Below are 56,826 nucleotides of genomic sequence, written 5' to 3'. Positions count from 1 at the left end.
GGCGCTGGCGACGCTGGACACCTATGCCGAAGAGCAACTGTTCGACAAGGCGATCGAACTGGGCCCGGTGTGGGAGGAAGCGATCCACGCGCTGCGCGATCTGCCGCACGTCATCGACATCCGCAACTTCGGCCTGATCGGCGCGATCGAACTGGCGCCGCGCAAGGGCGCGCCCGGGGCGCGCGCCTACGAGATCTTCGAGCGCTGCTTCCACGAGGGCGACCTGCTGATCCGCGTCACCGGCGACACCATCGCACTGTCGCCGCCGCTGATCGTCGAGCCTACCCACATCGAGCGCATGTTCGCGGTGCTGGCGGACATGATCCGCAGCACGCCCTGACCCCACCCTCATCCACCAACCCACCGCCTGCGCTCCCCACGCGCCGCGTCTGCCTGGAGAACCGCTCATGCTGGTCGGCGTTCCGAAAGAGATCAAGAACCACGAGTACCGGATCGGGCTGACCCCGTCCGGGGTCCGCGAGCTGGTGCTGCACGGCCATCAGGTGCTGGTGCAGCGCGGCGGCGGCCAGGCCATCGGCCTGACCGATGCCGACTACGAACGCGCCGGCGCGCGCATCGCCGAGGATGCGGCCAGCGTGTTCGCGCAGGCCGAGATGATCGTCAAGGTCAAGGAACCGCAGCCCGAGGAATGCGCGCTGCTGCGCCCCGGGCAATTGCTGTTCACCTATCTGCACCTGGCGCCGGATCCGCAGCAGGCCGCGGCACTGCAGCGCTCCGGCTGCACCGCCATCGCCTACGAGACCGTCACCGACGGCCACGGCGGCCTGCCGTTGCTGGCGCCGATGAGCGAGGTGGCCGGGCGCATGGCGATCCAGGCCGGCGCGCATGCACTGGAGAAGGCGCAGGGCGGCTCCGGCGTGCTGCTCGGCGGCGTGCCCGGGGTCGCGCCGGCGCAGGTGCTGGTGATCGGCGGCGGCGTGGTCGGCATCAACGCCGCACGCATGGCGATGGGCCTGCACGCGCGCGTGACCGTGCTGGATCGCTCGCTGGAGCGGCTCAAGTACCTGGACGAACTCTACGGCCAGCAGCTGACCACGCTGTACTCCACCCGCGATGCGATCGAGCAGCGTCTGCCGCACACCGACCTGGTGATCGGCGCGGTGCTGATCCCCGGCGCGGCCGCGCCCAAGCTGGTGTCGCGCGCGCAACTGGCGCTGCTGCGGCCCGGCTCGGTGCTGGTGGACGTGGCCATCGACCAGGGCGGCTGCTTCGAGACCAGCCACGCGACCACGCACCAGCAGCCGACCTACGAGGTCGACGGCATCGTCCATTACTGCGTGGCCAACATGCCCGGCGGCGTGGCCCGCACCTCCACCTTCGCCCTGACCAACGCCACCCTGCCGTTCGTGCTGCTGCTGGCCGAACACGGCCTGCAGGCGCTGCGCGACGATCAGGACCTGCGCAACGGCCTCAACGTGCACGCCGGCAAGCTCACCCACCGTGCGGTGGCGCAGGCGCTGGGCCAGGACTTCGTGCGGCCGCTGGACGCGCTGGGCTGACGGTTGCCTGTGAGGCCGGGAATGGAGAATCGGAAATAGGGAATCGAAAAAGCACCGCAGCGCGCGCTGCACCGCAGCGCGCGCATTTGGCAATCAGTCAGCCGCATCGCTTGCTGTTGCTGTTGCTGTGCTGTTGCCAATCCCGATTCCCCACTCCCCATTCCCTACCCAAGGCCCGCCGCATCGCAACACATGCAGCCGGAGCCGGGTGTAGCCTTGCGCCACCCCGGCACCCGCCGGGGGCCACCGCCGCCACAGGAGACGCTCCATGATCAAGGTCAGTGTGATGTACCCGTACACACCAGGCGCCCGCTTCGACCATGCCTACTACCGCGACACGCACATGCCGCTGGTGCAGGCGCGCATGGGCGCGGCCTGCCGCGGCTACACGGTCGACAAGGGCCTGTCCGGCGGCACCCCCGGCAGCGATCCGACCTATGTCGGCATGTGCCATATCTTCAGCGACTCGGTGGAGGCGTTCCAGGCCGGCTTCGGCCCGCACGCGGAGGAGATCCTCGCCGACATCGCCAACTACACCGACCTGACGCCGGTGATGCAGATCAGCGAGGTGGTGGTGGGGTGAGGCTCGCGGCGCGAGCCGAGATTGGGCATTCGGGATTGGGGGATTGGCAACAGCACGCAGATTTGCGCATTTGCAAATCCCGAATCCGCCAATCCCCAATCCCGGCCCTCTACAATGCCGCCCCCACTGCCACACCGTGCCGCCCGTTGATGAACATCGTCGTCAAAGAAGACCTCAAGGCCTACATCGATCCGCTGACCGCCGACGAGTACGCCGCCCTGGAACGCAGCCTGCTGGCCGAGGGCTGCCGCGATGCGCTGGTGCTGTGGGGCGACATCCTGGTCGACGGACACAACCGCTACGGCATCTGCCAGAAGCACGGCCTGCCGTTCCAGACCGTGCAGAACACCCGCTTCCAGTCGCTGCAGGACGTGCACCTGTGGATGATCGACCAGCACCTGGGCCGGCGCAGCGTCTCCGATTTCCAGCGCGGCGTGCTGGCGCTGCGCAAGCGCGAGATCCTCGCCGAGCGACGCGCCGCTGCGGCCGCCGCGGACACACCGGCTGCCGACGCCGCCGACCAGGATGTCACCACTGACGCCGCGAACGATGCCGACACGCCGCCTTGGGCCGACGCGCCGGCGCCGCTGAGCCGCGCCGAGCTGGCGCGCGTGGCGCGGCTCAGCAACAGCCAGGTGGTGCAGATCGAGAAGATCCAGAAGCAGGCCGCCGCCGAGGTGGTGGAAGCGGTCAAGTCCGGCGCGATCTCGATCAATGCCGCCGCGGCGGTGGCCAGCCTGCCCGAGGAGGAGCAGCGCGCCGCGGCCATGGCCGGCAAGGACGAACTGAAGCAGGCCGCCAAGCGCGCCCGCGAGTCCAAGCGCAAGCCGAAGCAGGCGCCGCCGGCCACGTCCGATGACACGGCCCCGGTCCCGGCAGCGGATGCCGATGGCGACGCGACGCTGGCGCTGCGCCAGCGCGTGGCCGATCTCGAAGCCGAGAACCAGGCGCTGCGCGAGGAAGTGGCGGCGCTGCGCGCGCAGTTGCCGGACTGATCCACACGCAGGCCGTCGGCGCCCCGGTCTACCGCCGGGGTTGTCGCGGCCATGCAGCCGCGCTCACCGCGCACTGCGTAGACTCGCCCGCATGAGCGCGTCTCCCAACCTCACCCTGCCCCCCGATCCGCGCCGCGCGCAGCTGCGGCGGATGAAACTGCTGGCCGCGCTGTTGCTGCTGGCGATGCTCGGCGGCTTCCTGCTCAGCCATGCCATGGGCCTGCACGGCGTGTGGGCCTGGGTCGGCGCGTTCTGCGAAGCGGCCACGGTCGGCGCGCTGGCCGACTGGTTCGCGGTGGTGGCGCTGTTCCGGCATCCGCTGGGCCTGCCGATTCCGCACACCGCGATCATCCCGCACAGCAAGGCGCGCATCGCCGACAGCCTGGCGGTGTTCGTGCGCGACCAGTTCCTGGAACCGGGCGCGCTGCTGGCCAAGCTCAACGCCTTCGATCCCGCGGCGCGGCTGGGCCAGTGGCTGGCCGAACCGGCGCAGTCGGCACGGCTGGCCGATCTCGCCCGCGGCTGGGCGCTGCAGGCGTTGGACCTGCTGGACGAGGCCGCGGTGCGGCGCCGCATCCATGGCTTCGTGGTGGCGCGACTGCGCGACTGGGATGCGGCCGCCACCGCCGGCGAGCTGCTCGGCCTGCTGACCGCCGATGGCCGCCACCAGGCGCTGCTGGACGAAGCGCTGACCCGGCTCGGCCGGCACCTGGACGATGCCGCGGTCAAGCAGCGGGTGTCGGCGATGATCGTCAAGTACGCGCGTCGCGAGTGGCCCAAGCTGGTGGGCACCGTGGAATGGGTGAAGCCGGTCGAGGGCATCGCCGACACCCTCGCCGAGCGCCTGGCGCACGCGCTGCTGGAGGAACTGCAGGACGTGCTGTCGCAGCCGCAGCATCCGCTGCGCCAGGACTACGAGCGCTGGCTGGGCGGCTATGTGCAGCAACTGCGTGGCGACCCGGCCACCGCCGCCAAGGTGCAGGCGATGAAGCAGCGCCTGATCGAACACCCCGGCGTGCAGGAGTACGTGCAGGGTCTGTGGGACCAGATCCACAGCGCGCTGCGCGAGGACCTGTCGCGTCAGGATGGCGCGCTGGTGCAGCACCTGCAGCGCGCCCTCGGTGCGCTCGGCCAGTCGCTGGCGCAGGATCCGGCCCTGCGCGAAGCGCTCAACCAGCATCTGCTCGGCGGCGCCGAGCGGCTGACCCAGCGCCTGCGCAGCGGCGTCACCGAGCACATCGCACAGACCGTGAAGGGTTGGGACGAACGCCACCTGGTCGAGCAACTGGAACTGAGCGTGGGCCGCGACCTGCAGTACATCCGCTTCAACGGCACCCTGGTCGGCGGGCTGATCGGCCTGGCGCTGCACGCTGCCGTCACATTGCTTGGCTGAGCGTGGATGGCGAGGATGCAATGCCACGCTTGCGCGGTCGACCACGCGCCGACACGCGATGCGAGGCAGACACAGCGTGCCGCGGACCGCTCGCCCGCGACACACCGTGCCATCCACGCAGCAAGGTGTAGACACGCCGAGGCTCTTTCGTCGCCAGGGCTGGCGTGACCGCAGCACCCGCGCTAGCGTTGGGGCACGGCCCGCGGAACGTTCGCCATCACTGTGAACGCCATTCCGCAATCGGTCGGGGGAAAGCCGATGCGCGTGCCGAATGCGCGTTCGCCAAAGGAAGGGGAGCATGTCGAAAAAACGCCGGACACCCGTCGCCGGTCCTGCGCGACTGGCGCGGCTCGCCGCCCTGGCCGTGCTGGCCATCGGGTTGCTTGCCGCGCTGCTGATCGCGCACGGCGTGCAACAACGCAACCGCGCTCAGGCGCAGGCGCGGTTCCAGCAACTGGTCACGCATGTGACCAGCGATCTGCGGCAACGCCTGGACGTGTACGAGCATGGCCTGCGCGGCGCGCGCGGCGCGGTGATCGCGGCCGGCGGCGAGCGCATCTCGCGCGAGCGCTTCGCCCGCTACAGCGCTTCGCGCGACTACCTGCGGGAGTTTCCCGGCGTGCGCGGCTTCGGCTACGTGCAACGGGTGGCGCGTGTTGACGAGGCCGCGTTCCTGCAGCAGGTGCATGCCGACGGGGCGCCGTCGCTGCGGATCGGCGAACTGGCTCCGCACACCGGCGACCGCTTCGTCATCGTCTACATCCAGCCGACGCGGTCCAACAACGCCGCGGAGGGCTTCGACATCGCGTCGGAGCCGAGGCGGCGCGCGGCAGCGATCGCCGCCGCGCGCTCGGGCGTTCCCACGATCACCGCGCCGGTGCAACTGGTGCAGACGCCGGGCAAGGGCAAGGGCGGCTTCCTGCTGCTGTTGCCGCTGTACCGCGAAGGCCTGCCGCTGCAGACCCCGGAACAACGCTGGCAGGCCACCACCGGCTGGGCCTACGCGCCATTGAGCATCGCCGAGGTGCTGGCCTCCTCCGACGACCACAGCAACGCCGTGCGCCTGAGCCTGGCCGACAGCCAGACGCCGACACAGCCGTTCTACCGTGATGCCGCCCCTGCGCCCGCGGCCGACGCCCCCGCCGCCGAACGCAGCGTGCAGGTCTATGGGCGGCAGTGGCGACTCGGCGCACAGGCCACGCCCGGCTTCGTGCGCTCGCTCGACCAGCCCTCGCCGCTGCTGGCAGGCGTGCTGACCGCGGGCATCGCGCTCCTGCTCGCCTCCCTGCTCTATGTCTTCTTGACCAGCCGGCGCCGCCGCGACCTGATCTTGAGCGAGCAGAGCCAACTGGCAGCCCTGGTCGCCGGCACCAGCGAGGCGATCGTTGCCGAAGACCTGCAGGGCCAGATAACCCACTGGAACCCTGCGGCGACGCGCATCTTCGGCTACACCCCGGAGCAGGCCATCGGCCAGCCGCTGCAGCAGTTGCTCGGCGCGCGGATCCGCGATCCGGCCGACAGCGGGGACGGAGTGCGCGAACTGCGTCATCGCGACGGTCACACGGTCAGCGTGCTGGCCAGCGTTTCGCCGATCGTCGGGACCGGTGGCGACATCATCGGGCATTCGCACCTGCTGCACGACGTCACCGAGCAAGTGCGCGCGCAGGCAAGGGTGCTGGAGCTGAACGCCACGCTGGAGCAACAGGTGGCCGAACGCACCAGCGAACTGGTCACCTATTCGGCGCTGCAGCGCGCGATCCTGACCAACGCCGGCTACGCGATCGTCGCCACCGACCCGGACGGCGTCATCACCTTGTTCAACCCTGCCGCCGAAACCCTGCTCGGCTACGCCGCGCACGAAATGATCGGGCGCAAGGCCACCGGCCTGTTCCTGGACGCGGAACAACTGAGCGCGCGCGCCGAGCGCATGGCGGCGCAATCGGGCATGCCGGTGCAGCCCTCGTTCGAATCGGTGGCGGCGCTGTCCACGCTGGGACGCAGCGATACCCGCGAGTGGACCTACCTGAGCAAGGACGGCCATGCTTTCCCGGTGCTGCTCACCCTGAGCACGCTGCGCGACGACGACGACCGGGTGATCGGCTACCTCGGCATCGCGGTCGATCTCACCGAGCAGAAACGCCGCGAGCGCGAGCTGCGGCTGGCCATCGACGCGGCCGAGAGCGCCAACCAGTCCAAGAGCGACTTCCTGGCCAACATGAGCCACGAAATCCGCACGCCGATGAACGCGATCCTGGGCATGCTGTACCTATTGCGGCACAGCGCCCTGTCGCAGGCGGCGCAGGACATGATCCAGAAGATCGAGCTGTCCGCGCGCAACCTGCTGGAGATCATCAACGACATCCTCGACTTCTCCAAGATCGAGTCCGGACGCATCGACCTGGAATCGGCGCCGTTCGATCTCAACGAGTTGCTGGAGAACATCGCCGCGCTGATGACCTCGGCGACCAGCGCCAAGCCGGTGGAGATGATCGTCGAGCCGCTGCCGCCGGGCTGCCGCTGGCTGCGCGGCGATGCGCTGCGCCTGAACCAGGTGCTGATCAACCTGGTGGGCAACGCCATCAAGTTCACCGAACAGGGCGAGGTGGCGTTGTCGGTCCGCGCCTTCCCCGGTGCCGAACCCGGCAAGCTCAAGCTACTGTTCTCGGTGCGCGACACCGGTATCGGCATCCCGCGCGAGAAGCAGAGCCTGATCTTCTCGCCGTTCCTGCAGGCCGACACCTCCACCAGCCGCCGCTACGGCGGCAGCGGCCTGGGCCTGACCATCAGCCGGCGCCTGGTGGAGCTGATGGGCGGGCAACTGGAAGTCCAGAGCGCACCCGGCCAGGGCAGCGATTTCTACTTCGTCATTCCGTTCGCGGTGGCGCCGGCGCCGGCCGCCGATGCCGAACCGGCGCAGGCGCGGCGGGTGCTGATCGCCGACGACCACGATCTGGTACGACGCAGCCTGACCGACATCGCCAACGGCTTCGGCTGGCAGGTGGAAGCGGTGTCCAGCGGCACCGCCGCACTGGCCGCCGCCGCGCCGGAACGCGCCGAGTTCGACGTGATCCTGCTGGACTGGCGCATGCCGGACCTGGACGGGCTGAGCGTGGCCCAGCGCATCCGCGCGCAATCGGCGCCGGACCGGCAGCCGATCATCGTCATGGTCACCGCCTACGAGCGGCGCATGATCCAGGAGCAGCAACCTGGCGTCGCCGACGTGGATGCGGTGATGACCAAGCCGGTCACCGCCTCGGCCCTGCAGCGCACCATCGCCATGCTGCTGGCGCGCCGCAACGGCGAGATGCCCGCGCCGCAGACCGGCGACGGCATCGTGCGCCTGGCCGGGGCGCGCTTGCTGGTGGTCGACGACAGCGACATCAACCGCGAGGTCGCGCAGCGCATCCTCGAAGGCGAAGGCGCACTGGTCGATCTGGCGCAGGACGGCGCACAGGCGTTGCAGCGGCTACGCCGCGATCCCGGCCGCTTCCACGTGGTGCTGATGGACGTGCAGATGCCGACCATGGACGGCTACGAAGCCACCCGGCAACTGCGCGCCGATCCGGACCTGGCCGCCGTGCCGGTGATCGCCCTCACCGCCGGCGCCTACCGCCAGCAACAAGAGATGGCGCTGTCCAGCGGCATGAACGGCTTCATCGCCAAACCGTTCCAGGTCGACGAACTGATCGCGATCATCCGCCGGTTCCTGCCGCCGAACCTGACCCCGCTGCCGCTACTGCCGCTTGCGCCGCCACCGTCCGCGCTGCCGGCGGACGAATGGCCGGCCAGCGAGCCGGCATTGCTCGATACCGTCCAGGCGCAGCGGCTGTGGGGCGAGCGCGATCCGTATCGGCGCTATCTGCTGAAGCTGTTGCAGGAGTATCCCGATCCGGCGGCGAGCGTGCGCTCCCTGCTGGAGGCGCAGCGGCCGGCCGACGCCCTCTCGCTGGTACACAAGTTGCGCGGTTCGGCCGGATCGCTGGCGTTGCCTGCGTTGAGCGTCGCCAGCGCCGCACTCGAAGAGCGGTTGGGCACGGCGCCGACGCAGGCCGAGGCGGAGATCGCCGCGTTGGCCGCAGCGATGGCCGACACCGCTGCAGAAGTGCTGCGCTTCGCCGATACCATCCCGGTCGCGACGGCACCTGCGCCAGCATCCGACGCAAAGGTGGACCCGGCGACGCTGCAGGCGTCCTGGTACCAGGTGTTGCAGGCGCTGGACAGCGACGATCCGGATCGCATCGACCACACGCTGCGGCAACTGGCGCCCGTCCTGCCGGCGGCGCAGGCCGCCGAGCTGCAGCAGTTGCTGGAGAATTTTTCCTTCCGCGAGGCCGAGGCCAGAATCAGGCGATGGCTGGCCGATGCACACGACTGAGCGCGCGTAACGAGAGATCACCATGACCCAACCGTGCATCCTGTGTGTCGACGACGAACCCAGCAACCTGGCGCTGATCCGGCAGCTTCTGCGCGAGGACTACGCGCTGGTGTTCGCCAAGAACGGTGCCGAAGCCCTGCGCGGGGTGGCCAAGCACCGCCCGGCGCTGATCCTGCTGGACGTCGACCTGCCCGACGTCGACGGCTACACCCTCGCCCGCACCCTCAAGGAAGATGCGCGCAGCGCGGCGATCCCGATCATCTTCGTCACCGGCAAGGACAAGGCCACCGACGAGAGCATCGGGTTCGATGCCGGTGGCGTGGACTACATCACCAAGCCGTATTCGCCGAGCATCCTGCGCGCGCGGGTGCGCACGCACCTGTCGCTGGTCAGCGCCACCATCCTCGCCGACAGCCACCGCGACGCGATCGAGATGCTGGGCATGGCCGGCCACTACAGCGACTCGGACACCGGCACCCACATCTGGCGCATGGCCGCCTACGCCCGTGCGCTGGCGCTGGCCGCCGGCTGGTCGCGCGAGGACGCCGATCTGCTGGAACAGGCCGCGCCGATGCATGACACCGGCAAGATCGGCATTCCCGATGCGGTGCTGAAGAAGCCCGGGCCGCTGGACGCCGCCGAGTGGCAGGTGATGAAGCGGCACCCGCGGATCGGCTACGACATCCTCAGCCGCAGCAGCGCGCCGCTGTTCCGCCTCGCCGCCGAGGTCTCGCTGTACCACCACGAACACTGGGACGGCGGCGGCTACCCGGCCGGCGTCTCCGGCACGCAGATTCCCGAATCGGCACGCATCGTGGCGCTGGCCGACGTATTCGATGCCCTCACCTCGCCGCGCCCGTACAAGGACGCGTGGCCGCTGGAACAGGCGATGGAACTGTTCCGCGAAAAGGCAGGCAGCCAGTTCGAGCCGCGCCTGGTGCAGTTGTTCGAGGCGATCCTGCCGCAGATCCTGCAGATCCAGCACTACTGGAGCGAGCGCGAGGCCGAGGAAGACCTGCCGCAACGCGGCAAGGCGCAGGCCACGCTGCGGCACCACGGCAACTGATATAAGCCCCTCTCCCCCCGGGAGAGGGGTTGGGGTGAGGGTACGGCGCGAAGCGACTCGCAGAGATGGAGGACACGAGGCTTCGCCCGTACCCTCATCCGCCCCTTGGGGCACCTTCTCCCGGATGGAGAAGGAACAGCGCACTACGCTCAGCGACGGGCGTTACCGGTAACGCCATCGCGCTGAAGCCGCCCCCCCACAAAAACAGACGCGGCGCTGCGCCTCAGCGCCGCTGCAAGCGCCAGGCGCGGTGGATGCGCGGGTTGCGCTCGAAATCGGCGTCGATGGTCTGCGCGCTGATCTCCTCGCACACCGCGAACTCGGCCAGCGCGTTCTCGTCCAGCTTGAAGCGGCGGAAATTATTGGAGAAGTACAGCACGCCTTCGGGCATCAGCCGCGCCACCGCCGCGCGCAACAGCCGCACATGCTCGCGCTGGATGTCGAAATCCTCGGCGCGCGCGGAGTTGGAGAAGGTCGGCGGGTCGCAGAAGATCACGTCGTAGCGGTTCTTCTCCGCTTCCAGCCAGCTCAGCGCGTCGGCCTGCACCAGCCGGTGCTGGGCGCCGCCCTTGCCGTTGAACGCCAGGTTGTCGGCGCACCACTGCAGGTAGGTGCCGGACAGATCCACGCTGGTGGTGGAATCGGCGCCGGCTACCGCCGCCTGCACGCTGGCCACGCCGGTGTAGCAGAACAGGTTGAGGAAGCGCTTGCCGCGCGCCTGCTGCGCCATCACCCCGCGCAGCGGACGGTGGTCGAGGAACAGTCCGGTATCCAGGTAGTCGAACAGGTTCACCCGCAGCAGCGCGTCGTGCTCGCGCACCACCAGGAACTCGCCGCGCTGCTCGAAGCGACCGTACTTGCTGCCGCCCTTGCCGCGCTCGCGGGTCTTCAGCGCCACCTGTTCGGCCGGCACCGCGAACACCTCGCGCACGGCCGCCAGCAGTTCGTTACGGCGGCGGCGCACGTCCACATCGGGAATGCTGTCCGGCGCCGCGTACTCCTGCACGTGCAGGAAAGTGCGCGCCTGGCCGCCGTCCTCCTGGTACACGTCGATCGCCGCCGCGTACTCGGGCAGGTCGGCATCGTAGGCGCGGTAGCAGCTGATCCGCTCGCGCGTGCGCCAGGCCTTGAACTTGCGCAGGTTCTTGCGCAGGCGGTTGGCGACCATCTGCGCGCCATCGCTGAGCGCACGCGGTTCTTCGCTGGCACCGGCCCGCGGCGCGATCGCGATCGGGTCGCAGACGATCAGCGGGCATTCCAGCGCGCCGTTGAACATCTGGTACTTCTTGGCCGCGCGCAGGCCGGTGGCATAGGCCAGTTCGTCGCTGCCGCACAGCAGGCTGGCGCGCCACTGCGGCACCGCGCGCTTGAGCGCATCGCCCAGGCGCCGGTACAGCGCCGCGTCGGCGGCCAGGCGCTCGTCGTAGGGCGGGTTGCACACCACCGTACCCAGTGCCTGCGCCGGCGCAGGCAACGCGACGACGTCGTGCACGGCGAAGGCGATCGCCTCGACCACGCCGGCCGCCAGCGCGTTCTCGCGCGCCGCGCGCAGCGCATGCGGATCGATGTCGCTGCCGTACAGCACCGGCCGCAACGCGGCACGACCCACCTGGGCGCGCTGCCGCGCCTCGGCCAACAACCCGCGCCAGGCCGCCACATCGAACCCCAGCCAGCGGCTCGGCGCGGCGTCCGCATCGGCGTCGCCGCGCTGCTGCGCCGCCAGTTCGCCACGCAGCAGGCCCGGTGCGACATCGGCGGCCATCAGCGCGCCTTCGATCAGCAGCGTACCGCTGCCGCACATCGGATCCAGCAGGCCACCGCCTTGTGCATACAGCGCCGGCCACTGCCCGCGCAGCAGCACCGCCGCGGCCAGGTTCTCCTTCAGCGGCGCCTCGTTCTGCGCCTGGCGCCAGCCGCGCCGATGCAGCGAGCCGCCGCCCAGGTCCACCGACAGCGTGGCGCGGCCCTTGCGCAACGACAGGTTCAGGCGCAGGTCCGGGTGCTCCACGTCCACCGACGGCCGCTCCAGGCCCTCGCCGCGCAGCGTGTCCACCACCGCATCCTTGACCCGCTGCGCCGCGAAGCGCGCGTGGGTGATGCCGGTGCCGGACACATGCGCGTCCACCGCCAGCGTGTGCTGCGGCGCCAGATGGTTGCGCCACGGCAGCGCGGCCACGCCGGCGTACAACGCCGCCTCGTCGGGGCAATCGAAGGACTGCAGCGGCCACAGCACGCGGCTGGCCAGGCGCGACCACAGCACCGCGCGCTGCGCGTCCTGCAGGGTGCCTTCGGCATTGACCCCGGCGACGGTGGCGGTGGCCTGCGCCGCGCCGAGCGCGAGCAGTTCATCGACGAGCAGGTATTCCAGGCCCTTGGCACAGGAGACGAAGAATTTCACGGAAGGCGGACCAGGACAGACGGGAGGGAGGCACGGCGGACACCGCGCGCGTGGCGCATCGCAGCGCCGGATCCGGCGTTGCCGCGGCCGCGGATCGGGGGTGAGCACGCGAACGCGCCGCACCGCAACGGCGCGCAGAATACCACAGGGCCTGTGCGCCCCTGCCTGCCGCGCAACGCCCTGGCGTCGTGCGCGCCGCGACCGTCACGGGCCTCGCGCACCTGGGACAGCGACGTCGCCCGTTGCCGCTCGCGCCGCGACCGACCCGCGCCGTGGCAGGTGTGCCGGCGGCGCCACGGACACTGCAGCCTTGGCGCGCGCCGCATCGCTCAATGCGAGGCGACGAATCCGGCGCCGGGCATGGCCGGCGGTACCGCGAAATCGGCGCGCAGGCGCCGTGCCTCCGCCATCGGCGGCCGGCCGAACAGACGTTTGAACTCGCGGGTGAACTGCGATGCGCTCTCATAGCCCACCGCGTGGCCGGCGGCCGCGGCGGTCATGCCCTCGCGTGCCATCAGCAGGCGTGCCTGGTGCAGGCGGATCGATTTCAGATACTGCATCGGCGCGACCTGGGTCACCGCCTTGAAATGCGCATGGAACGAGGGCGTGCTCATCCCGGCCTCGCGCGCCAGCTGCGCGACGTCGAGCCGTTGGGCGTGGTCACGGTGGATGCGTCGCAGGGCGCGACCGATGCGGCCGAAGTGGCCCTGTTGCGCCAGCGCCGCGCGCAGCCCGTGGCCTTGCGGGCCCGTCAGCACGCGGAAGTACAGCTCGCGCACGAGGGCGCGGCCGAGGATCGCCGCGTCCAGCGGACGGCTCAGCACCTGCAGCAGGCGCTGCACGATCTGCCGCAAGGTGTCGTCCATCGGGCTGGACACCATGCTCGCCGGCGCCTGCGCCTCCGGCACCGGACCGACCTGATCGAGCTCGACCAGCAGCCCCGCCGCAAGCGGGAAGTCCAGATGCAGGTACAGCGCCAGCAACGGCCGCTCCGCGCTGCCGTCGGACTGCATGGTGAAGGGCACCGGGACGGCGACGGACAGATAGTGCTGCTCGTCGTAGACGAACACCGACTCGCCGAAATGGCCGCGCTTGGCGCCCTGGCAGACGATGACGATGCCCGGGTCGTACAGCACCGGCGTGTCGGTCAACGGCCGGTCCGAACGCAGCACCCGCACATCCGGCAATGCGGTCAGGTTGTAGCCCTCCTGCGGCGCCAGGGCACGCAGCAATTCCACGGTACTGGCGACGGCAGTCATAGAAACAGGCAAGAATTGCAGAGATCGCGGCATCGGACCGGCACGCCGATCATCGCATCATTCGCCGCTCATCCCCTCAGGAGCGTGCCATGGCGCCGCAGAAAACCTTGCTCATCACCGGCGCCAGCAGCGGCTTCGGCCGCGCGCTGGCCCAGGCGGCGCTGGCGGCCGGACATCGCGTCGTCGGCACCGTGCGCAGCGCGCAGGCGCGGCAGGAGGTCGAGGCGCTGGGCGCGGCGGCGCTCGCCCGTGTGCTGGACGTCACCGACGTCGACGCCATTCCCGGCATCGTCGCCGAGATCGAAGCCACGGTCGGGCCACTGGACGTGCTGGTCAACAATGCCGGCTACGGTCACGAGGGAATCCTGGAGGAATCGCCGCTGGACGCCCTGCGTCGCCAACTCGAGGTCAACGTGGTCGGCGCCGTGGCGATGATGCAGGCGGTGCTGCCCTCCATGCGCCAGCGGCGCCGCGGGCACATCGTCAACATCACCTCGATGGGGGGCTTCATCACCATGCCCGGCATCGCCTACTACTGCGGCAGCAAGTTCGCGCTGGAGGGCATTTCCGAGGCATTGGGACAGGAGGTCGCCGCGCTGGGCATCCACGTGACGGCGGTGGCGCCGGGGTCGTTCCGCACCGACTGGGCGGGCCGCTCGATGGTCAGGACGCCGCGCAGCATCGCCGACTACGATGCGCTGTTCGATCCGATCCGCGACGCCCGCCAGGCCAAGAGCGGCCGCCAGCTCGGCGACCCGGCCAAGGCCGCGCAGGCCATGCTGGCGCTGATCGACGCGCCTGCGCCGCCCGCGCACCTGCTGCTGGGCAGCGACGCGCTGGCCCTGGTGCGCGACAAGCTCGACCGCCTGAAGGCGGATATCGCCGCATGGGAGGCAGTGAGCCGTGCCACCGATGCCTGAGCGAGCACCGACGGAGCGCCTGGCGAGGCGCAACCTCGCCACCATCGCCCCACGGTGCAGGCAGCAGCGCTGCAGGGAGCCACGACGCGCGGGCGCATTGGCCGTCCACCCCCGTTCCCGCACGCCGCACAACCGCCAGGCCGCCGGACGACACGAGTACGCCGCCAGCGCGGCGACGCCGCCGCATCCACTCACCACGGCGTCAGCCGCCACGCCTCGGAATCGGCCTGCAGGCGCTGTTGCAGGCGCAGCGTGTCCAGGAAGTCCGCATCGTGCGAGACCACCAGCAGCGCGCCGGGATACTGCAACAGCACGGCGCGCAGCGCGTCGCGAGCCTCGCGGTCCAAGTGGTTGTCCGGCTCGTCCAGCAACAACAACTCGGCCGGCGGCGTGCGGTAGAAGGCGCACGCCAGCGCGGTCTTCAGCCGTTCGCCGCCACTGAGCTGACCGCAGGCCACGCCGATGCGCTGCGCGTCCAGGCCGAGCAAGGCCAATCGCGTGCGCAGGTCGGCGAGTGCGACGCCGGGCGCTGCGGCCTGCACCTGCGCCAGTGCGGTGACAGCTGGGTCCAACGACACCAGCGACTGGTCGAGGTAGGCGCTGGCGGCGCGCACCCGGCAACTGCCGGACAGCGCCGCCACCTGCCCGACCAGCGCGCGCAGCAGGGTCGACTTGCCGCTGCCGTTCGCTCCCACCACACCGATCCGTGCCCTGCCCTGCACCACCAGGTCCAGCGGCTGCCGTGTCGCCGGCGCGAACGGCAGTCGCAGCGCCTGCAGCTCGACCAGGCGGCGGCTGGCCGCATCGGCCGGCGGCGGCGCGAACAGCGCCACCGGCGCATCGGGCTGCACCTGGCGCGCGGCCTCGGCGATTCGCGCCAGGCTGCGCGCCTGCGTGGCCTGGTGGTCGCGCACGCGCTTGCCGGCGCTGTCCTGGCTGCGCTGCTTCTGCCGGCCGAGCAGGATCGGCGCCTGGTTGGCCGTGCCGGCCTGCTGCCGGCCACGTGCGCTGCGGCGCTGCTGTCGATCGTGCTGCGCCTGCCAGGCGACGCTGTCGCGCGCGTGCTGCAGCTTGTGCTGCGCCAGTTCCGCCTGCGCGGCGTCGCGCTCGCGTGCCCGGCACTGCAGGTAGAACGCGTAGTCGCCGCCGTAGTCGCGCAGCCCGCCAGGCGACAGTTCCAGCGTGCGCTGCATGTCCTGCAGCAGCAGCGCATCGTGGCTGATCACCAGCAGGCCACCCGGCCAGCGCTGCAGCGCCTCGCGCAGGCGCTGGCGCTGCGCCGCGTCCAGGTGCAGCGTCGGCTCGTCCAGGATCAGCGCATCGGCATCGGCCAGCCAGGCGCCGATCAGCGCCACCCGCATCGTCTCACCGCCGCTGAGCGTGCTGGCCAAGCGTTGCGGCTCCAGCGCGCCCAGGTCGTGCGCGTGCAACTGCGCCTGCAGGCGCTGGGCGATGTCCCAACGCTCGCCGAGCGCGTCGAAATCCGCCACGTCGGCGCTGCCGGCCTCGATCCGTGCCAGCGCCCGCAACGCCGCGCCCACGCCGGCCAGGTCGGCGACGGTGGCGTGCGGCGCCGGCGCGATCTGCTGCGGCACGTAATGCAGGCGGCCGTGGCGCACGCAGCGTCCGCTGGGGGTCAGTTCGCCGGCGAGCAGGCGCGCGAACACGCTCTTGCCGACGCCGTTGCGGCCGACCAGGCCGGTGCGCCGCGCATCGAGCGCGAAGTGCAGATCGGAAAACAGGATCCTGCCATCGGGCAGAACATGGGTCGCGCTGTCCAGCGCAAGCAGCGGATGCGTCATGGGAACCTCCATGGATGCCGGTCGTGCCCGCCGAGAGATCGGCAGGAAGGACGAAGGCCGTCGCGAAGACGGCGGCATCAATGGCGCATCGGCGGAGTTCCTCGATGGGTGGGACGCGGGACGATGCTAGCGCACCGCGCGCCCGAAGGGCCACGGCGCGCCGCGATGGCTCAGGCAGCGGACAGGAACGCCGGGTGGTAGGCCACCTCGGCCATCGGCGGCAGGCGCTCGCCGAAGGCCAGCGCCTGGAAGGCATCCAGCGGCGCACCGGGCAGGGTCAGCCCGGGTTCCGGGCTGAAACCGAAACGCGCGTAGTACGCCGGGTCGCCCAGCACCACGCAGCCGGCCGCGCCCAGCGCCTGCAACTGCGCCAGCGCCTCGCGCACCAGCCGCGTACCCAGACCCTGACGTTGGTGGCCTGGTCCCACCGACAGCGGCCCCAGGCCGTACCAGCCGCGGCTGCCGTCGGACAGGCTCACCGGCGACACCGCGACGTGGCCGACGACGTAACCGTCGTGCTCGATCACCAGCGACAGGGTCAGCGCGCCGTCCGCGCGCAGCCGTTCGATGATGGCCTGCTCGTCGTGGCGGCTGTCTGCGACGCGGAAGAAGGCGACCAGGGTCAGCGCCTCGATCGCCGCCGCGTCGGCTGGCCGCTCGGCGCGCAGCAGCAGCGCATCGGATGCGCTCACAGGCGCTCCAGCAGTTCGGCGAAGGCCTGCGCCGAGGTCGCCACGTGCTCGCCCAGGCGGTGCGTGTCGTCGACCAGCAGCAGCCGCGCGGCGCGCGCCTGCGCCCAGGCGATCACCTCGCCGGCGGGAATCAGTTCGTCGCGCCAGGCGTGCACCACCGAGATCGGCACCGCTGCCGCGTCCAGCGCCGGCATGTGGCCCATCCGCGTTGGCGGCACCATCAGGAACAGGCCGCGCACCGGCACGTGCAGCGACACCTGCGCGGCGATGTAGGCGCCGAGACTGGAACCGGCCAGAACGACTGGTCCGCGCTGCGCCGCGGCCTGCGCCAGTTCCAGCAGGCGCTGCAGCCGCGTCGGCACGTCGCCGAGCGGGCTGATGTCGCGGCGCGCGTCCAGGTCGGTGTAGTCCGGGCGCGAATGGCTCCAGCCCAGGCGTTCAGCCACCTCGGCCAATGCGGTCACCTTGATCGCGTCCGGCCCGCTCTCGAAGCCGTGCGAGAGGATGCAGTGGCCGCGGCTCACAGCGCCACCACCGCATCGCCCAGCCGCAGTGTGCCGCCGTGCACGATACGCGCGCACAGCCCGCCGTGGCCGCGCATGGCGTTATAGCCGCCCGGCCCCAGCGCCTGCTCCATGCGCGAACACGGATCGCACGGCGCGATGCCTTCCAGCTCGACCTCGCCGATCCGGAAACGGCGCCCCTTCAGGGCGATCAGCGGAATGCCGGAGACCACCACGTTGCGTCGCAGGGTGGCCGGCGCCACTGTCGCATGGCCGGCCAGCGCGGCGATCGCCGGCAGGTGTTCGGCCTGGATCAGGGTCACGCCGCGCTTGCCGTTGCGGCCGGCGTAGCGGTCGCCGTGCAGGCCGCCCTCGGTCTGCGCCGCGGCGGCGTCGACTTCGTGCATCGGCACGTCGCGCGCCGGGCGCAGGCCGATCCATTCCACGCGTCCGGCGCGCGGCAGTGTGGCCAGCAAGGTCGCCAGCGGGCTTTCGGAATTCAAGGTCATCGGCGAATGCTAGCATCCGCGCATGCCGCCCACCTCGCCGTTGCCGATCCACGATGCGCCCCTGCCCTACGTCGGACTGCTGGAGGAGCGTGCGCCGGACACCATCACGCTGGCGGTGATCCACTGCACCGAACTGCCGGACCTGGCCAGCGCGCGCCTGTACGGCGAACGCGTGCTTTATCCGTCGGGCACCGGCAACAGCGGCCATTTCTACATCGACCGCGACGGCAGCGTGCACCGCTACGTGCCGCTGCAGCGCGTCGCGCACCACGTGCGCGGCTACAACCAACAGTCGCTGGGCATCGAACTGGTCAACCGCGGACGCTATCCGCTGTGGCTGGATTCGCGCCACCAGGCGATGACCGAGGACTACGCTCCGGGGCAGATCCAGGCGCTGATCCAGCTGTTGCAGCAGTTGCGTACTGAACTGCCGCAACTGCGCCACATCGCCGGACACGAGGCACTGGACCGCAGCCTGGAACCAGCCAGCGACGATCCGACGCGGCAGGTACAGCGCAAGCTCGATCCGGGACCGCGCTTCCCGTGGCCGCAGGTGCTGGAGGCGGTGGCGCTGGCGCCGTATGCGCCGTCGCCGTGACCGCCTTGGGGCGGTGAATTGGAACCGTCGATTCGGGCCGCGATGCAGTACCGGACAGCGTCGCATTCGCACGCTCCCGTAGGAGCGGCTTCAGCCGCGACCGGGCATCAGCGCGACTGCCTGGTCGCGCCTGAAGGGCACCGCTCCTCGCGACCGAAAGCATCTGTAGAAGCGACTTCAGCAGCGACGGATTTCACCGGGAACGGCCCCGTCGCGGCTGAAGCCGCTCCTACAAGATTCCTGCGCGCTCAGCGCGCGCCGACGTAGTTCTTCTCGCCGGCGGTCACCGCCACGTCCAGGCGATTGCCGACCGGCGCCAGCGGACACACCACGTGCGAGGTGAACGCGCATGGCGGGTTCTGCGCCAGATTGAAGTCCAGCACGATGCGGTCGCCCTGGGGCGTCGGCACGAACAGATAACGAGCGCCGCCATAGCTCTCGCGGCCGCTGGTGCGATCGGAGAACGGCAGGAACAGGCGCTGGCTGGCGCCGTCGCGCAGCACCTGCAGGCGGTAGCGCCGCCCCTGCAGAACGAATTCTGCGCTGCCGACCAACGCCAGCGGCTGCGGCGTTCCGATCGAGGTGAGCAGCACCATCGCCTGCGGCGCCGGCACCGGATGCCAGTCGGCCACCACCCGCCACTGCGGATCGATCGGGAAGTAGTCGATGCCGGGGAAGCGTTCGCGCGCCGGCGCTTGCGGATCGCGGAAGCGCCAGCCGAACAGGTTGCCGGTGCGCACCACGTAGAACTCCTGCGCACCCAGCATCAAGCGGGTCTGGGTGTCGTGCGCCGCGTCGGTCTCCAGGCGGCCACCAGCGAACGGCTGGCCGTTCACCTGCACCGTCGCGTCCGCCGCGGGCTGGAAATGCACGCCGTCCTGCAGATCCACCTGCAGCACGCCCAGATGCGCCGGACCGGCCGGCAACTGCACGTCGTTGTCGGGTGCGCTGCCGACCCGGTGCAGGCCGCTGTGCAGGCGGCCGGAGCCGGTGAAACTCAACCAGCCCGACGGTGCGCGCAGCGTCGCCAGGCGCTGCGCGCGGCCTCGCTGCACAGATTCGCGATAGTGCGTGGCCGATTGCGCGCGCGGCGAGGCATCGGCGCCATCGTCCGCCGCGCGTCGGTCGCCGCAGGCGGCCAGGCCCAACAGCATCGCCAGCCCGCAGACCTCACGCCAACGCATGGTGCCGCCCCGGTCGCGTGTCATCGTGCATGCGTTCCGTGTACGCCGACGCCGGCCCTAACCGATGGCGCGCGGCCGCGCCGGATCGGCGATCCAGCCGCTCCAGGAGCCGGCATAGACGCGCGCGCCGTGCAGGCCGGCGTGTTCCAGCGCCAACAGCAGATGGCAGGCGGTGACGCCCGAGCCGCACATCAGCACCACCTCGCGCGGATCGCGGCCCTGCAGCAGCGGCTGCAACTCCGCGCGCAGTTCCTGCGCCGGGCGCAGGCGACCGTCGCGCAGGTTCTGCGCCAGCGGCCGGTTGAGCGCGCCCGGCACGTGCCCGGGCAGCGGGTCGATCGGCTCCACCTCGCCGCGGAAGCGTTCGCCGGGGCGCGCATCGAACAACCAGCCCGGCGCCTCGTGCAAGCGTGCGGCGACCTCCTCGGCGGAGACGATGCGCGCCGCATCGAAGGCCTGCGGATACGGCGGCAGCGGCGACGGCGCGGTGACCGCGTCGGTTTCCGGCAGGCCCAGCCGGCGCCATTCGGCCAGGCCGCCGTCGAGCACCGCGACACGGCGATGGCCGAGCAGTCCCAACATCCACCACAGGCGGGCGGCAGCCATGCTGCCGTCGCCGGCGTCGTACACCACCACATGGTGCTGCGGGCCGATACCCCATTGCCCCAGGGTGCGCGCGAACGCCGCGTCGTCCGGCAGCGGGTGCCGGCCCAGGCCAGGACGGCCGAGATCGGACAGATCGGCGTTGAGATCGGCGTAGACCGCGCCGGGCAGGTGCGACTGCGCGTACGCCGCACGTGCCGCCGCGGCGGCGCTCGGATCGAGCAGCGCGGCTGGCGCGAAGCGCGCGTCGACCAGGCGCAGATCGGGATCGTCCAGCGCCGCCGCCAGCGTCGGCGCCTCGACCAGGGTGTGCCATGCGGGGGACGTTGCGGTCATGCGGTTTGCTCCAATCGGCGGCGCAGGTTGAGCAGGATCGCCGCGGTCGCGCCCCAGATCCGCTGGCCGGGCCAGCCGTACTCCAGCACGACCCGCGGGCGTCCGCGGTAATCGGTCTCGATGCTGCGCAGGTTGTCCGGCGCCATCAGATAGGCCAGCGGCACCTCGAACACCTCCGCCACCTCGCCCGGATGCGGCTGCGGCACGAAGCGCGGATCGATCGCCGCGACCACCGGCATCACCCGGAAGCCGCTGATGGTGACGAACGGATCCAGGTAACCCAACGGCTCGGCCTGCGTCGCCGCCAGCGCGATCTCTTCCTCGCTCTCGCGCAGCGCCGCGGCCACCGCATCGGCGTCGCTCGCCTCGATGCGGCCGCCGGGGAAACTGACCTGGCCGCCGTGGTGACGCAGGCTGTCGGTGCGCCGGGTCAACAGCACATGGGTGCCATCGGCGCGCGGCACCAGGCCGGCCAGCACTGCGGCTTCCACCGGCGCGCCATCCGGCAGCAGGTCCTGCAATTCGTGGTGGTTCCAGCCCGGCCCCGCTGGCGGCTGCTGCAATGGGTGCAGCGCGCGCAGCAGATGCGCGCGTTCGGCCAGACGCTGCGCCGGCGACGGCGACCAGCCGCGGCCCGGCAGCACCTCGTCCATGTAGCGGCGGCGTTCGGCGTCGCTCATGCCGCGCCAGCCTGCGATTTCGTCGCCGCTGCGCAGGCAGCCCACGCAATAGCCCTGCGCATCGAGACGGCAGATACCGATGCAAGGCGTGAGCGGGGCATGCGGAACGGGATCCATCGGATTCGACACCTTGCCAGCCTAGCGCGATTCGTCGGCGCCGTCGTTGCCTGCCAAAAAAAATTGCGCCGGCATCGCTGCCGGCGCAATCGTCGTGCACTGAAACAGCGTGCTTACTTGACGCTGACCAGCTTGATCTCGAACTGCACCGCCACGTTCGGCGGGAACGGCGTACGCGGGTCGGCACCGTAGGCCTTGTCCGGCGGCAGGGTCACTTCCCACTTGGAGCCGGCCGGCATCTGCAGCAGCGTGTCGCGCATGGCCTGCATCTCGACTTCGCTGACCTTGATCGACGGAATCTGCTGCGCCGGACGCGCCTGCGCCGGACGCTGGCCGAACGGATACGGACCAGCCACTTCCAGCTGCACCGTGCTGGCCTGGGTCGGCTTGGCGCCCTTGCCGGCCTCGATCACGCGGTACTGCACACCGCTGGGCAGCGTCTGCACGCCAGCCTTGGCCTTGTTCTGGGCCATGAACTGGTCGCTCTTGGTCTTGTTCTCGGCAGCGGCCTTCTCGTAGTCGGCCTTGGCCTGCTGGGCGCGGGCCTGCTCGCGCTTCTGGAACGCTTCCACCGCCGGCTTCAGCTGGTCGGCGCTGACCGCCGGCTGCTTCTTGGCGTAGGCGTCCTGCAAGCCCTTCACCACCGCATTGATATCGAGCTGCTCGCCGCGGCCGGTGAGTTCGGCAAGGTTGTTGCCGTAGTCGTAGCCGAAGTAATAGCTCAGCTTGCCCTTCTCGGACGAGGTGTCCTGGGCGAACGCATTGCCGCTCAGGGCGAGGGCCGCGACAGCGACCGCAATAGAACGCAACTTCATCAAACAATTCTCCAGGGTGGTGGCACAGGGCGGCCCGTGCCGCCTGAGATGACGCGTTAGGATAGCCGCCGCGGCGCGTAACCGCTACCGACGACGCTGCTCTGACTGGCGCGGCCCGCCCAGAGTTCCCATTACTTTTTTTTAACAACCAGGAATGCACATGTCCGGCACGCCGGTCCTCGCCGATACCCAGGGTGCGATCCGCATCCTCACCGTGAATCGAGCCGACAAGCTCAACGCCTTGAATCGCCAGGTTTTGCAGACACTGGAGACGGCCTTCGCCGAGGCCGCGGACGACCCGCAGATCCGCGTGGTGGTGCTGACCGGCGCCGGCGAGAAGGCCTTCGTGGCCGGCGCCGACATCGCCGAAATGAACGAACTGACACCGGTGCAGGGCCGCGATTTCTCGCAGCTCGGCCAGCGCCTGATGCGCCGGATCGAGCGCATGCCCAAGCCGGTGCTGGCGATGGTCAACGGTTTCGCCCTCGGCGGCGGGCTGGAACTGGCGATGGCCTGCCACCTGCGCGTCGCCGCCGAGGGCGCGCGCCTGGGCCAGCCGGAGATCAACCTCGGGCTGATTCCCGGCTTCGGCGGCACGCAGCGCCTGCTGCGGCTGGTCGGCCGCGCCGCGGCGCTGGAACTGTGCCTGCTCGGCGCGCCGATCGACGCGACGCGCGCGCTGCAGCTGGGCCTGGTCAACCGGGTGGTGACGGCCGACGACCTGCGTGCGACCACGCTGCAGTTGGCGCAGCAACTGGCCGAGTCCGCACCGCTGGCGTTGCGCGGCATCCTCGACGCGATCCAGATCGGCGGCGAAAGCGCGATCGAACAGGGGCTGGAGTACGAGACCGCACAGTTCGGTTTGCTGTTCTCCAGCGAGGACATGCGCGAGGGCACCCGCGCCTTCCTGGAGCGGCGCCCGCCGCAGTTCCGCAACCGCTGAGCCCGCGCACGATGTCGCACGCCCCCGCTCCCGCCACGCCGCTGCAGTTGCTGCGCTGGATCCTGGACGACGATCTGGATGCCGCGATCGACGGCGGCCTGATGGAGTACCGCGGCACCGACCCCGGCGACGATGGCCTGGACCCGGCGCATCCGCAGCTGCGCGCGCAGGTGCTCGCCGCGCAGCAGCGCCTGCGCGAGGCGTGGGCCGCGCGCGCGCGCTACCGGGCGCGCACTGCGCGGCTGGAACGCCGTGCCAACGCGCGCCAGGCACGGCGTGCGGCAACCATACCGGTTGCCTCGACCTCGGCCGCAACCACGGCCGCACCGAGCGCGCCGGCCCTGCCCGCGGCGGCCGCGGCGATCCTGGCCCGCGCCAAGGCCAAGGCCGCGCAGCGAGGCGGCCGATGAGCGCGACCGCCGGCGCGCCTGCACGGCGCGGACGCCTGCTGAGCAAGGACGAGATCCACGAACTGTTCTCGCGTCTGTCCGAACTCAACCCCAGCCCGACCACCGAGCTCGAGTACACCACGCCGTTCGAACTGCTGATCGCGGTGATCCTCTCCGCTCAGGCCACCGATGTCGGCGTCAACAAGGCCACCCGCCGCCTGTATCCGGTGGCGAACACGCCGGCGGCGATCCTGGCGCTGGGCGAGGACGGGCTGAAGCGCTACATCTCCACCATCGGCCTGTTCAACGCCAAGGCCAAGAACGTCATCGCCACCTGCCGCATCCTGGTCGAGCAGCACGGCGGCGAGGTGCCGCATTCGCGCGCCGCGCTGGAAGCGCTGCCCGGGGTCGGCCGCAAGACCGCCAACGTGGTGCTCAACACCGCCTTCGGCGAACCGACGATGGCGGTGGATACGCACATCTTCCGCGTCGCCAACCGCACCGGGCTGGCCCCGGGCAAGGACGTGCGCGCGGTGGAGGATGCCCTGCTCAAACGCGTACCCGCGCAGTTCCTGCACGACGCGCATCACTGGCTGATCCTGCACGGCCGCTACGTGTGCAAGGCACGCAAGCCCGACTGCCCGCAGTGCGCGATCCGCGACCTGTGCCGGTACAAGGACAAGACGCCGGGTTGAGTGGGCTGCATCATTGTCTTGAGCATTGGCCGGTGCAGCGCCCGGCAATGTCGGCGCCGGCAACGTGTACGCCACGCGACGTCCGCCGCTGCGCTCGTCGCGACTGAAGTCGCTCCTACAATGGCGTTCCGCGAGCCGAAACCTGATGTTGTGGGAGGAGCTTCAGCCCCGACAGCAGCCGACACCGTGAACCTATCGCTGCGCTCGTCGCGGTTGAAACCGCTCCTACAACTTCACCTGGAACGCTCGCTGGATGCGGCACTTGTAGGAGCGGCTTCAGCCGCGACACTCTCCGCAGCCAACATTGCCCGCCTGCATTCGTCGCGGCCGAATCCGCTCCCACAGGTGTTCGATGACCAACGAGCGACCGCTGGCCGCGCCCACCGACTACGCCGCACGTTGCCCTTCCACGCGCCGGTCCAGTTCCTTCCAGTCCACCACCAGCGCGCAGCCGCGGGACGCGGCGTTGCGGCTCCAGTCGCGCAGCAGTTCCAGGCACGCGTGGTCGACGTGGCGCAGCCGCGCCACGTCCAGATGCAACTCGGTGTTCGGCGGCAGCCGCTCCAGGGTCCGCGCCATGGTCGGCACGCGCAGGAAGGTGGCCGACCCCTCCAGCGACAGGCGCAACTTGCCAGGACCAGTACCGGCATCCGTGCCGCCGGCGTCTTCGTGCGCATGCACTCCGACCGTCAGCCGCGACTGCTGCAGCGCCAGGCGCAGCAGCGACAATGCAAAACCGATCAGCACGCCGGTCAGCAGGTCGGTGGCGACGATGGCGAAGGTCGTCGCCAGGTAGATCGCAGCGGTGCCGCGGCCATACGCGGCCAGGTCGCGCACCTGCCCCAGCTTGACCATCTTCAGCCCGGTGTAGACCAGGATGCCGGCCAGGCACGCCACCGGCGTCATCCGCAGCAGCCACGGCAGCAGCAGCGCGAACACCAGCAACCAGCCCGCGTGCAGCATGGTGGAGACGCGGGTGGCCGCGCCGGCCTGCACGTTGGCCGCGCTGCGCACGATCACCCCGGTCATCGGCAACGCGCCGAGCAAACCGCACAGCATGTTGCCCACGCCCTGCGCGGCCAGTTCGCGGTCGTACTGGGTTCGCGGTCCCTGATGCATGCGGTCCACCGCCGCCGCCGACAACAGCGTCTCGGCGCTGGCGATGAAGGCGAAGGTGAGCGCCGACAGCAGCAGCGTGGCATCGAGCACGCCGAGCATGTCGTCCAGGCTCGGCACCTGGATCGCCGAGAGCAGGTTGGCCGGCACGTCGACCTTGCGTACATCCAGCCCCTGCGCTTGCACCAGCGCGGTCATCGTCACCACCGCCAACAAGGCGCCGGGGACGAAGCGCAAGCGCTGCGGGCGCAGCCGCTCCCACGCCAACATGATCGCGATGGTGCCCAGACCGACCAGCAAGGCGGCGCGGCCGACGCCTGCATCCAGCGCGCGCCACAGCGCCGCCGGCAAGGCGGCGAAGTTTTCCAGGCCGCGCGCCTTCGGCGCCGCATCCAGCAGCACGTGCGATTGCGAGGCGACGATCAGGATGCCGATGCCCGAGAGCATGCCGGCGACCACCGCCGGCGAGGTCATGCGGAACCACACGCCGGCGCGGCACAACCCGGCCACCAGCTGGATCGCACCGGACAGCAGGATCACCGGCCCCAGCGCCGCCACCCCGTGCGTGCGCACCAACTCGAATACCAGCACCGCCAAGCCTGCGGCCGGACCGCTGACCTGCAACGGCGAGCCGGCGATCAGCCCGACCACCAGGCCGCCGACGATGCCGGTGATCAGGCCGGCGGCCGGCGGCATGCCCGACGCGATCGCGATGCCCATGCACAGCGGCAAGGCGACCAGGAAGACCACCACCGAGGCCAGCAGGTCGCGACCGAAGGCGCCGCCGCGCAGGTAACGGGCCAGCGCGGAAGCGCCGGCCGGAGCGTGCTCTGTCATCGTTTGCATGGGCGGCTCCTCAGACGGCGACGTTGCGCAGGACCGGGGCCAGCCGCGGCGGCGGCGTGGCATCGGGCGGGCGCCGGCCCGCTTCCGGCAGCAGCGGCAGGAACCGCCCCTGCTCCGCGTCGAAGGCGCGGATCTCGCCATGGCCGATGTCGTAGATCCAGCCGTGGATACGCAGGGCGCCGCGCGCCAGCCGCGCCGCCACCACCGGCTGCGTGCGCAGGTGGTCCAGCTGCGACACGACGTTCTCCTCGGTCAGGCAGTGCAACGCATCCTCGGCATGGGCGGCATGGCCGTGCTGCGCGGCGACCTGGCGCGCGCTGTCGGTGTGCTTGAGCCAGGCCGCCACGGTCGGCACGTCCTGCAGGGATGCGGGATTGAGCACGGCCTTCATCGCGCCGCAATCGGTATGGCCGCAGATCACGATGTGCTCGACCTGCAGCACCGCCACCGCGTACTCGATCGCCGCGACCACGCCGCTGACGTGCTGCGAGTATGGCGGCACCACATTGCCGATGTTGCGGTAGACGAACAGCTCGCCGGGCTGCGCGGCGAACATCAGTTCCGGCATCACCCGCGAATCGGCGCAGGTGATGAACAGCGTGTGCGGGGTCTGGCCGGCGGCGAGTTGCCGGAACAGCCCGCGTTGACGGGGATAGACCTCGTTGCGGAAATGGCGAAAACCGTCGAGCAGACGTTGCATGGGGGATCTCCAGGCACAGGGGGAGAGAGGCCGTGCCGCACTTGGCACGACGCAGACGCAAACAGCAGAGAAGGATCGGCATCGCCAGCGGCGATGCAGGCGTCAGGCTGGAGAGGGAGGACGCAGCGCGGGACGGCGATAGCTGCGGCCAGGCGCTGCCGATGGCGCCGGCAAGATCGGCCGGATCAGGAGGGTCGGCGGAAACAACGCCGGCGCGACCGCAAGCGGTGCGTCGTGTGGATCGGTATCGGCGGCTGGCGCGTCCAGCTCGGGCGGCACCCCATCGAGGTCAGCGTCGACATCGCCGGCGCAGGCGCTCGCACACAGCGCCGCCGGCACCGCCGCCACGACCGATCCTGCACGGAGCGCGGACAGCGCCAGCAACGCGGTCAACATCAACATGGACAGGCGGGCGAGCATGGTTCGACAGTAGGAAGGCGCGTCGTCGATGACAAGTGCTGCGCCGCACAATTCACCGCATCGTCCACGGCGGTCGACGCAAACCGTGAAAGGCACCCCGGCACGGGCCCATCGTGCAGGCATCGGCGATCACGCCGCAAAAAAGAAAGGCGGCGCAATGCGCCGCCTTTCGTACAACCTGCGGGAATCCGCGAATCAGAACGACAGGTCGCCCCAGACGCCGAATTCCTTGGTTTCCACGTCGGTCTTCTTGGAGTTGTTGTCCTGGTGCGTGTACTTGTACACGGTGGCCAGCTTCAGGTTCTTCAGCACCGGGAACTCGACGCCGACGTTCCAGTACTTGTCGGCCAGGGTCGGGTCGAGGGTCTTGCTCAGGTCGGTCTTGTCGTAGCGGGCGAAGGCGTTGATGCCGCCGTCGGTCAGCGCCACGCTACCCCACACCGACCAGCCGCTGGACTTGTCGGTGGCCGGGGTCAGCACGTTGTTGAGGTTCTTGGCCTGGAAGTACTCTCCGCCCAGACGGAAGTTGGAATCGGCGTAGGCGACCATCGCGTCGGCGCGGGTGTAGTCGTGCTGCGCGTCGAGGATGTCGGTTTCCTTGCCGAGCTTGCCCGAGTAGGCGCCGACGGCGATGGCCAGGTTCTGCATCGGCATGTAGGCGACGCGGCCTTCCACGTCCATGCCCTTGCCGCGGGTCGGGTTCTTGTAGCCGGCGCCGTTGACCACCGACATCGCGTAGTTGACCTGCGAGCCCAGGTCGCCGAAGGCGTGCAGGCCCCAGTCGGAGGAGTTGGCGTACTTCAGGCGATCGGTCAGGGTGTTCTCGACGTAGCGGTAGCCGTAGAACTTCTCGACGAACGGCACCCACGGCATGTCGGCGGCACCGATGCGCAGCGCGAAGGCGTCGTCGAACTTGCCCTGCACGTAGGCCTTCTTGACGAACAGCTGGGTGTTGGACAGCGCCGAGCTGTACTGGAAGTCGGTGGTCAGGTTGGCCGACCAGATCTCGTTGAAGCTGTGGTCGACGGTCAGGTAGAAGCGCTTGACGTCCAGACCGGTGCCGCTGGCGGCGGTCTTGGCGCCGCCGCTGGTGCGGTCGATGTTGGTCAGATCGAAGAACATGCGACCGCCGATCTTGTTGTCGTTGACCAGCTTGGCGAGCTTGTCGACCTTGGCGGCGCTGGCCTGCGCCGTCTCGGTCGCCTGGGCCTGCACGACATTCACTTCCGACTGCGCGTCGGACTGCGCCTGCAGGGCTTCGGACTGCGCCTGCAGCTGCTGGACCTGGGTCTGCAGCGCTTCGATCTGGGCCTGCAGCTGCTGCAGCTGGGCAGCGCTGACGGCGGGTGGGTTGCTGCTGGCCTTGGCCTTCGCCGCGAACGCCTGCGGCGCCGACGCGAGGCCGAGGCTGGCGAGAATCGCCGTGGCGAGAAGATGGGAACGCATTAGGATGTCTCCGATGGGTGGTGGCAGGGTGGTATGGGTGCGGTGCGGCCCCAGTGCGATGGCCCGACCATTTGTAAAGATTCCGTCAAAGACATGACGGTTTTGAGTCAACCTCATGTCTGAACGAAGGCAACCCTTGCCGGGAAGGCTGTCACCGGCCTGACATCTGATTTTCTTCAGACGTTCATGAAAAAGTCTTGGAATGCAGCCGATGCCGGCCAGGGGTGCCGGATACCACCTATTTCAGGAGTTCTCCCGATGCGTTCCCTCAAGCTCCGACTGCTGGCAGCCGCCGCGGTCGCTACGTTTTCGCTCGCGGCGCAAGCCACCGATGTCACCGGCGCAGGCTCCAGCTTCGTCTACCCGGTGCTGTCGAAGTGGTCGGCTGCCTATGCCGAGAAAAGCGGCAACCGCGTCAACTACCAGTCGATCGGCTCCGGCGGCGGCATCGCGCAGATCCAGGCGGCCACGGTCGATTTCGGCGCCTCCGACAAGCCGCTGAGCGGCGCGGAGCTGGAAAAGTTCGGCCTGGGCCAGTTTCCGGTCGTGATCGGCGGCATCGTGCCGGTGTTCAACGTGGCGGGCGTGGCCCCGGGCGCGATGAAGCTCGACGGCACCGTGCTGGCCAACATCTTCCTCGGCAAGATCAGCAAGTGGAACGACCCGGCGATCGCCGCGCTGAACCCGGGCCTGGCCCTGCCCGACCTGAAGATCACCATCGTGCACCGCTCCGACGGCTCGGGCACCAGCTTCAACTTCACCAACTACCTGTCCAAGGTCAGCCCGGAGTGGAAGAGCAAGGTCGGTGAAGGCACCGCCGTGCAGTGGCCGGCCGGCATCGGCGGCAAGGGCAACGAAGGCGTGGCCGCCTACGTCAAGCAGATTCGCGGCGGCATCGGCTACGTCGAGTACGCCTACGCGCTGCAGAACAAGCTCAACTACGCCGGCATGAAGAACGCCGCCGGCCGTTTCGTGATGCCGGACGACAAGACCTTCTCCGCCGCCGCCGCCACCGCGGACTGGAAGTCGGCCAAGGACTTCAACCTGATCATGACCAACGCGCCGGGCCAGGACGCGTGGCCGATCACCGCGACCACGTGGGCCATCATGTACAAGAAGGCCAAGAAGCCGGCGTCGTCGAAGGCCGCGCTGGACTTCTTCAAGTGGTCGTTCGAGCAGGGCCAGCCGCAGGCCAAGGCGCTGGACTACGTGCCGCTGCCGGAGCCGCTGGTCAAGCAGATCGAAGCCTACTGGGCGCAGAACATGAAGTAAGCCGGCGTCTCGCCCATCCGGCACTCGCGCGCCGGCACGGCGATACCCCGAAGGCGCGGACCGCAGGGTCCGCGTCTTTTTTTTTCCGGTAACGCGGACGCGCAACAGCCAGCCATTGGCGCGCATCCCCCGCCCTGCCACGGCCTTGCGGGACGGCGTGCCTGGCGCATCCCGTGATGGCGTCCGCAACCAATCCGCAAGTCATCTGGCTGTAACAAAAATATCATTTCATAGCGAGCATCCGCCGGATGTCCCGGTGCTCTTCGCTACGGAGTGACCCTCATGAAACTGCAGCCGGCGCGCATTGCCGTCCTGTCCCTCGCCCTGGCCTTCGCCGTCACCGCCTGCCAGCCCGGCAACGGCGACAAGCAGGGTGCCGCCGATACGGCAGGCGGGACGCCCGCTGCCGCCCCGGCCGCCGGCGCCAAGACCGCGGCGGAGATCTCCGGCGCCGGTGCATCCTTCATCTACCCGCTGATCTCCAAGTGGTCGGCCGACTACAACGCGGCCACCGGCAACAAGATCAACTACCAGTCGATCGGCTCCGGCGGCGGCATCGCCCAGATCAAGGCCGGCACGGTCGATTTCGGCTCCTCCGACAAGCCGCTGGACAGCGCCGAACTGGCCGCGGCCGGCCTTGGCCAGTTCCCCTCGGCGATTGGGGGGGTGGTGCCGGTGGTCAACCTGGACGGCATGGACGCGGGCAAGCTGCGGCTGACCGGCCCGGTGCTGGCCGACATCTTCCTGGGCAAGATCAGCAAGTGGAACGACCCGGCGCTCACCGCGCTGAACCCGGGCGTGACCCTGCCCGACACCAAGATCAACCTGGTGCACCGCTCCGACGGCTCGGGCACCAGCTTCAACTTCACCAACTACCTGTCCAAGGTCAGCCCGGAGTGGAAGGGCAAGGTCGGCGAAGGCACCTCGGTGCAGTGGCCGGGCGGCGTCGGCGGCAAGGGCAACGAAGGCGTGGCCTCGTACGTGCAGCAGATCAAGGGCTCGATCGGCTACGTCGAACTGGCCTACGCGCTGCAGAACAAGATGCCGTACGCGTCGATGCAGAACGCCGCCGGCAACTGGGTGCAGCCCAATGCCGAGAGCTTCGCCGCGGCCGCCGCGTCGGCCGACTGGGCCAACGCCAAGGACTTCAACCTGGTCATCACCAACGCCGCGGGCGCGCAGGCGTGGCCGATCACCGCCACCAACTTCATGCTGATGCACAAGCAGGCCAAGGACCCGGCGCGCAGCAAGGCGACCCTGGCGTTCTTCAAGTGGGCCTTCGAGAAGGGCCAGCCGCAGGCCGACGCCCTGCACTACGTGCCGCTGCCGCCGGAGCTGGTGCAGCAGATCGAGGCGTACTGGGCCAAGGAGTTCAAGTAAGCGCGACAGCGCTTCCGCCCTCGCCGGTGGAAGCACGCGCGCGGACGCGTGAGGCGTCGCGCGCGCGCCGGCACCGGCGCTGCATCGTGCAGCGCCGGTCGCCGTCTCGGCATCACGTACTTCGGACTTTCGGGTTCCCGCCTGTGCGGGAGCGACGCAACCACCCACCGCGCGCGGCCACCCCCGCCGCGGCCACGATCGGATCGCGCCGCCGCGCGCTCCGACACATACCGAGCCCATGAACGCCACCGTCATTCCCGAAGCGATCACTGCGCCCCGCGGACGCGACCTGCGCGACGCCCGTGCCGACCGTCTGTTCCGCTGGATCCTCACCGCCACCGTCGTGTTCGTCCTCGTCGCCCTGGCCAGCGCGGCGCTGTCGATGCTGTGGGGCGGCCGCCATGCCCTGCAGATGCAGGGCCTGAGCTTCTTCTATTCCAGCGAATGGAATCCGGTCGAGAACAAGTACGGCGCGCTGGCGCCGATCTACGGCACCCTGGTCACCGCCCTGATCGCGATGCTGATCGCGGTGCCGGTGAGCTACGGCATCGCCTTCTTCCTCACCGAGGTGTCGCCACGCTGGCTGCGCGGCCCGATCGGCACCGCCATCGAACTGCTGGCCGGCATCCCGTCGATCATCTACGGCATGTGGGGCCTGTTCGTGCTGGTCCCGGTGATGACCGAGTACGGCACGCCGTGGCTCAACGACCACCTCGGCACGCTGCCGCTGATCGGCCCGATGTTCCAGGGGCCGCCGCTGGGCATCGGCCTGCTCACCGCCGGTTTCGTGCTGGCGATCATGGTGATCCCGTTCATCTCCTCGGTGATGCGCGAGGTGTTCCTGACCGTGCCGACGCGGCTGAAGGAATCGGCCTACGCGCTGGGCTCGACCAAGTGGGAAGTGAGCTGGGACATCGTGCTGCCCTACACCCGCTCGGCGGTGATCGGCGGCATCTTCCTGGGCCTGGGCCGCGCGCTCGGCGAGACCATGGCGGTCGCGTTCGTGGTCGGCAACACGGTGCGGCTGTCGCCGTCGCTGCTGGAGCCGGGCACCACCATCGCCGCGCTGATCGCCAACGACTTCGGCGAGGCCACCGAGACCTACCGCTCGGCGCTGCTGCTGCTGGGCTTCGTGCTGTTCATCGTGACCTTCATCGTGCTGGCGATCGCCCGCCTGATGCTGGCGCAACTGTCGCGCAAGGAGGGCAACTGAGATGGCCGCCGACGTCGCCCACAGCTTGTACAACCGCCGCCGCGTGATCAACGTGTTCGCGCTGCTGCTGTCCTGCCTCACCGCGCTGTTCGGGCTGGTCTTCCTGGGCTGGATCCTGTGGACGCTGCTGGCCAAGGGCATCTCCGGCATCAACGTGGACCTGTTCACCCGCATGACCCCGCCGCCGGGCGAAGAAGGCGGCCTGGCCAACGCGTTCTTCGGCAGCGCGGTGATGTGCGGCCTGGCGCTGCTGATCGGCACCCCGCTGGGCGTGGCCGCCGGCACCTGGCTGGCCGAATACGGCAACGCGCGCAAGACCGGCCAGGTGGTGCGCTTCGTCAACGACATCCTGCTCTCGGCGCCGTCGATCGTGCTCGGCCTGTTCGTGTACACGCTGTACGTGATGCAGACCGGCGGGCGCTTCTCGGCCATGGCCGGTGCGCTGTCGCTGGCCTTCATCGTGCTGCCGGTGGTGGTGCGCACCACCGACGAGATGCTGCGCCTGGTGCCGGCGCAGATGCGCGAAGCGGCCCTGTCCTTGGGCATTCCGCAATGGAAGGTGACCATCCAGGTGCTGTACCGCAGCGCTTCGGCCGGCATCGTCACCGGCGTGCTGCTGGCGCTGGCGCGCATCAGCGGCGAGACCGCGCCGCTGCTGTTCACCGCGTTCGGCAACCAGTACTGGAACAACAACATCATGCAGCCGATGGCGAGCGTCCCGGTGGTGATGAACTCCTTCGCCGGCAGCCCCTACCCCACCTGGCAGCAATTGGCCTGGTCGGGCGCCCTGGTGCTGACCGTGTTCGTGCTGCTGGTCAGCCTCGGCGCCCGCGGCATTCTGCGGCGCTACAAGACATCCAACGATTGAGCCCCCTATGGACCCGGCCATGAACGATCACCACAACGCCGCACCGATGCATCGCATCGCCATGCCCCACGGGCACACCGCACTGGCGCCGTCGCCGGTCAAGATCGCCGCGCGCGGCCTGGACTTCTACTACGACAAGTACCACGCGCTGAAGAGCATCAACCTGGAAGTGCCGGAGAAGCGCGTCACTGCGCTGATCGGCCCGTCCGGCTGCGGCAAGTCCACCCTGCTGCGCATCTTCAACCGCATCTATGCGCTGTACCCGAAGCTGGAGGCACGCGGCGAAGTGATGCTGGACGGCGAGAACATCCTGTCGCCGAAGTACCCGATGAACCGCCTGCGCAGCAAGGTCGGCATGGTGTTCCAGAAGCCGGTGCCGTTCCCGATGACCATCTTCGAGAACGTCGCCTACGGCATCCGCCACCACGAGAAGCTGTCCAAGGCGGACATGGCCAACCGCGTCGAGCACGCGCTGCGCCAGGGTGCGCTGTGGGACGAGGTCAAGGACAAGCTCGGGCAGAGCGCGCTGGGCCTGTCCGGCGGCCAGCAGCAGCGCCTGTGCATCGCCCGCGCGGTGGCGCTGCGTCCGGACGTGCTGCTGCTCGACGAGCCGACCTCGGCGCTGGACCCGATCTCGACCAGCCGCATCGAGCAGTTGGTGGAAGAACTGAAGACCGACTACACCATCGTCATCGTCACCCACAACATGCAGCAGGCCGCGCGCGTGTCCGACTACACCGCCTTCATGTACCTGGGCGACCTGATCGAGCACGACCGCACCGAGATCATCTTCTCGCAGCCGAACAAGCAGCAGACCGAAGACTACATCACCGGCCGTTTCGGCTGAGCCGCCGCGGCCGCCGCTGCCTCGTCGCAGCGGCCGCGCCCGCCGCCCTTCGGGCGGGCGTCCGGCGACGCCAGCACCGCAGCGCCAGGCATGGCCGCGGCGACACCAACGCACCTATTGGACCTACGACATGAACACTCAGCCCAACGAGCACATCGTGAAGAGCTACGACGAAGAACAGCATCGCCTCGCCGCCGAGATCGTGCGCATGGGCGAAACCGCGGTGGCGCAGTTGGAAGCGGCGCTGGACGTGGTCGAACGCCGCGACGACAACGCCGCGCTGCGCATCGTCGTCAACGACGAAGCGATCGACGCGCTCGAGCACTCCATCAGCCATGACGTGATGCGCCTGGCGCTGCGCGGGCCGATGGCGCGCGACCTGCGCGAGATCCTGGCCGGCCTGCGCATTCCCGCCGACGTCGAACGCATCGGCGACTACGCCGCCAACGTCGCCAAGCGCTCGATCGCGCTGAACATGTCGCCGCCGATGCCGCAGACCCTGGGTCTGCGCCAGCTCGGCAAGCTCGCCGCCGAACAGGTACGCGCGGCGCTGGCCGCCTACCAGCACAACGACGCCGACGCCGCGCTGCTGGTGCGCCAGGGCGACGCGCAGCTCGATGCGCAGTACACCGCGCTGTTCCGCGAGCTGCTGACCTACATGATGGAAGATCCGCGCAATATCACCCCGTGCACGCACCTGCTGTTCATGGCCAAGAACCTGGAGCGGATCGGCGACCACGCCACCAACATCGCCGAGAACGTGTGGTTCCTGGTGCACGGCGACCAGCCGCTGCCGCCGCGCGACAAGCGCGACGAAACCAGTTCCACCAGCGGCATCTGAAGCGTCGCGGGCGGACCGGCCGCGCTCCGGTCGCCGCCCTCGCTTTTCCCCGGCTCCGTGCGCGTCGCGGAGCTTCTTCATTGCAGCATGGCATGAGGCCATGGCACGGCCGTGGCGCATGGCGCCTCCGTCCTGCCGCTACGCACGCGGGCGGCTCGCCTCTGGACGTGACAGCGATCGACGGCATCGCGAATGGCGGCCGTCTGCCGCCGGCCCGCGTTTGCGCCAGCCGCGCCGCCTGCTGCAGGCGCGATGGACGCGTCAGCGCAGCCCGAAGGTCCGCCTGAGCCCTTTCCCGAGCGGACCTGCGGGCAGGAAGCGGCGCAGCTTGGCCAGAAGCGCAGCCTCGCCGCGGGGCGTGTGGCGCATCTTCCATGTGCCCAGCGCGGCGTCGAGAATCGCGTCGACGACGCCGTCCGGCGCCGGCGCGTCCTGCACCTTTTGCCGGATGGCCTTCGACACCGTCGCACGTTCCTCGCCGTAGGCCGGGATGCTGGCCACGGCCTGGGGGCCGTTGAGCTCCAGGTTGGTCCTGGTGAAGGACGGCTCGACCAAGGACACACGGACGCCGAAGCGGCGAACTTCGTGATCCAGGGTTTCGGACAACCCCTCCACCGCATGCTTGGAGGCCGCATAGACCGCCATGTAGGGCGCGGGCAGAAAGCCCAGCACCGAGCTGACGTTGACGATCCGGCCGGACCGCCGCTCGCGCATGTGCGGCAGCACCGCCTGGATCGTGCGCAACAGGCCGAACAGGTTGGTCTCGAACACGGCCTGGGCCTCGACCACCGATGTTTCCTCCAGCGCACCGATCAAGGTCACGCCGGCACTGTTGACCAGCACGTCGATCGTGCCGGCTTGCGCGACGACGTTGCCGATCGCCCGTTGCACGGATGCGTCTTCGCGCACATCCATTTGTACGAGCACGACTCCCGGCAACGCCTGGGCTTTTTCGAGATCGCGTACGGTTCCGAACACGCGGCACCCCCGCTCGGCGAAGGCCAGCGCGGCGGCGCGCCCGATGCCCGACGAAACGCCGGTGACGACGACGGTGGAATTGGACATGGCAGTTGTTTCCTATGGCGATAAGGGTGACGCTCAGCGCTGTTGCGCGGACGTGGGCGTGATCCTGAACCAGATGGCGTACATGGCCGGTAGGAACACCAGCGTCAGCACCGTGCCGGCCAGCGTGCCGCCGATCAGGGTGTAGGCCAGCGTCCCCCAGAACACGGAATGGGTCAGCGGGATGAAGGCCAGCACCGCCGCCAGCGCCGTCAGGATCACCGGCCGCGCGCGCTGCACGGTGGCCTCGACCACGGCGTCGAACGGCCCCAGGCCCTCCTGCGCGTTCTGGTGGATCTGCCCGATCAGGATCAAGGTATTGCGCATCAGGATGCCCGACAGCGCGATCAGCCCGACCAGCGCGTTGATGCCGAACGGCTGCTGGAACAGCAGCAGGGTCGGCACCACGCCGATCAGGCCGAGCGGACTGGTGGCGAACACCATGACCATCGCGGCGATCGAGCGCACCTGCAGAATGATGATGAGCAGGGTCAGCGCGATCATGATCGGGAACAGCGGCAGCATCGCGGTCGTGGCCTTGGCCGATTCTTCGATGGAGCCGGCCTGTTCGATCCGATACCCGGACGGAAGCGCCGCGACGATCGGCTGCAGCTGTTTCAGGACCGCGGTGGACACGTCCGGGGGTTGCAGCCCGTCGGCGATGTCGCCACGCACGGTGATGGTCGGGGTGCGGTCGCGGCGGCGCAGGATTGGATCCTCCATCCGCACCTCGACCTGGCCCACCTGCGACAGCGGGATGCGTTGCCCTGCCGAACCGACCAGGGTGAAGCCGCCGATCTTCGCAGGATCCAGGCGGATGTCGCCCGCCGCACGGCCGACCACCTGCACCGACCGGATATCCTCGCGCACCTCCGTCAACGGCACTCCGCTGAGCAGGAACTGCAGTTGCAAGGCGACCGAATTGGAGGTCAGGCCGATCGCCTGCAGGCGCTCCTGATCGAGCGTGAAGTGCAAGGTCGGCACGCGCGTGCCCCAATCGGTGTTGACCGTGCGCAGCATCGGACTGGCGCGCATCACGCCTTCGACGCGATGCGCGATCGCACGCAGCGTGTCCGGGTCGGGTCCCATCACCCGATAGGCCACCGGAAACGGCGACGGTGGGCCGAACACGATCTGGGTGACGCGCACCCGCGCTTCGGGCACCAAGCCGTCGGCCACGGCGCGGCGCAGCCTGACCTTGAGGGCTTCCCGCTCCTTGTCGTCGCCGGCCAGCGCCACGACCTTGGCGAACGAGGGATCGGGCAGTTCCGGCGCCATCGCCAGGAAGAACCGCGGGGCGCCCTGGCCGATGTAGGCCGTCACGATCCTGGCTTCCTTCTGTCGCGCCAGCCACGCTTCGACCTTCGCCGTCGCGGCGCTGGTCTGCGCGATGGATGTGCCGTAGGGCATCTGCACTTCGACCAGCACTTCCGGCCGGTCGGAGGTCGGGAAGAACTGCTTCTTGACCAGGCCCATGCCGACCACCGCCAGCACGAACGTTCCAAGCACCGCGCCGGCCACCAGCCACTTGCGGGCAATGACGCGGCCGAGCACCTGGCGGAAACGGTTGTAGCGAGGGGTGTCGTAGATGGCGGCATGCCCGCCCTCGATCTTCTGGATCTCCGGCAGCAGCTTCACGCCGAGGTAGGGAGTGAATGCCACCGCCACCACCCAGGACACGATCAGCGCGATGCCGACGATCCAGAACATGTTGCCGGTGTATTCGCCCGCGGTGGAGCGCGCGAACCCGTTGGGCATGAAGCCGATGGCGGTGACCAGCGTGCCGGACAGCATGGGCGCGGCCGTGTGGCTCCAGGCGTAGGCGGAGGCCTTGATGCGGCTGTAGCCCTCCTCCATCTTCACCACCATCATTTCGATGGCGATGATGGCATCGTCGACCAGCAGGCCCAGCGCCAGGATCAACGAGCCGAGCGTGATGCGGTCGAAGTTCTTGCCGGTGGCCGCCATGATGACGAACACCGCCGCCAGGGTCAGCGGCACCGCTGCCGCGACCACGACGCCGACGCGCCAGCCCATGCTGAGGAAGCACACCACCATCACCACCAGCAGCGCGACGAAGAACTTGACCATGAACTCGTCGACCGCCGCGCGGATGTTCACCGCCTGATCGGTCACCTTGTCCAGGCGCATGCCCAGCGGCAGTGCCGCATTGATGCGGTCGACCTCCGCTTCCAGCGCCTTGCCCAGGTCGAGCCCGTTCCAGTCGTCGCGCATCACCACGCCCAGCAACAGCGCCGGCTCACCGTTGTTGCGCACCAGGAAAGTGGCCGGATCATCGTAGCCACGCTCGACCGTCGCCACGTCCGACAGCGTCAATGTGCGGCCCTGCGCCACGATGGGCGTGCGGCGGATCTTGTCCAACGTGTCGAGCGCGCCGTCGAGGCGAACCACCACCTGCGGCCCCTGGGTCTCGATGGAACCGGCCGGCGTCAACGCGTTCTGGCTGTTCAGCGCAGCGAAGATCTCCTGCGGCGTGACCCCCAGCGTCGCCAGGCGGTCGTGCGAGAACGACACGAAGATGCGCTCGGGCTGCTCGCCGATGATGTTGACCTTCTTCACCCCGGGCACGTGCAGCAACTGCTGGCGCAGCGCCTCGGCATCGCGCACCAGTAGGCGCTGCGGTTCGCCCTTGGCCTTGAGCGCGAACAACGCGAAGGTCACGTCCGCATACTCGTCGTTGAGCATCGGCCCGATGACCCCGGCCGGCAACTTCCCGGCCTCGTCCCCCAGCTTCTTGCGCGCCTGGTAGAACTGCTCCTGGACTTGCGACGGCGGCGTTCTGTCGAGCAGCGACAGCATCGTGACCGCCAATCCCGGACGCGTATAGGTTTCCGCCCGGTCGTACCAGCGCAGTTCCTGCAGGCGCTTTTCCAGCGGCTCGGCGACCTGGTCCTGCATCTCCTGCGCGGTCGCGCCCGGCCAGGCGGTGACGACCGTCATCTGCTTGATCGTGAACGGCGGGTCTTCCGCGCGCCCGAGCTGGAGGAACGCGACGATCCCCGCCACGGAAATCAGGAAGATCAGGAACAGGGTGATCGAGTGCTCGCGGACCGCGAGCGCGGACAGGTTGAAACGCCCCTCGCTCATGGACGCGCTCCGACCGCGACCGCCGTGGCCTGCTCGATCGGCCTGACGATCTCGCTGGCATGCAGGAGATGCGCGCCCAGCGCCACCACCCGATCGCCGGCCCTGAGCTTGCCCGCCACCTGCACGGTGTCGTCCGCCACGCCGAGCACCTGCACGGGTCGCCAGGCCGTCCTTGCCGGCGTGCCCTCGATAGCCCAGACACCCGGCCCCTTGCCGGCGTCGAACAACGCGCCGATCGGCACCTGCAGGGCCTGCGAAGCATCGTCGCGGCCGGCGAGGTGCACGGTGACCGTGGCCCCGAGCGGCGCCTGGGCGAGCGCTCCGCCGAGCACGTAGCGGGCTTCGTACGTCCGCGTCGCTGGATCCGATGCATCCGACAGCTGGCGCAGGGTCGCCGGTACTGCCGCCTGCCGGTCGCCGCCGTACAGGGTCGCCTGCGCGATCGACCCGAGGGTCGGCCGCAACGTCTCGGGCAGATGCACGAGGGCTTCGCGCTGGCCCGCCCGCGCCAGACGCACGACCGGTTGCCCGGCACTGACCACCTGGCCGGGCTCGGCGAGCGTCTCGACCACCACGCCATCCGCATCGGCCAGCAGCAGCGCGTAAGCGGACGCGTTCCTGGCGACGTCGGCCTGCGCCTCGGCGGCCTTCAGCTGCGCCTGTGCCGCGTCGGCGGCGGCCTTGATCTGCGCGTAGGCGGAGGCGGAAACGGCGCCCTCGGCGACCAGCTCGCGATAACGCGCCTCGTCCTCGGCCGTCTGCCCGGCGCGCGCTTTCGCTGCCGCCACCGCCTCCTGCTGTGCGCGTGCCTGCAGGCCGAGATCGACCGGATCCATGCGCATCAGCGGCTGCCCACGCCTGACGTTCTGTCCGGTATCGACCAGGCGTTCCAGCACCTTGCCGGGCACGCGGAACCCCAGGTCGCTCTGGATTCGCGCCGCCACCACGCCGGAGAACGACTGCGAGGACGCCGCGGCCGCGTGCACCACCGCGACCCGAACATGCGGCGCCTCGGTGCGCGGATCGGCGGAGTGATCGTTACCGCATGCGGTCAGGACAAGCGGGAACAGACAGATGACAGGTAAAGCGAACCGGCGCCGACGCATGGGAACCCTTCTGAGGAAGAAACTGGCGCTCCCATTCTTTTACTTGTGACCAATTTAGTCAATAGTCAGAGAAACTCAGCTAAGGCGCCAGGCTCCGCAGGATCAGGCTGGACAACTGCGTCGTCGCATCCGCGACGTTGTCCAGGTTGTGCTGCAGCAACAGCGGATTGACGTATGGGCGCATGACCAGATAGATGGCGTTGACCGCCTCGTCCAGCGGGGTCTTGCGTTCGAATTCCCCCGCGTCGCGGCCATCGCGCACGATCTGCAGCACCAGCGCCTTCAGATGGGCCTCGTAGGCGCCGACCGCCGGCCACGACTCGCTGGCGGAGGTGGCGGCGAGGTCGTAGAGCTTGCGCTCCTGGAAGAACAGGTGGCTGCCGGCTTCCGCCAGCGCCTTGAACATCCGGCGCAGACGCTCCGCCGCCGCGGGAACATCGGCGACGGCGGCGTCGACCGCCACCATGATCGCGCTCAGACGATTGGAGCAGATGACCTCGCCGATCGCCTGCTTGGACTCGAAGAACTTGTAGATGTAGGCCTTGGAAAACCCGATCGCCTTGGCCAGCTCGGACACGGTGGTCTTGCCGTAACCGTATCGGCCGAAATAGTCGGTCGCCGCCTCGACGATCTGATCGCGGACGTCATGGTCCGAAGGTCCCCGCAGTTGCGGCGCAGACGTGTGTGCTTTGCTCATTTTCGAAGCTTACGTAAGCCGCTCCAGCTTGACAACGAGTGACCATTTAATAATATGGTCACGACCTACCAAGCCCAAGGCCCCGCATGCTGCCCCGCCGCTCTCTCGCCCCGCTCCTCTGCGCCAGCGTGCTGGCAGGTTGCGCTGTCGGCCCGGACTATCACCGACCCGATGCGCCGGTGCCTGCTCGCTACCTGGGCAAGGCGGCAACGGACCGCGGCGATGGCGCGCCGGCTGCCGATCTGGCGACGTGGTGGCAGGGCTTCGACGATCCTTTGCTGACCCACTTCGTCGGGCTGGCGATCGACCAGAACCTCGACATGGCCCAGGCCGCGGCCCGTGTTGCCCAGGCACGCGCCGCGCTGGGTGCCACCACGGCGACGTTGCTGCCGTCGGCGCAGATCAGCGGCTCGGCCGCGCGTGCCTATCAATCGGTCCAGACCCCACTCGGTCAGGTCCTTGCGGCCACGCCGGGTTTCGATCGCTGGGGCAATGCGGAGGAGGCCAACCTTGGCGCAAGCTGGGAGATCGACCTGTTCGGCGGCCTGCGCCGCGGCCGCGAGGCGGCGCTGGCCGATTACCAGGCCGCGCATGCCGGTGCCGCGGCAACGCGGCTGGCCGTGGCGGCGCAGACCGCGGACCTCTACATCGCCATCCGTGGCTTGCAGACCCGCCTGGCGATCGCCGAGCGACAGGTACAGATCCAGCGCGACCTGGTGGCGAAAGTGCAGCGCCTGTACGACAAGGGACTGGCCGCCGATTACCAGCTCCGGCAGGCGGAAGGCGCGCTGGCAGGCGTGCAAGCGACCGTTCCCGCGCTGCAGACCGGCCTCGAAGCCGCCATGAACGCACTGGATGTGATGCTGGCCGTTCCGCCGGGAACGCATCGCGGCGAACTCAGCGCGCTCGCGCCGATTCCCTCGCCGCCACGGATCGCCGACATGGGCTCGCCCGCCGATCTGCTGCAGCGACGCCCGGACCTGATCGTGGCCGAACGCCGGCTCGCAGCGAGCAATGCGCGCATCGGTGCGGCGATCGCGGCGTACTACCCCACGTTTTCGCTCAGCGGCCTGCTGGGAAGCGCCACGGCGATTTCCGCCGGCCATCTGTTCGACGGCGGCGCGAACCAGGCGTCGGCCGTGTTGGGCCTGCGCTGGCGGCTGTTCGACTTCGGCCGCATCAACGCGCAGATCGCGCTCGCCAAGGGGCAGGATGCGGAAGCGCTGGCCGCCTACCGCCAGGCCGTTTTGCGCGCGACCGAGGACGTCGAGAACGCCTTGTCTGCCGTGCTCAACCGCGGCGAACAGAGCGCGAGGTTGACGCAAGGCGAAGCTGCGCTGTCCCGTGCCAGGCAATCCTCGTTCGCGGCGTATCAGCACGGGACCGCGAGCCTGATCGAGGTGTTGCAGGCCGACGCGACGCTGCTGCAGGCATCGGACGCGAGAGCCCAGGCGCAGGCCGACGCGGCGCATGCCGCCGTGGCGGCGTTCAGGGCGCTGGGAGGCGGCTGGCAGCCCGTGCCCTCCGTCCCACCTGCAGCGACTGCAGCACGCTGAGGCGCGACTGCGCCGCGCGCGCCAGCACGGACAGCGTGCGCGGCGCAGCGACCGCATGTGCAATGCGCTTTGCCGCGGGCGAGCCGCAGCGGGTAGGCTTGGCCCAGCGCCGGCCGCCGCGGCTGGTGTCATCCCATCGCCAGGAGCCTGCCCATGTCCAGATCGCCCCGCCCGTCCCCTGCCCTCGCCGGTGCGGTCCTGCTCGGCGGCATCGGCCTGTCCGCCTCCGCCCTGGCCATGACCGATCTCGCCCAGGGCTATGCGCTCGGCGCGCAGGCGGCCGTCACCCCGCCGCAAAGCACCGAGGCGACCGCGCCGGCAACGCCGACGCCCGCACCGCCGGCGCAGGCCAGGCAGGCCGCCGATCCGGCCAAGGCCAGCGAAGGCGGCTGCGGCGCCAAGGCCGGCGACGGCAGTTGCGGCGCGCACGCCCCGGCGGCGACGCCGGCCAAGCCCGAGGCGGCCGCTGGCGCCGCCACGCCCCAGGCCAAGCACGACGACAAGGCCATGGCCGAAGGCAAGTGCGGCGAGGGCAAATGCGGTGGCAGCCTCTGAACCGAGCCCCCTTGCCGCGGCCAGCGCCGGCCTCGGGCTGCGTCGCGGCTTGCTGCCGGAACTGCTGCAAGCACCAACCGATGCGTTCGATTTCCTCGAATGCGCACCGGACAACTGGATCGGCGTCGGCGGCCGTCCCGGGGAACTGCTGCAGACGCTGAGCGCGCGGCATCCGCTCAGCTGCCACGGCCTGTCGCTGTCGCTCGGTGGCGTGGCCGCGCTGGACACCACCCTGCTGCTGCAGACCCGGCACTTCCTCGACCGGCACCGGGTCGCGTTGTACAGCGAACACCTCAGCTACAGCGCCGACGACGGCCAACTCTACGAACTGCTGCCGCTGCCGTTCACCGACGAAGCGGTGCGCCATGTCGGCGCACGCATCGCCCAGGTGCAGGACGCGCTTGGCCGGCGCATCGCGGTGGAGAACGTCTCCTACTACGCCGCGCCCGGCCAGGCGATGAGCGAAGCCGCCTTCGTGGCCGCGGTGCTGGACGAGGCCGACTGCGACCTGCTGCTGGACGTCAACAACGTGCACGTCAACGCCAGCAACCACGGCGACGACGCGCTGGCCTTTCTCGCCGCCATGCCCAGCGCACGCATCGCCTCGTACCACGTCGCCGGTCACCGCGACGACGCCGCCAGCGGCCTGAAGATCGATACCCACGCCGCGCCGGTGACCGATCCGGTGTGGACCCTGCTCGCCGCCGCCTATCGCCTGCACGGCGTGCGTCCGACCGTGCTCGAGCGCGACGGCCAGTTCCCGCCGCTGGGAGAACTGCTGGACGAAGTGCAGCGCATCCGCAGCGCGCAGGCGCAGGCGCCCAGCGCATGAGCGAGACCCTGCACGCGCAGCAGTTCGCCCTGACCCGGCATTTGCGCGATCCGCAGCGATACCCGCCGCCGGCCGACATCCCACCGCAGCGCCTGGCGGTGTACCGCGCCCTGTTCTTCGACAACCTGGCGCACTTGCTGGGCGGCCAGTTCCCGGTGCTGCGCGCCACCCTCGGCGACACCGACTGGACGGCACTGCTACGCGCGTTCTGCGCCGAGCACCGCGCCCGCACGCCGCTGTTCCCGCGCCTGGGCGGCGAACTGGTGGCGTTCCTGGAGCAGCGCGCGCCCGATCCGCAGCGTCCGTGGCTGGCCGAACTGGCGCACTACGAAACCGTGGAACTGCAGGTGCAGATCGACGATGCCGCGCTGCCGCCGCACGATCCGCACGGCGACCTGCTCGACGGCATCCCGCTGCTGTCGCCCTGGCTGCGCCTGCTGCGCTACCGCTGGCCGGTGCAGCGCATCGGCCCGGCCTGGCAGCCGGACGCGGCGCCGGCGCAGCCGACCTGCCTGCTGGCGCGGCGCGAGGCCGACGGGCAGGTGCGCTTCGCCGAACTGGCGCCGCTGGCCTACGCCGTGCTGGCGGCGCTGCAGCCCGGCACGCGCAGCGGACGAGCGCTGCTGCTCGACCTGGCCACCACCCACGGCCTGGCACCAGATGCCCTGCTGCACGAGGGTGCGGCGCTGCTGGAACGGCTGCGCGCGCAGGGCAGCGTGCTCGGCACGCGCCTGCCGGGATGACGCCGCGGCGGCCGGCGGCCGCGCTCTGCTAACCTTGGCGGATGAACGATTCGGTCGACAGCCCCTCGCAACCCCTGGTCATCACCCCGATGTCGCGGCGTTTCCGCGGCTATCTGCCGGTGGTGGTGGACGTGGAAACCGGCGGTTTTGACTGGAACAAGCACGCGCTGCTGGAGATCGCGGTGGTGCCGATCGAGATGGACGATTTCGGCCAGCTGTATCCCGGCGTCACCGCCAGCGCGCACGTGGTGCCGGCGCCCGGCACCCTGATCGATCCCAAGTCGCTGGAGGTCACCGGCATCGTCCTGGACCATCCGTTCCGCTTCGCCAAGCCCGAACGCGAGGCGCTGGACCACGTGTTCGCGCCGGTGCGCGCGGCAGTGAAGAAGTACGGTTGCCAGCGCGCCATCCTGGTCGGCCACAACGCCCATTTCGACCTCAACTTCCTCAATGCCACGGTCGCCCGCTGCGGCCACAAGCGCAATCCGTTCCACCCTTTCAGCGTGTTCGACACCGTCACCCTGGCCGGAATCGCCTACGGCCAGACCGTGCTGGCGCGCGCGGTGCAGGCCGCCGGTTTCGACTGGAACGCCGCCGACGCGCACAGCGCGGTCTACGACACCGAGCAGACCGCGCGCCTGTTCTGCAAGATCGCCAATGCCTGGCCGGCCCCGCCGGTCGCCGCAGCGCCATGAGCCGCGGCGCGCCTTGCACGGCACACGCGCGACGCCGTCGTGTTGGCCCGGCGACATTGCGCCCGAACGGCTGGTGATAACGCCGCACGCACGCCGGCAGTGCGCCGCATGACCCGCAACGTGCTATTCGTCTGCAGCCGCAATCGGCTGCGCAGCCCCACCGCGGAACAGGTGTTCGCCACCTGGCCCGGCGTGGAGACCGCCTCGGCCGGCGTCGACCACGACGCGGACACCCCGGTCACCCCGGAATTGCTGGAGTGGGCGAACATCGTCTTCGTCATGGAACCGCCGCACCGCGCCAAACTGTCGCGCCGGTTCAAGCGCCACCTCGGCCGCGCACGCATCGTCTGCCTGGACATCCCCGACGACTTCGCCCACATGGATCCGGCGCTGGTGCAGCTGCTGACCGCGTAAGGTATCGCGCCACCTGCCTGCGCGCTGATCCTGCGCTCGCTCGCCGGCATCCAGCGCGTCCGCGCATCGGCATCAGCGATGCGTGCGCGTACAAAGACCCTGTGCTTCCACAAGACAAGGCGCATCATGGCGGACGTGCCCCGCGAACGATCCACCCAGTGAAAACGACCGACGCCCTGTCCTTCCTGCGCGCGCATCAACCGATGCCCGACGACGACCAGCTCACCCAGCAGCTGATCGACGCCTACGACGCGGCGAGACGGCTGTTTCTCACCGCTCCCGAGCGCGCCGCGTTGCCGCTGTTCCTGCGCTCCTTCGGCCACGGCGATGGCTGGGGCGTCTACCCGCTGGTCGAGGACGTGTTCCTCGCCTGCGACCGCGCAGACGCCATCGCCGCGATCCGGGAGGCGCTGGACGATCCGGCGCTACCTGACGGTAGCCGCTACTGGGTCACGCAGTTGGCCGCCGCCTTTGCGGATCCGACCTTGCGCGAGGGGCTGGCCCTGTCGTTGCGGTCGGAACAGCCAGACACCCGCGAGGCAGCGCAGATGGCGCTGGAGATGCTGGACCACCACGCCACAGGCTGAACCGCGCGCCTGCGATGCACGCTACAAAGTAGAACGACAGCGCCCAGCCGCATGCCCGGACGCGTGCTCAGCCCACGCACACCCGATCGCGCCCCATGCCCTTGGCGCGGTACAGGGCCCCATCGGCGCGTTCCAGCCACTGGCTCGGCGTCTCGTCCGGGCGTAGCGCGACCAGACCACCGCTGAAGGTGACGCGCAGCGCGGGCGCTTCGGGCGCCCACTGCAGGCGCGCATGGAACAGGTCGCGTAGGCGCGTGGCCAGGCGCTCGGCATCGGCCAGCGGCGTGTCGCCGAGCAGCACCGCGAACTCTTCGCCGCCCAAGCGCGCCGGCAGGTCCGAGGCGCGGCAGGCGCTCAGCAGCAGCTGCCCGACCTCGCGCAACACCGCATCGCCGGTGGCATGCGAATAGCCATCGTTGATCTGTTTGAAGCGGTCGATGTCCATCACCAGCAGGCACAGCGGCGCGCCGCTGCGTTGCGCACGCTGCATGCTGTGCACCAGCACCTCGTCGAAGTGACGCCGGTTCGGCAGTCCGGTCAGCGCATCCTCGTGCGCCAGGCGCTCGAAGGCGGTGGCCTGGCGCTGCAGTTCCGCCAGCAACTGGCTCTTCTCGGCGTCGGCCTGCAGCAGGCGCTCGGTCTGCAGCCGCAGCGCGCTGGTGCGCCGCTCCACCAGCCGTTCCAGGCGCAGCGCGCGACGCTTGTAGCGCGCGATCATGTAGCGGTACAGCAGCAGCAGCGTCAGCACCAACAGCGCCACGGCCGCCGCCTGCACGCTGTGCCGCTGCCACCACAGCGGCGCCACGCTGAAATGCCACACGGCCTCGCGGGTGCTCCAGGCGCCGTCCGGGTGCGCCGCGGCCACATGCAGGGTGTAGTCGCCCGGCGGCAGGCCGATGAACTCCACGCTGCGCTGGTTGCCGCGGTCGATCCAACCGCTGTCCAGGCCGTCGAGCCGGGTGCGGTAGCGGATGCGCTCGGGCAGCAGATAGCTCAGGCCGACATAGGACACGCTGATGCGCTTGGCACCAGGCAGCTCCGTCTTGTTCTGCCAGGGAAAGGGCTGGCCATCCAGCAGCACGCTCTCGATCGCCGGCGGCGGCGGTACGCGATCGCGGAAGCGGGCAAGGCGTCGCGGATCGACCGTGCTGACGCCGCCGGCGGTGACCAGCCACACCGTGCCGTCGTGGCGCAGGATCATCGACGGCCCGGAACTGCCGTTGCCCTGGGCGTTGGACATGCCGTCGATCTCGTCGTAGCGGTTCACCTGCAATCGTGCCTGGCGGCCGTCGGCGACTGCGTTCAGCGCCGCCACCGTGGTGCGCAACACGCCGCGGTTGCTGCTGATCCAGACGTTGCCGAGGCGATCGCGGACCAGTTGGAACACCGCATCAACTGGCATGCCCTGCTCCAGTCCGACGCGCGCCAACTGGCCGTCGCGGTCGCGGTGCAGGCCGCGGTCGGTGGAGATCCACATGTCGCGGCCCAGCGCCTGGAATCCGAACACGGTGCGCGCGCCGCCCAGCGGTTCCAGCGCCAGCTGCCGCACCCGGCCGTCGCGCAGCACCGACACGCCTTCGACCGAGCCGATCCACAGCGCCCCATCGACGCTGGCCAGGGCCGTGATCAGGCCGTACGGCAGGCCGGGCACGTCCGGCGCGGACAGCCGGTCGCCGTCGATGCGCATCACCCCGCTGCGCGTGGCGACCCAGACCGTGCCGGCCGCATCGACGCTGAGCGCGCGCACCTGCCCGTTGGGCAATCCCTCGCGCGTTCCGTAGTGGCGCACGACGCGGCCGTCGCGCAGGCGGTACACGCCGTCGGCATAGGTGCCCATCCACAGGTCGCCGTCGAGGCCGCGCGCCAGGCTCAGCACCGATGGCGCGTCGCGCAGCGCGACCGGGGCGATCCGTCCGTCCGGCGCCATCCGGTCCAGGCCGGCGGCACTGCCGATCCATAGCGCGCCATCCGGGGTCTCCAGCAACGCGCGCACGTAGTCGCCGCTGAGCCCGTCGCGGCGGGTGTAGCCGGCGAACAGCGTCTCGCGCAGGCGGAACAGGCCGCCATTGGCGCCGATCCAGATACTGCCCTCAGCATCCTGCAGCAGGCTGACGATGCGCCCGTTGGGCAGCACGTCGCCCGGCAGCATGCGCTCGATGCCGTGCGCGCTGATCCGCAGCAACCCCTGGTTCTCGGTGCCCAGCCAGATCGCGCCGTCGCGGTCGCGCAGCATCGAGGTGAAATGGCCGTAGCCCGGCAGGTGCTGCACCAGCACCGCGCGCTCGCCCTGCAGCCGGTACAGGTTCTCGCCGGCCACCAGCCACAGCGAGCCGTCCGGCGCGCGATACGGCCAGGCCAGCCCCGGCGGCAGACCGAAGGCGGCCGGCGCGCGCCGCAGCACACCCTGCGGGTCGCGGTACAGCAGGCCGTCGAGACTGCCGATCCAGAGCCGCCCCTGATCGTCGGCGGCAAGCTGCGGAAAGCTCGCCGCCAACGGCAGATCGCGCGGCGCCGGTTGGTAATCGAAGCGACCGTCCGGCCACAGGCAGCCCAGACCATTGCCCTCGAACAGCAGCCACATGCGGCCGTCGCGGTCCTGGGTCATCGCGTGGATCAGCGCATGCGGCCAGCCCGGCGGCTGCCGCCAGAAGCGCCAGTGGCCGGCCGCATCGTGGCGGCCGAGATTGCCGCGCGAATCGCTGAGCCACAGCGCGCCGGCACGGTCCACATACAGCGAGCCCACGCCGTTGTCGGGCAGGCCCGGGCGGGTACTGCGGTCGATGACGGTGAAGTCCAGGCCGTTGTAGCGCACCAGCCCTTCCCAGGTGGCGAACCACAGGCGGCCATCCGGGGTCTGCGCCAGATCGCGCAGGGAGTTGTGCGGCAAGCCGTTGCGCGAAGTCCAGGAATCGATCGCGTAGTCGCGTAGCGGCGGCACCCCATTTGCCGCGCCGTCGGCGGCGACGGCGCGCCAGGCCACGCCCAGCGCCAGCAGCAGGACCAGCAGCACCGACCATGCGCGCGCCCAAGCGCGCCCGCGGTCGCGTGCGAGCGCCGCGTTCCCCCTCCCCCTGGCAACGTTCACTGTGCCGACCCGATCCGACGCAGGCGGGGCGCGACAGGACCCTGGCGCGGGGTGCCAGAGTCAAAGGGACGGGGGCGACACAGACTCATTACCGGAGCGGAACACGGGACGAGCGCCCATGGTAGGCAAAAAAGCGGCGCTGCGGGTGGAGGCCGTAGCAGACGCAGGAAAAAGGACGCGTGAAGATTGCGCGGCGGTTAAGCCGGTGGCTTGCGCGAGGGTAGCGCCGACGAGGCTCGATCGCGCGCCCCCTTCTCCCACCGGGAGAAGGTGCCCCGAAGGGGCGGATGAGGGTACGGGCGAAGCCTTGCGTCGGCCTGATACGCGAGGGCTTCGCCCCGTACCCTCACCCCAACCCCTCTCCCGGCGGGAGAGGGGCTTCGGGCTCCTGGCGCCCCGCGCTCCCTTCTCCCGCCGGGAGAAGGTGCCCCCGCAGGGGGCGGATGAGGGTACGGGCGAAGCCTTGCGTCGGCCTGATACACGAGGGCTTCGCCCCGTACCCTCACCCCAACCCCTCTCCCGGCGGGAGAGGAGCTTTGCTCCCGATGAGGGAGCGCCAGTGGCGTCGTAGGCTGGCCGCGGCGCCGCCGCGCTCAGCCCATGCGCTGACGGACCGCCTCGAACAGGGTCACGCCCGCGGCGACCGAGACGTTGAGGCTCTCGATCTCGCCCGGCATCGGGATGCGCACCAGGCCGTCGCAGTGCTCGCGGGTCAGCCGGCGCAGGCCGTCGGACTCGCCACCCAGCACCAGCGCCACATTGCCGCGCAGGTCCTGCGCGTACAGCGAGGTCTCGGCCTCGCCGGCCAGGCCGTAGATCCACACGCCCTGCTTCTGCAGCTCGCGCAGGCAGCGCGCCAGGTTGGTCACCGCCACGATCGGCAGGCGGTCGGCGGCGCCGGCCGAGGTCTTGCGCACGGTGGCGTTGACCGGTGCCGACTTGTCCTTGGGAATCACCACCGCGGTCACCCCGGCCGCCGCGGCGCTGCGCAGGCAGGCGCCGAGGTTGTGCGGGTCCTGTACGCCGTCCAGCACCAGCAGCAGCGCGCGGCCCTCGGCGGCGCTGACCAGGCCTTCCAGTTCGCTCTCGGCCCAGGTGCGCGCCGCGGCGTAGCGCGCGGCCACGCCCTGGTGCCGCACCGAGCCGCCGACGCCGTCCAGCGCCTGGGTGTTCACCCGCCGCACGTCGATGCCCTTGCGCCGCGCGTTCTCCTCGATCTCCTGCAGGCGCGGATTCTTGCTGCCCGCCTCCACCAGCACCTCGCGCACGTTGTCCGCGTCGTTCTCGATCGACGACGCCACGGCGTTGACGCCGACGATCCACTGGTTCTGCTTGCTCATGAGGCGGGACTACGCGAAAGGAAAGCGGGCATGGTAGGGGTTGTGGCCGCTGGCGTCACACCTGGGGGCCGGGATTGGGGATTGGGGATTGGGGATTGGCAGAAGCGGCTTGCCCGCGATGTCCCACTTCCCGCAATGCCGCAGGCATGCATATCGCGGCGGCAAGACTACCGACGCAGCGCCGGACGCGGCGCAGCCTTGTGGGAGGGACTTCAGTCCCGACTGCAGGCGGCCTGAACCTCCTGCCCTCCCGCCTTTCGCGATCGATGGTTCTAGAACGCAGGGATCCCCAGCACCGCCGATAGCGGCTCAGCCCGGCCAGCGCTCGGTATCGTGGTCCGGATGCTGGCGCGACACGACATCGGCCAGGAACGGCGCGGCCGCCAGATCGCCCTCGGTGCGAATCGCCGACAGCCGATGCAGCGCATCCACGAACGGCAGCTTCGCTTCGATGCCGTACTGGATGGTGGGCGGCAGGGCCTCCGGCCGATCGAAGGCACCTGCGGCCAACGCGATGCCATCCGGCGCTTCGTAGGTGAGCGGCGTGCCGCACTCGGCGCAGAAGCCGCGCTGCACCAGGTTCGACGAAGCGAAACGCTTGGGTGCGCCGCGGGTCCAGATCAGTTCCGCACCGCGGGTGGAGACCAGCGGCGCGTAGTAGGCACCGAACGCCTTCTGGCACATCCGACAGTGGCAGATCGAGGCGTCGTGCAGCTGTCCACGGACGCGGAAACGTACCGCGCCGCACTGGCACCCGCCGCTGTACTGCTCCTGCTCCATCGCCGCTCCTCCCATGCACGCGGGGCGGTGCAGCGGCGGTCGCCACGACCGCCGCGACGCACGCCGTCAGTACTTCTTTTTCTTGCGTTTGGCCGGCTGCCCGCGGGGCGGCGGCGGCGGCAAGTCCTCGTGTGCCGATGAACCTTCCTCGACCAGCCGGAAGTCGATCTTGCGCTCTTCCATGCTCGCCTTCAGCACCACGATGCGCACGCGGTCGCCCAAGCGGAACTCGCGCCCGCGGCGCTCGCCGGTCAGGGTCTTGCGGGTCGCGTCGAACTGGTAATAGTCCTGCGGCAACTGGGTCACGTGGATCAGGCCGTTGACCTTGGACTGGTCCAACTCGACGAACAGGCCGAAGCTGGTCACGCCGCTGACCACGCCATCGAACTGCCCGCCGACGTGCTTCTCCATCCACGCGGCGCGGTAGCGCTCGTCGACCTCGCGCTCGGCCTCGTCGGCGCGGCGCTCGCGCTCGGAGCACTGCAGCGCCAATGCCGCCATCTCGCGCGGCGCGTACAGGTACTTGTCCGGCGCGCCGCGGGTCAGCGCGTACTTGATCGCGCGGTGCACCAGCAGGTCCGGATAGCGGCGGATCGGCGAGGTGAAGTGCGCGTAGGCCTCCAGCGCCAGGCCGAAGTGGCCGGCGTTGTCGGGCGAGTACACCGCCATGCTCTGGCTGCGCAGCAGCACCGATTCCAGCAGCGCCGCGTCCGGGCGCTCGCGTACCTTCTTCAGCAGCTTGGTGTAGTCGCCCGGCACCACCTTGCTCCACGCCGGCAGGCTCAGCTTGAACTCCTTGAGGAACTCCAGCAGGTCGGCGTACTTGGATTCCGGCGGGCGCTCGTGCACGCGGAACGGCGCCGGAATGTGCGTCTCCAGCAAATAGCGCGCCGCGGCCACGTTGGCGGCGATCATGCATTCCTCGATCAGCTTGTGCGCGTCGTTGCGCACCAGCATGCCGGCCTGGGTCACCTCGCCGGTGTTGTCGAGCACGAAGCGCACTTCCGCGGTTTCGAACTCGATCGCGCCGCGGCGCGCACGTGCCTTGGCCAGGATCTGGTACAGCTGATGCAGCCGCTCCAGCTGCGGCAGCACCGCCGCCACGTCCTTGCGCACCTGCGCGTCCTTCTCGCCCACCGCCTGCCACACCTGCTCGTAGGTGAGCCGCGCATGCGAGTTCATCACCGCCTCGTAGAAGCGCGCGCCGGCCACCTCGCCCTGGCGATCGATCTGCATGTCGCAGACGAAGCACATGCGGTCGACCTTGGGGTTTAGCGAGCAGATACCGTTGGACAGCGTCTCCGGCAGCATCGGCACCACGAAGCCCGGGAAGTACACCGAAGTCGCACGCTTGACCGCCTCGGTATCCAGCGGCGTACCCGGACGCACGTAATGCGACACGTCGGCGATCGCCACCACCAGGCGGAAACCGTCGGCGTTGGGCTCGCAGAACACCGCGTCGTCGAAGTCCTTGGCGTCGGCACCGTCGATGGTCACCAGCGGCGTCTGCCGCAGGTCCACGCGGCCCTTGGTCGCGGCCGGCTCCACCGTCAGCGGCACCGCCGCGGCTTCGTCCAGCACGGCCTGCGGGAATTCGTAGGGCAGCTCGTGGCCGTGGATCGCCGCTTCCACCAGCAGCGACGGGGTCAGCTTGTCGCCAAGCACCGCGATGATCTTGCCGATCGGCGGGCGCCGCGCGTCCGGCGCAGAGGTGAGTTCGCACACCACCAGTTGCCCGTCGCGGGCCTCGCCGACGGCGTCGGTGGGGATCTGCACGTTGCGCTGGATGCGCTTGTCGTCCGGCACCACGAAGGCGATGCCGGCTTCCAGGCTGAAGCGGCCGATCAGGCGGGTCAGGCCGCGCTCGAGCACGCGCGCGATGCTGCCCTCGCGGCGGCCGCGGCGGTCGATGCCGGTGACGTTGGCCAGCGCACGGTCGCCATGCAGCACCTTGCGCATCTCGTACGGCGGCAGGAACAGATCGTCGCCGCCTTCGTCAGGACGCAGGAAGCCGAAGCCGTCCGGATTGGCGATCACCACGCCGGGGATCAGGTTGGTCTGCTGCAGCGGCGCGTAGCCGCCGCGGCGGTTCTGCACCAGTTGTGCTTCGCGCAGCATCGCGCCCAGGCGCTTGCTCAGCGCTTCCTTGCGCGTCGGCTCGGTCAGGCCGAGCTGGTCGGCCAGTTCGTCCAGGGTCTGCGGGCCATCGCAGCGTTCGAGCAATTGCAGGATCGCCTCGCGACTGGCGATCGGCTGCGCATAGCGCTCCGCCTCGCGTGCGGCATAGGGGTCCTGGATCGGCGCGGCGGCATCGGGTGCGGCCGCCGGCGGTGGCGACGGCGGGTGCAGCGGTTGCAGCGGCGGCTTGGGGCCGCGGCGCAGGAAGCTGGGCATCCAGGCGGGCAGACGCGATTTCTTCGGCGTATCGGGGGTGGGCGCGTCGCTGGACGCGGATGTGCCGGGCTTGCCGGACTTGCTTTTGCGAGTTGTCATCCGTGCATGGTACTCCCATGCGGGTGGCCCCCACCCGAACCGGGTCGCGCGCCGGCGGCGAATGCGCGCCCCAGAAACGACGAAGCCCGCGTCAGCGGGCCGGTCGGTGCGAGAGTTCAGCGCTCTCGCGATGTTGCCTGTGGTGCCCAGGAGAGGACTCGAACCTCCACGGTTTTACCCGCTAGTACCTGAAACTAGTGCGTCTACCAATTCCGCCACCTGGGCGCTGAAGGCCGCGAATTCTGCGGTGCCGCCGCGACCTTGTCAACGCCTATTTCGCACCGGGTCGCGATCGACGGCATCGATGACGCGATCCGACCGCTGGATGCGGCGGCGCCACGCAAATACCGGCTGCTGCGCAGCTGTGCACGTGCGCACGCTTCGGCGTCCCGCGAATTCGGCGGAAAACCGCATGCGCAATGCCGATTCCGCCACAACGCGGTCACAAACCGACCGGCTTCGAAGATGCGCCGTGACGGCGCCGGAAGTTCGCGATTTTGTCGGTTGACCCGGATAGGCGCCTCGCTAGTTTGCATCCGGCAATCCGTCGCCCTCCCCCACGCTCCGGAGCATTCCCATGCACAGCCTGTCCGCTTCCCTGCTCGCCGCCGCCCTGTTCGCCAGCGCCAGCAGCGCTTCCGCCGCCACTGCCGGCGCCGACGATGCCACGCTCGGCTCGCTCACCCAGATCCAGCGCGCCCTGGACAGCGGCGCCTCGGTCGCCGTGGCGATCGACCTCAGCCAGTGCACGCCCACCTCCGGCGGCGCCACGCCCAGCCAGACCCGCGGCGGCCTGCGCATCGGCGCCTATCGCGTCACCGCCGACGGCACCCTGTCCTTCGCCGACGACCACGTCACCGTCGGCCGCGACGGCAAGCCGATCCAGCAGTTCCTGCGCTACCAGGTGCATCCGGACAACACCGTGGACTTCACCATGTTCGTGTTCGCCCTGCCCAGCTACCAGCAGACCGGCAGCACCCTCGGCTATCGCTGCGCGATCAACCAGGGCCTGCGCTTCAACGTGGGCTACTGAGGTCGCGATCGATCGCACGCGACAGCGGTGCAACGCCACTGTCGCAAAACGCTTGACAGCATCCGCCTCCACACGCACAATTCTCGTTCTGAGTTGCCCAGGTGGCGGAATTGGTAGACGCACTAGTTTCAGGTACTAGCGGGTAAAACCGTGGAGGTTCGAGTCCTCTCCTGGGCACCACGACCGACAGGTCGAGAAAGATCTCAAAACCCGCTTCGGCGGGTTTTTTGTTGGCTGCGCGCAGGCCGCGACGCTCAGCGCTGCGGCGGACGCAACGGACCGATGTCCACGCGCACGCCCTTCACCCACACCGCCACCTTGTAGGCACGGTAGCCCGGGTTGTGGCGTTCGGCCGCACGCGCGGCCAGGTAGGCATTGGCGGCATGCACCAGCACCTGCAAGGACGGCTCCAGTTGCGCGATGCGCCGGAGTCTCACCTCGTAGGTGGCCATGCGCCCTCCCCCACGCACCGGCAGGCGCCGCGTCGTGCCGCGATCGGCAAGCGCGAGGCGGCGGCGCACCGCGGCGCCGACACCCTCGTGTCCACAACGTCCATGTCCTGCATGCGCATCCTCGCGCGTCCGTACATTCCACACCGCGCAAGTATTGAATCTCCGAACAATTGGAGTCAAGCGTGGCTGTACGACAAGCCGACGGATGCTCCATATCTTGGTAGGCCCGCCGTCCCCCGAGGCCCACCGCGATGAATAGCTTCGGCGACCGTTTGCGCGAAGCCAGAAAAGCAGCCGGGCTCACCCAGGAACAGTTGGGCTTCGCGCTGGACGTGACCAAGTCGTCGGTGTCGGCCTGGGAGAACGACCGCGAAACGCCGAGCTTTCGCCTGCTGCCGACGCTGCGCAACGTACTGAACCGCTCGCTTGACGAACTGGTGTGCGGCGTGGGCCCGGGCAAGCGCGTGCAGGACCTGCCCTCCGACTATCCCTTGCTCGCCCAGGATGCGCAGGAGCGTGCGCTATTGGCACGCTATCGCAACGCGCCGCCGGGCCACCGCGAAGCCGTGCTGCAACTGCTCAAGCCCAACAGCGGTTGAGTCGCGCTGGCGGCGGTTGCGGCTTGCGGGCATCGCCAGTAACCAAGGAATGCCATTCGTAGATACCGTCTTACCCCCTAGCAGGCAAGGCCCCTTTTCGGGTCGAACGCGATGCCCGATTTGAGGACGCCATAGGCGAGGTGCAGGAGCTTGCGCATGGCGGCGCACACGATCTGCTTGCCGGCTTTGCCGCGTTCGCTTAGCCGCTGTTTCAGCGCCCGGATGACCGGGTTGTGGGTCATGGCCACCAGGGCCGGCATGAACAGGCCCGCGCGCAGGCGCGGCGAGCCGGTGCGCGAGATGCAGACATGGCCTTTGCGGTCGCCCGACTCCTGCAGGCACGGATTCAGGCCGGCGAAGGCGGT

General features: G+C 69.7%; 51 protein-coding genes and 2 tRNA genes (1 of these 53 only partly in view). 28 read left to right on the top strand and 25 right to left on the bottom strand.

Features of this window, described 5'->3' with window-relative positions; all coding sequences use genetic code 11:
- The 7 genes from GGR66_RS05225 to GGR66_RS05195 all read left to right on the top strand — a co-directional run.
- Nucleotides 1-340 carry the end of an aspartate aminotransferase family protein gene (locus GGR66_RS05225; RefSeq protein ID WP_255421597.1) on the top strand. 1,037 nt of this gene lie to the left of the window's left edge, so the window shows 340 of its 1,377 coding nt (coding positions 1,038-1,377); its start codon lies off the left edge, out of view; the stop codon is at nt 338-340.
- Between the two features lie 67 nt (nt 341-407).
- Nucleotides 408-1,520, top strand: a complete 1,113-nt coding sequence (gene ald / locus GGR66_RS05220) for an alanine dehydrogenase (RefSeq protein WP_184447516.1) — start codon at nt 408-410, stop codon at nt 1,518-1,520.
- Between the two features lie 268 nt (nt 1,521-1,788).
- A complete protein-coding gene (locus tag GGR66_RS05215; RefSeq protein WP_160965799.1) occupies nt 1,789-2,103 on the top strand; it encodes an EthD family reductase in 315 nt (104 codons plus the stop codon).
- Between the two features lie 149 nt (nt 2,104-2,252).
- A complete protein-coding gene (locus GGR66_RS05210; RefSeq protein WP_184447515.1) occupies nt 2,253-3,098 on the top strand; it encodes a plasmid replication/partition related protein in 846 nt (281 codons plus the stop codon).
- Between the two features lie 151 nt (nt 3,099-3,249).
- On the top strand, nt 3,250-4,491 hold the full coding sequence (locus tag GGR66_RS05205) for a DUF445 family protein (protein WP_160965895.1): 1,242 nt from the start codon (nt 3,250-3,252) through the stop codon (nt 4,489-4,491).
- A gap of 298 nt (nt 4,492-4,789) precedes the next feature.
- Nucleotides 4,790-8,866, top strand: coding sequence for a CHASE domain-containing protein (locus GGR66_RS05200; protein WP_184447514.1), 4,077 nt, complete (start codon nt 4,790-4,792; stop codon nt 8,864-8,866).
- A gap of 22 nt (nt 8,867-8,888) precedes the next feature.
- Entirely contained in the window at nt 8,889-9,932 is a 1,044-nt protein-coding gene (locus GGR66_RS05195; RefSeq protein WP_184447513.1) for an HD domain-containing phosphohydrolase, read from the top strand.
- Nucleotides 9,933-10,155: 223 nt separating this feature from the next.
- Here GGR66_RS05195 and rlmKL read toward each other — a convergent pair whose 3' ends face one another.
- The gene (gene rlmKL, locus GGR66_RS05190; protein WP_184447512.1) at nt 10,156-12,330 is read right to left on the bottom strand and encodes a bifunctional 23S rRNA (guanine(2069)-N(7))-methyltransferase RlmK/23S rRNA (guanine(2445)-N(2))-methyltransferase RlmL; all 2,175 of its coding nucleotides are present in this window, start codon (nt 12,328-12,330) and stop codon (nt 10,156-10,158) included.
- 329 nt (nt 12,331-12,659) lie between these two features.
- On the bottom strand, nt 12,660-13,589 hold the full coding sequence (locus GGR66_RS05185; RefSeq protein WP_221236359.1) for an AraC family transcriptional regulator: 930 nt from the start codon (nt 13,587-13,589) through the stop codon (nt 12,660-12,662).
- A gap of 89 nt (nt 13,590-13,678) precedes the next feature.
- On the opposite strand from GGR66_RS05185, the gene GGR66_RS05180 reads away from it, so the two are divergent.
- On the top strand, nt 13,679-14,509 hold the full coding sequence (locus GGR66_RS05180; RefSeq protein ID WP_184447510.1) for an oxidoreductase: 831 nt from the start codon (nt 13,679-13,681) through the stop codon (nt 14,507-14,509).
- 191 nt (nt 14,510-14,700) lie between these two features.
- Here GGR66_RS05180 and GGR66_RS05175 read toward each other — a convergent pair whose 3' ends face one another.
- The 4 genes from GGR66_RS05175 to GGR66_RS05160 form a co-directional block, all read right to left on the bottom strand.
- The gene (locus GGR66_RS05175; protein ID WP_184447509.1) at nt 14,701-16,311 is read right to left on the bottom strand and encodes an ABC-F family ATP-binding cassette domain-containing protein; all 1,611 of its coding nucleotides are present in this window, start codon (nt 16,309-16,311) and stop codon (nt 14,701-14,703) included.
- A gap of 170 nt (nt 16,312-16,481) precedes the next feature.
- On the bottom strand, nt 16,482-17,003 hold the full coding sequence (locus tag GGR66_RS05170; RefSeq protein ID WP_160965783.1) for an N-acetyltransferase: 522 nt from the start codon (nt 17,001-17,003) through the stop codon (nt 16,482-16,484).
- A complete protein-coding gene (locus tag GGR66_RS05165) occupies nt 17,000-17,527 on the bottom strand; it encodes an alpha/beta fold hydrolase (protein ID WP_160965781.1) in 528 nt (175 codons plus the stop codon). The genes GGR66_RS05170 and GGR66_RS05165 overlap by 4 nt, the downstream gene beginning before the upstream one ends.
- On the bottom strand, nt 17,524-18,015 hold the full coding sequence (locus tag GGR66_RS05160) for an MOSC domain-containing protein (protein WP_184447508.1): 492 nt from the start codon (nt 18,013-18,015) through the stop codon (nt 17,524-17,526). Before GGR66_RS05160 ends, GGR66_RS05165 begins: the two co-directional genes overlap by 4 nt.
- Nucleotides 18,016-18,037: 22 nt before the next feature.
- On the opposite strand from GGR66_RS05160, the gene GGR66_RS05155 reads away from it, so the two are divergent.
- Nucleotides 18,038-18,613, top strand: a complete 576-nt coding sequence (locus GGR66_RS05155; protein WP_184447507.1) for an N-acetylmuramoyl-L-alanine amidase — start codon at nt 18,038-18,040, stop codon at nt 18,611-18,613.
- A 248-nt stretch (nt 18,614-18,861) separates the two neighbouring features.
- On the opposite strand, the gene GGR66_RS05150 is transcribed toward GGR66_RS05155, so the two are convergent.
- The 4 genes from GGR66_RS05150 to GGR66_RS05135 form a co-directional block, all read right to left on the bottom strand.
- The gene (locus GGR66_RS05150) at nt 18,862-19,821 is read right to left on the bottom strand and encodes a DUF1684 domain-containing protein (protein WP_184447506.1); all 960 of its coding nucleotides are present in this window, start codon (nt 19,819-19,821) and stop codon (nt 18,862-18,864) included.
- Between the two features lie 33 nt (nt 19,822-19,854).
- Complete coding sequence (locus tag GGR66_RS05145; RefSeq protein ID WP_184447505.1) at nt 19,855-20,736, bottom strand: sulfurtransferase; 882 nt, start codon at nt 20,734-20,736, stop codon at nt 19,855-19,857.
- The gene (locus GGR66_RS05140; protein WP_160965771.1) at nt 20,733-21,533 is read right to left on the bottom strand and encodes a DUF1289 domain-containing protein; all 801 of its coding nucleotides are present in this window, start codon (nt 21,531-21,533) and stop codon (nt 20,733-20,735) included. Before GGR66_RS05140 ends, GGR66_RS05145 begins: the two co-directional genes overlap by 4 nt.
- Before the next feature lie 113 nt (nt 21,534-21,646).
- Complete coding sequence (locus tag GGR66_RS05135) at nt 21,647-22,348, bottom strand: FKBP-type peptidyl-prolyl cis-trans isomerase (RefSeq protein ID WP_160965769.1); 702 nt, start codon at nt 22,346-22,348, stop codon at nt 21,647-21,649.
- 160 nt (nt 22,349-22,508) lie between these two features.
- Between GGR66_RS05135 and GGR66_RS05130 the strand changes: the two genes are divergently transcribed.
- From GGR66_RS05130 to nth, 3 genes are read left to right on the top strand one after another with little or no spacing between them, the layout of a single operon-like run.
- Nucleotides 22,509-23,291: an enoyl-CoA hydratase-related protein gene (locus GGR66_RS05130; protein ID WP_184447504.1), complete on the top strand. Its 783-nt coding sequence runs from the start codon at nt 22,509-22,511 to the stop codon at nt 23,289-23,291.
- An 11-nt stretch (nt 23,292-23,302) separates the two neighbouring features.
- On the top strand, nt 23,303-23,701 hold the full coding sequence (locus GGR66_RS05125) for a hypothetical protein (RefSeq protein ID WP_184447503.1): 399 nt from the start codon (nt 23,303-23,305) through the stop codon (nt 23,699-23,701).
- The gene (gene nth, locus GGR66_RS05120; RefSeq protein WP_160965763.1) at nt 23,698-24,375 is read left to right on the top strand and encodes an endonuclease III; all 678 of its coding nucleotides are present in this window, start codon (nt 23,698-23,700) and stop codon (nt 24,373-24,375) included. Before GGR66_RS05125 ends, nth begins: the two co-directional genes overlap by 4 nt.
- A 387-nt stretch (nt 24,376-24,762) precedes the next feature.
- On the opposite strand, the gene GGR66_RS05115 is transcribed toward nth, so the two are convergent.
- From GGR66_RS05115 to GGR66_RS05100, 4 genes are all read right to left on the bottom strand, one after another.
- On the bottom strand, nt 24,763-26,328 hold the full coding sequence (locus GGR66_RS05115) for a SulP family inorganic anion transporter (RefSeq protein WP_184448073.1): 1,566 nt from the start codon (nt 26,326-26,328) through the stop codon (nt 24,763-24,765).
- 19 nt (nt 26,329-26,347) lie between these two features.
- A complete protein-coding gene (locus tag GGR66_RS05110) occupies nt 26,348-27,037 on the bottom strand; it encodes a carbonic anhydrase (RefSeq protein WP_184447502.1) in 690 nt (229 codons plus the stop codon).
- A 102-nt stretch (nt 27,038-27,139) separates the two neighbouring features.
- Nucleotides 27,140-27,457: a hypothetical protein gene (locus tag GGR66_RS05105; protein WP_184447501.1), complete on the bottom strand. Its 318-nt coding sequence runs from the start codon at nt 27,455-27,457 to the stop codon at nt 27,140-27,142.
- A gap of 195 nt (nt 27,458-27,652) precedes the next feature.
- Nucleotides 27,653-28,903 carry a porin gene (locus GGR66_RS05100; RefSeq protein ID WP_160965758.1) on the bottom strand — a complete coding sequence of 417 codons (1,251 nt, stop codon included), beginning with the start codon at nt 28,901-28,903 and terminating at the stop codon, nt 27,653-27,655.
- A gap of 258 nt (nt 28,904-29,161) precedes the next feature.
- Here GGR66_RS05100 and pstS (GGR66_RS05095) point away from each other — a divergent pair, with 258 nt between their 5' ends.
- The 6 genes from pstS (GGR66_RS05095) to phoU all read left to right on the top strand — a co-directional run bounded on the left by pstS (GGR66_RS05095) (nt 29,162) and on the right by phoU (nt 35,324).
- Entirely contained in the window at nt 29,162-30,175 is a 1,014-nt protein-coding gene (gene pstS / locus GGR66_RS05095; RefSeq protein ID WP_184447500.1) for a phosphate ABC transporter substrate-binding protein PstS, read from the top strand.
- Nucleotides 30,176-30,457: 282 nt separating this feature from the next.
- Nucleotides 30,458-31,555, top strand: a complete 1,098-nt coding sequence (pstS, locus tag GGR66_RS05090; protein WP_184447499.1) for a phosphate ABC transporter substrate-binding protein PstS — start codon at nt 30,458-30,460, stop codon at nt 31,553-31,555.
- Nucleotides 31,556-31,793: 238 nt separating this feature from the next.
- Nucleotides 31,794-32,768 carry a phosphate ABC transporter permease subunit PstC gene (gene pstC, locus GGR66_RS05085; protein ID WP_167087804.1) on the top strand — a complete coding sequence of 325 codons (975 nt, stop codon included), beginning with the start codon at nt 31,794-31,796 and terminating at the stop codon, nt 32,766-32,768.
- Between the two features lies 1 nt (nt 32,769).
- A complete protein-coding gene (gene pstA, locus GGR66_RS05080; RefSeq protein ID WP_184447498.1) occupies nt 32,770-33,636 on the top strand; it encodes a phosphate ABC transporter permease PstA in 867 nt (288 codons plus the stop codon).
- A 19-nt stretch (nt 33,637-33,655) separates the two neighbouring features.
- Entirely contained in the window at nt 33,656-34,483 is an 828-nt protein-coding gene (gene pstB, locus GGR66_RS05075; protein WP_160965748.1) for a phosphate ABC transporter ATP-binding protein PstB, read from the top strand.
- Between the two features lie 130 nt (nt 34,484-34,613).
- The gene (phoU, locus tag GGR66_RS05070; protein ID WP_160945842.1) at nt 34,614-35,324 is read left to right on the top strand and encodes a phosphate signaling complex protein PhoU; all 711 of its coding nucleotides are present in this window, start codon (nt 34,614-34,616) and stop codon (nt 35,322-35,324) included.
- Nucleotides 35,325-35,585: 261 nt separating this feature from the next.
- Here phoU and GGR66_RS05065 read toward each other — a convergent pair whose 3' ends face one another.
- From GGR66_RS05065 to GGR66_RS05050, 4 genes are all read right to left on the bottom strand, one after another.
- Nucleotides 35,586-36,389 (bottom strand): oxidoreductase, encoded by an 804-nt coding sequence (locus tag GGR66_RS05065; RefSeq protein ID WP_184447497.1) that lies wholly within the window; start codon nt 36,387-36,389, stop codon nt 35,586-35,588.
- 33 nt (nt 36,390-36,422) lie between these two features.
- The gene (locus GGR66_RS05060) at nt 36,423-39,494 is read right to left on the bottom strand and encodes an efflux RND transporter permease subunit (protein WP_184447496.1); all 3,072 of its coding nucleotides are present in this window, start codon (nt 39,492-39,494) and stop codon (nt 36,423-36,425) included.
- Nucleotides 39,491-40,600 (bottom strand): efflux RND transporter periplasmic adaptor subunit, encoded by a 1,110-nt coding sequence (locus GGR66_RS05055; protein ID WP_184447495.1) that lies wholly within the window; start codon nt 40,598-40,600, stop codon nt 39,491-39,493. Before GGR66_RS05055 ends, GGR66_RS05060 begins: the two co-directional genes overlap by 4 nt.
- A gap of 79 nt (nt 40,601-40,679) precedes the next feature.
- On the bottom strand, nt 40,680-41,297 hold the full coding sequence (locus GGR66_RS05050) for a TetR/AcrR family transcriptional regulator (protein WP_184447494.1): 618 nt from the start codon (nt 41,295-41,297) through the stop codon (nt 40,680-40,682).
- A gap of 86 nt (nt 41,298-41,383) precedes the next feature.
- Here GGR66_RS05050 and GGR66_RS05045 point away from each other — a divergent pair, with 86 nt between their 5' ends.
- From GGR66_RS05045 to GGR66_RS05015, 7 genes are all read left to right on the top strand, one after another.
- Nucleotides 41,384-42,853: an efflux transporter outer membrane subunit gene (locus GGR66_RS05045; RefSeq protein WP_184447493.1), complete on the top strand. Its 1,470-nt coding sequence runs from the start codon at nt 41,384-41,386 to the stop codon at nt 42,851-42,853.
- A 153-nt stretch (nt 42,854-43,006) separates the two neighbouring features.
- Nucleotides 43,007-43,408 (top strand): hypothetical protein, encoded by a 402-nt coding sequence (locus GGR66_RS05040; protein ID WP_184447492.1) that lies wholly within the window; start codon nt 43,007-43,009, stop codon nt 43,406-43,408.
- A complete protein-coding gene (locus GGR66_RS05035) occupies nt 43,395-44,240 on the top strand; it encodes a DUF692 domain-containing protein (RefSeq protein WP_160965734.1) in 846 nt (281 codons plus the stop codon). Before GGR66_RS05040 ends, GGR66_RS05035 begins: the two co-directional genes overlap by 14 nt.
- A complete protein-coding gene (locus GGR66_RS05030) occupies nt 44,237-44,983 on the top strand; it encodes a putative DNA-binding domain-containing protein (RefSeq protein WP_184447491.1) in 747 nt (248 codons plus the stop codon). Before GGR66_RS05035 ends, GGR66_RS05030 begins: the two co-directional genes overlap by 4 nt.
- Before the next feature lie 41 nt (nt 44,984-45,024).
- Nucleotides 45,025-45,678, top strand: a complete 654-nt coding sequence (gene rnt, locus GGR66_RS05025; RefSeq protein WP_160965730.1) for a ribonuclease T — start codon at nt 45,025-45,027, stop codon at nt 45,676-45,678.
- 108 nt (nt 45,679-45,786) lie between these two features.
- On the top strand, nt 45,787-46,092 hold the full coding sequence (locus GGR66_RS05020; protein WP_184447490.1) for a low molecular weight protein tyrosine phosphatase family protein: 306 nt from the start codon (nt 45,787-45,789) through the stop codon (nt 46,090-46,092).
- 158 nt (nt 46,093-46,250) lie between these two features.
- Complete coding sequence (locus tag GGR66_RS05015; protein WP_317844963.1) at nt 46,251-46,679, top strand: hypothetical protein; 429 nt, start codon at nt 46,251-46,253, stop codon at nt 46,677-46,679.
- Nucleotides 46,680-46,746: 67 nt separating this feature from the next.
- On the opposite strand, the gene GGR66_RS05010 is transcribed toward GGR66_RS05015, so the two are convergent.
- The 5 genes from GGR66_RS05010 to GGR66_RS04990 all read right to left on the bottom strand — a co-directional run bounded on the left by GGR66_RS05010 (nt 46,747) and on the right by GGR66_RS04990 (nt 54,602).
- The gene (locus GGR66_RS05010) at nt 46,747-49,659 is read right to left on the bottom strand and encodes a diguanylate cyclase (protein ID WP_326520970.1); all 2,913 of its coding nucleotides are present in this window, start codon (nt 49,657-49,659) and stop codon (nt 46,747-46,749) included.
- 698 nt (nt 49,660-50,357) lie between these two features.
- Entirely contained in the window at nt 50,358-51,104 is a 747-nt protein-coding gene (rlmB, locus tag GGR66_RS05005; RefSeq protein WP_184447488.1) for a 23S rRNA (guanosine(2251)-2'-O)-methyltransferase RlmB, read from the bottom strand.
- A 309-nt stretch (nt 51,105-51,413) separates the two neighbouring features.
- On the bottom strand, nt 51,414-51,884 hold the full coding sequence (locus tag GGR66_RS05000; RefSeq protein WP_184447487.1) for a GFA family protein: 471 nt from the start codon (nt 51,882-51,884) through the stop codon (nt 51,414-51,416).
- 66 nt (nt 51,885-51,950) lie between these two features.
- Entirely contained in the window at nt 51,951-54,377 is a 2,427-nt protein-coding gene (gene rnr / locus GGR66_RS04995) for a ribonuclease R (RefSeq protein ID WP_184447486.1), read from the bottom strand.
- A 140-nt stretch (nt 54,378-54,517) separates the two neighbouring features.
- Nucleotides 54,518-54,602: transfer RNA gene (locus GGR66_RS04990), tRNA-Leu, on the bottom strand.
- Nucleotides 54,603-54,954: 352 nt separating this feature from the next.
- Here GGR66_RS04990 and GGR66_RS04985 point away from each other — a divergent pair.
- The gene (locus GGR66_RS04985; protein WP_160965716.1) at nt 54,955-55,410 is read left to right on the top strand and encodes a VirK family protein; all 456 of its coding nucleotides are present in this window, start codon (nt 54,955-54,957) and stop codon (nt 55,408-55,410) included.
- A gap of 95 nt (nt 55,411-55,505) precedes the next feature.
- Nucleotides 55,506-55,590: transfer RNA gene (locus tag GGR66_RS04980), tRNA-Leu, on the top strand.
- A gap of 74 nt (nt 55,591-55,664) precedes the next feature.
- Here the strand turns inward: GGR66_RS04980 and GGR66_RS04975 are convergent.
- Nucleotides 55,665-55,862 (bottom strand): hypothetical protein, encoded by a 198-nt coding sequence (locus GGR66_RS04975; protein ID WP_048491806.1) that lies wholly within the window; start codon nt 55,860-55,862, stop codon nt 55,665-55,667.
- 251 nt (nt 55,863-56,113) lie between these two features.
- Between GGR66_RS04975 and GGR66_RS04970 the strand changes: the two genes are divergently transcribed.
- A complete protein-coding gene (locus GGR66_RS04970; RefSeq protein ID WP_160965714.1) occupies nt 56,114-56,461 on the top strand; it encodes a helix-turn-helix transcriptional regulator in 348 nt (115 codons plus the stop codon).
- 77 nt (nt 56,462-56,538) lie between these two features.
- On the opposite strand, the gene GGR66_RS04965 is transcribed toward GGR66_RS04970, so the two are convergent.
- Nucleotides 56,539-56,826, bottom strand: a 288-nt coding sequence (locus GGR66_RS04965; protein ID WP_184447485.1) for a transposase, incomplete at its 5' end; no start/stop codon positions are given.

This window comes from Xanthomonas sp. 3498, from assembly GCF_014199795.1.
Classification (GTDB): domain Bacteria; phylum Pseudomonadota; class Gammaproteobacteria; order Xanthomonadales; family Xanthomonadaceae; genus Xanthomonas_A; species Xanthomonas_A rydalmerensis.
This window is presented reverse-complemented; position numbering and strand designations above follow the sequence as displayed.

Bases quoted from the DNA above. Each gene is read 5' to 3' on its own strand.
- GGR66_RS05210 (WP_184447515.1), top strand. From the start codon at position 2,253: ATGAACATCGTCGTCAAAGAAGACCTCAAGGCCTACATCGATCCGCTG.
- rlmB (WP_184447488.1), bottom strand. From the start codon at position 51,104: ATGAGCAAGCAGAACCAGTGGATCGTCGGCGTCAACGCCGTGGCGTCG.
- GGR66_RS04970 (WP_160965714.1), top strand. From the start codon at position 56,114: ATGAATAGCTTCGGCGACCGTTTGCGCGAAGCCAGAAAAGCAGCCGGG.
- GGR66_RS05160 (WP_184447508.1), bottom strand. From the start codon at position 18,015: ATGACCTTGAATTCCGAAAGCCCGCTGGCGACCTTGCTGGCCACACTG.
- GGR66_RS05055 (WP_184447495.1), bottom strand. From the start codon at position 40,600: ATGCGTCGGCGCCGGTTCGCTTTACCTGTCATCTGTCTGTTCCCGCTT.
- GGR66_RS05060 (WP_184447496.1), bottom strand. From the start codon at position 39,494: ATGAGCGAGGGGCGTTTCAACCTGTCCGCGCTCGCGGTCCGCGAGCAC.
- GGR66_RS05045 (WP_184447493.1), top strand. From the start codon at position 41,384: ATGCTGCCCCGCCGCTCTCTCGCCCCGCTCCTCTGCGCCAGCGTGCTG.
- GGR66_RS05105 (WP_184447501.1), bottom strand. From the start codon at position 27,457: ATGCTCGCCCGCCTGTCCATGTTGATGTTGACCGCGTTGCTGGCGCTG.
- phoU (WP_160945842.1), top strand. From the start codon at position 34,614: ATGAACACTCAGCCCAACGAGCACATCGTGAAGAGCTACGACGAAGAA.
- GGR66_RS05140 (WP_160965771.1), bottom strand. From the start codon at position 21,533: ATGGATCCCGTTCCGCATGCCCCGCTCACGCCTTGCATCGGTATCTGC.
- GGR66_RS05150 (WP_184447506.1), bottom strand. From the start codon at position 19,821: ATGACACGCGACCGGGGCGGCACCATGCGTTGGCGTGAGGTCTGCGGG.
- nth (WP_160965763.1), top strand. From the start codon at position 23,698: ATGAGCGCGACCGCCGGCGCGCCTGCACGGCGCGGACGCCTGCTGAGC.
- pstS (WP_184447500.1), top strand. From the start codon at position 29,162: ATGCGTTCCCTCAAGCTCCGACTGCTGGCAGCCGCCGCGGTCGCTACG.
- GGR66_RS05185 (WP_221236359.1), bottom strand. From the start codon at position 13,589: ATGACTGCCGTCGCCAGTACCGTGGAATTGCTGCGTGCCCTGGCGCCG.
- GGR66_RS05180 (WP_184447510.1), top strand. From the start codon at position 13,679: ATGGCGCCGCAGAAAACCTTGCTCATCACCGGCGCCAGCAGCGGCTTC.
- GGR66_RS05000 (WP_184447487.1), bottom strand. From the start codon at position 51,884: ATGGAGCAGGAGCAGTACAGCGGCGGGTGCCAGTGCGGCGCGGTACGT.
- pstA (WP_184447498.1), top strand. From the start codon at position 32,770: ATGGCCGCCGACGTCGCCCACAGCTTGTACAACCGCCGCCGCGTGATC.
- GGR66_RS05135 (WP_160965769.1), bottom strand. From the start codon at position 22,348: ATGAAGTTGCGTTCTATTGCGGTCGCTGTCGCGGCCCTCGCCCTGAGC.
- GGR66_RS05030 (WP_184447491.1), top strand. From the start codon at position 44,237: ATGAGCGAGACCCTGCACGCGCAGCAGTTCGCCCTGACCCGGCATTTG.
- GGR66_RS05110 (WP_184447502.1), bottom strand. From the start codon at position 27,037: ATGCAACGTCTGCTCGACGGTTTTCGCCATTTCCGCAACGAGGTCTAT.
- GGR66_RS05175 (WP_184447509.1), bottom strand. From the start codon at position 16,311: ATGACGCATCCGCTGCTTGCGCTGGACAGCGCGACCCATGTTCTGCCC.
- pstS (WP_184447499.1), top strand. From the start codon at position 30,458: ATGAAACTGCAGCCGGCGCGCATTGCCGTCCTGTCCCTCGCCCTGGCC.
- GGR66_RS05145 (WP_184447505.1), bottom strand. From the start codon at position 20,736: ATGACCGCAACGTCCCCCGCATGGCACACCCTGGTCGAGGCGCCGACG.
- GGR66_RS05200 (WP_184447514.1), top strand. From the start codon at position 4,790: ATGTCGAAAAAACGCCGGACACCCGTCGCCGGTCCTGCGCGACTGGCG.
- GGR66_RS05125 (WP_184447503.1), top strand. From the start codon at position 23,303: ATGTCGCACGCCCCCGCTCCCGCCACGCCGCTGCAGTTGCTGCGCTGG.
- GGR66_RS04985 (WP_160965716.1), top strand. From the start codon at position 54,955: ATGCACAGCCTGTCCGCTTCCCTGCTCGCCGCCGCCCTGTTCGCCAGC.
- rnt (WP_160965730.1), top strand. From the start codon at position 45,025: ATGAACGATTCGGTCGACAGCCCCTCGCAACCCCTGGTCATCACCCCG.
- GGR66_RS04975 (WP_048491806.1), bottom strand. From the start codon at position 55,862: ATGGCCACCTACGAGGTGAGACTCCGGCGCATCGCGCAACTGGAGCCG.
- GGR66_RS05205 (WP_160965895.1), top strand. From the start codon at position 3,250: ATGAAACTGCTGGCCGCGCTGTTGCTGCTGGCGATGCTCGGCGGCTTC.
- GGR66_RS05155 (WP_184447507.1), top strand. From the start codon at position 18,038: ATGCCGCCCACCTCGCCGTTGCCGATCCACGATGCGCCCCTGCCCTAC.
- pstC (WP_167087804.1), top strand. From the start codon at position 31,794: ATGAACGCCACCGTCATTCCCGAAGCGATCACTGCGCCCCGCGGACGC.
- GGR66_RS05020 (WP_184447490.1), top strand. From the start codon at position 45,787: ATGACCCGCAACGTGCTATTCGTCTGCAGCCGCAATCGGCTGCGCAGC.
- rnr (WP_184447486.1), bottom strand. From the start codon at position 54,377: ATGACAACTCGCAAAAGCAAGTCCGGCAAGCCCGGCACATCCGCGTCC.
- GGR66_RS05115 (WP_184448073.1), bottom strand. From the start codon at position 26,328: ATGACAGAGCACGCTCCGGCCGGCGCTTCCGCGCTGGCCCGTTACCTG.
- GGR66_RS05040 (WP_184447492.1), top strand. From the start codon at position 43,007: ATGTCCAGATCGCCCCGCCCGTCCCCTGCCCTCGCCGGTGCGGTCCTG.
- GGR66_RS05100 (WP_160965758.1), bottom strand. From the start codon at position 28,903: ATGCGTTCCCATCTTCTCGCCACGGCGATTCTCGCCAGCCTCGGCCTC.
- GGR66_RS05130 (WP_184447504.1), top strand. From the start codon at position 22,509: ATGTCCGGCACGCCGGTCCTCGCCGATACCCAGGGTGCGATCCGCATC.
- GGR66_RS05050 (WP_184447494.1), bottom strand. From the start codon at position 41,297: ATGAGCAAAGCACACACGTCTGCGCCGCAACTGCGGGGACCTTCGGAC.
- GGR66_RS05065 (WP_184447497.1), bottom strand. From the start codon at position 36,389: ATGTCCAATTCCACCGTCGTCGTCACCGGCGTTTCGTCGGGCATCGGG.
- GGR66_RS05215 (WP_160965799.1), top strand. From the start codon at position 1,789: ATGATCAAGGTCAGTGTGATGTACCCGTACACACCAGGCGCCCGCTTC.
- ald (WP_184447516.1), top strand. From the start codon at position 408: ATGCTGGTCGGCGTTCCGAAAGAGATCAAGAACCACGAGTACCGGATC.
- pstB (WP_160965748.1), top strand. From the start codon at position 33,656: ATGAACGATCACCACAACGCCGCACCGATGCATCGCATCGCCATGCCC.
- GGR66_RS05195 (WP_184447513.1), top strand. From the start codon at position 8,889: ATGACCCAACCGTGCATCCTGTGTGTCGACGACGAACCCAGCAACCTG.